Source organism: Streptomyces sp. NPDC052016 (genome assembly GCF_044548445.1).
Taxonomy (GTDB): domain Bacteria; phylum Actinomycetota; class Actinomycetes; order Streptomycetales; family Streptomycetaceae; genus Streptomyces.
In genome coordinates, this window is the sequence record NZ_JBIUBX010000036.1 from 1 (window position 1) to 57,127 (window position 57,127).

General features: G+C 72.4%; 45 protein-coding genes and 2 tRNA genes. 21 read left to right on the forward strand and 26 right to left on the reverse strand.

Features of this window, described 5'->3' with window-relative positions; translation table 11 throughout:
• Nucleotides 1–335 precede the first annotated feature (335 nt).
• Entirely contained in the window at nt 336–1,115 is a 780-nt protein-coding gene (locus ACIHAR_RS35195) for a hypothetical protein (RefSeq protein WP_400023285.1), read from the reverse strand.
• Nucleotides 1,116–1,292: 177 nt separating this feature from the next.
• Between ACIHAR_RS35195 and ACIHAR_RS35200 the strand changes: the two genes are divergently transcribed.
• Nucleotides 1,293–1,841 carry a bacterial proteasome activator family protein gene (locus ACIHAR_RS35200; RefSeq protein ID WP_365462991.1) on the forward strand — a complete coding sequence of 183 codons (549 nt, stop codon included), beginning with the start codon at nt 1,293–1,295 and terminating at the stop codon, nt 1,839–1,841.
• Nucleotides 1,842–2,044: 203 nt separating this feature from the next.
• On the opposite strand, the gene ACIHAR_RS35205 is transcribed toward ACIHAR_RS35200, so the two are convergent.
• Nucleotides 2,045–3,694, reverse strand: a complete 1,650-nt coding sequence (locus tag ACIHAR_RS35205; RefSeq protein ID WP_365462994.1) for a protein kinase — start codon at nt 3,692–3,694, stop codon at nt 2,045–2,047.
• A gap of 342 nt (nt 3,695–4,036) precedes the next feature.
• Here ACIHAR_RS35205 and ACIHAR_RS35210 point away from each other — a divergent pair, with 342 nt between their 5' ends.
• Complete coding sequence (locus ACIHAR_RS35210; RefSeq protein WP_365463061.1) at nt 4,037–5,635, forward strand: protein kinase; 1,599 nt, start codon at nt 4,037–4,039, stop codon at nt 5,633–5,635.
• Between the two features lie 105 nt (nt 5,636–5,740).
• Here the strand turns inward: ACIHAR_RS35210 and ACIHAR_RS35215 are convergent, their stop codons facing one another.
• Complete coding sequence (locus ACIHAR_RS35215; RefSeq protein WP_400023287.1) at nt 5,741–6,745, reverse strand: phosphotransferase; 1,005 nt, start codon at nt 6,743–6,745, stop codon at nt 5,741–5,743.
• A gap of 524 nt (nt 6,746–7,269) precedes the next feature.
• Between ACIHAR_RS35215 and pdhA the strand changes: the two genes are divergently transcribed.
• Genes pdhA through ACIHAR_RS35230 form a run of 3 tightly spaced genes read left to right on the forward strand, consistent with a single transcriptional unit; the run spans nt 7,270 to nt 10,997 of the window.
• A complete protein-coding gene (gene pdhA, locus ACIHAR_RS35220) occupies nt 7,270–8,538 on the forward strand; it encodes a pyruvate dehydrogenase (acetyl-transferring) E1 component subunit alpha (protein ID WP_365463000.1) in 1,269 nt (422 codons plus the stop codon).
• A 1-nt stretch (nt 8,539) separates the two neighbouring features.
• Nucleotides 8,540–9,517 carry an alpha-ketoacid dehydrogenase subunit beta gene (locus ACIHAR_RS35225; RefSeq protein ID WP_384657905.1) on the forward strand — a complete coding sequence of 326 codons (978 nt, stop codon included), beginning with the start codon at nt 8,540–8,542 and terminating at the stop codon, nt 9,515–9,517.
• 10 nt (nt 9,518–9,527) lie between these two features.
• A complete protein-coding gene (locus ACIHAR_RS35230; protein ID WP_365463005.1) occupies nt 9,528–10,997 on the forward strand; it encodes a dihydrolipoamide acetyltransferase family protein in 1,470 nt (489 codons plus the stop codon).
• 206 nt (nt 10,998–11,203) lie between these two features.
• Here the strand turns inward: ACIHAR_RS35230 and ACIHAR_RS35235 are convergent, their stop codons facing one another.
• The 5 genes from ACIHAR_RS35235 to ACIHAR_RS35255 form a co-directional block, all read right to left on the reverse strand.
• Nucleotides 11,204–13,516, reverse strand: coding sequence for a hypothetical protein (locus tag ACIHAR_RS35235; RefSeq protein WP_400023288.1), 2,313 nt, complete (start codon nt 13,514–13,516; stop codon nt 11,204–11,206).
• A 3-nt stretch (nt 13,517–13,519) separates the two neighbouring features.
• A tRNA-Pro gene (locus tag ACIHAR_RS35240) sits at nt 13,520–13,591 on the reverse strand.
• Between the two features lie 5 nt (nt 13,592–13,596).
• Nucleotides 13,597–13,668: transfer RNA gene (locus tag ACIHAR_RS35245), tRNA-Cys, on the reverse strand.
• A gap of 222 nt (nt 13,669–13,890) precedes the next feature.
• On the reverse strand, nt 13,891–15,204 hold the full coding sequence (locus ACIHAR_RS35250; RefSeq protein ID WP_400023289.1) for a nitrate/nitrite transporter: 1,314 nt from the start codon (nt 15,202–15,204) through the stop codon (nt 13,891–13,893).
• Nucleotides 15,201–15,863: a GntR family transcriptional regulator gene (locus tag ACIHAR_RS35255; RefSeq protein WP_365463014.1), complete on the reverse strand. Its 663-nt coding sequence runs from the start codon at nt 15,861–15,863 to the stop codon at nt 15,201–15,203. The genes ACIHAR_RS35250 and ACIHAR_RS35255 overlap by 4 nt, the downstream gene beginning before the upstream one ends.
• A gap of 238 nt (nt 15,864–16,101) precedes the next feature.
• On the opposite strand from ACIHAR_RS35255, the gene ACIHAR_RS35260 reads away from it, so the two are divergent.
• Nucleotides 16,102–17,004, forward strand: coding sequence for a D-alanyl-D-alanine carboxypeptidase (locus tag ACIHAR_RS35260; protein WP_365463017.1), 903 nt, complete (start codon nt 16,102–16,104; stop codon nt 17,002–17,004).
• An 86-nt stretch (nt 17,005–17,090) separates the two neighbouring features.
• Here the strand turns inward: ACIHAR_RS35260 and ACIHAR_RS35265 are convergent, their stop codons facing one another.
• Nucleotides 17,091–17,915: a maleylpyruvate isomerase family mycothiol-dependent enzyme gene (locus ACIHAR_RS35265; protein ID WP_365463020.1), complete on the reverse strand. Its 825-nt coding sequence runs from the start codon at nt 17,913–17,915 to the stop codon at nt 17,091–17,093.
• 183 nt (nt 17,916–18,098) lie between these two features.
• Here ACIHAR_RS35265 and ACIHAR_RS35270 point away from each other — a divergent pair, with 183 nt between their 5' ends.
• Entirely contained in the window at nt 18,099–18,896 is a 798-nt protein-coding gene (locus tag ACIHAR_RS35270) for a carbon-nitrogen family hydrolase (protein ID WP_365463023.1), read from the forward strand.
• Between the two features lie 300 nt (nt 18,897–19,196).
• Here the strand turns inward: ACIHAR_RS35270 and ACIHAR_RS35275 are convergent, their stop codons facing one another.
• Nucleotides 19,197–19,691 carry an LURP-one-related/scramblase family protein gene (locus ACIHAR_RS35275; RefSeq protein WP_400023292.1) on the reverse strand — a complete coding sequence of 165 codons (495 nt, stop codon included), beginning with the start codon at nt 19,689–19,691 and terminating at the stop codon, nt 19,197–19,199.
• Nucleotides 19,688–20,686, reverse strand: a complete 999-nt coding sequence (locus tag ACIHAR_RS35280; protein WP_365463029.1) for a helix-turn-helix domain-containing protein — start codon at nt 20,684–20,686, stop codon at nt 19,688–19,690. The genes ACIHAR_RS35275 and ACIHAR_RS35280 overlap by 4 nt, the downstream gene beginning before the upstream one ends.
• 52 nt (nt 20,687–20,738) lie before the next feature.
• On the opposite strand from ACIHAR_RS35280, the gene ACIHAR_RS35285 reads away from it, so the two are divergent.
• Both ACIHAR_RS35285 and ACIHAR_RS35290 read left to right on the forward strand, forming a co-directional pair.
• Entirely contained in the window at nt 20,739–21,131 is a 393-nt protein-coding gene (locus ACIHAR_RS35285) for a cupin domain-containing protein (RefSeq protein WP_365463032.1), read from the forward strand.
• Between the two features lie 77 nt (nt 21,132–21,208).
• The gene (locus ACIHAR_RS35290; RefSeq protein WP_400023293.1) at nt 21,209–23,038 is read left to right on the forward strand and encodes an NHL domain-containing thioredoxin family protein; all 1,830 of its coding nucleotides are present in this window, start codon (nt 21,209–21,211) and stop codon (nt 23,036–23,038) included.
• 12 nt (nt 23,039–23,050) lie between these two features.
• On the opposite strand, the gene ACIHAR_RS35295 is transcribed toward ACIHAR_RS35290, so the two are convergent.
• From ACIHAR_RS35295 to ACIHAR_RS35310, 4 genes are all read right to left on the reverse strand, one after another.
• The gene (locus tag ACIHAR_RS35295; RefSeq protein WP_365463038.1) at nt 23,051–23,302 is read right to left on the reverse strand and encodes a DUF6458 family protein; all 252 of its coding nucleotides are present in this window, start codon (nt 23,300–23,302) and stop codon (nt 23,051–23,053) included.
• A gap of 101 nt (nt 23,303–23,403) precedes the next feature.
• Entirely contained in the window at nt 23,404–24,702 is a 1,299-nt protein-coding gene (locus tag ACIHAR_RS35300; RefSeq protein WP_388751508.1) for a M18 family aminopeptidase, read from the reverse strand.
• A 121-nt stretch (nt 24,703–24,823) separates the two neighbouring features.
• Nucleotides 24,824–26,650, reverse strand: coding sequence for an acyl-CoA dehydrogenase (locus ACIHAR_RS35305; RefSeq protein WP_400023295.1), 1,827 nt, complete (start codon nt 26,648–26,650; stop codon nt 24,824–24,826).
• Between the two features lie 134 nt (nt 26,651–26,784).
• Nucleotides 26,785–27,633 carry an intradiol ring-cleavage dioxygenase gene (locus tag ACIHAR_RS35310; protein ID WP_365463357.1) on the reverse strand — a complete coding sequence of 283 codons (849 nt, stop codon included), beginning with the start codon at nt 27,631–27,633 and terminating at the stop codon, nt 26,785–26,787.
• Nucleotides 27,634–27,800: 167 nt separating this feature from the next.
• Between ACIHAR_RS35310 and ACIHAR_RS35315 the strand changes: the two genes are divergently transcribed.
• The 3 genes from ACIHAR_RS35315 (at nt 27,801) to ACIHAR_RS35325 (ending at nt 30,558) form a co-directional block, all read left to right on the forward strand.
• The gene (locus tag ACIHAR_RS35315; RefSeq protein WP_400023296.1) at nt 27,801–28,265 is read left to right on the forward strand and encodes an SseB family protein; all 465 of its coding nucleotides are present in this window, start codon (nt 27,801–27,803) and stop codon (nt 28,263–28,265) included.
• A 120-nt stretch (nt 28,266–28,385) separates the two neighbouring features.
• On the forward strand, nt 28,386–29,363 hold the full coding sequence (locus tag ACIHAR_RS35320) for a pirin family protein (protein WP_365463363.1): 978 nt from the start codon (nt 28,386–28,388) through the stop codon (nt 29,361–29,363).
• 112 nt (nt 29,364–29,475) lie between these two features.
• Complete coding sequence (locus ACIHAR_RS35325; RefSeq protein ID WP_365463366.1) at nt 29,476–30,558, forward strand: AI-2E family transporter; 1,083 nt, start codon at nt 29,476–29,478, stop codon at nt 30,556–30,558.
• Here ACIHAR_RS35325 and ACIHAR_RS35330 read toward each other — a convergent pair.
• Nucleotides 30,492–32,660: a SpoIIE family protein phosphatase gene (locus tag ACIHAR_RS35330; RefSeq protein ID WP_365463369.1), complete on the reverse strand. Its 2,169-nt coding sequence runs from the start codon at nt 32,658–32,660 to the stop codon at nt 30,492–30,494. The genes ACIHAR_RS35325 and ACIHAR_RS35330 overlap by 67 nt on opposite strands.
• 168 nt (nt 32,661–32,828) lie before the next feature.
• On the opposite strand from ACIHAR_RS35330, the gene aspS reads away from it, so the two are divergent.
• A complete protein-coding gene (gene aspS / locus ACIHAR_RS35335; RefSeq protein ID WP_365463372.1) occupies nt 32,829–34,592 on the forward strand; it encodes an aspartate--tRNA ligase in 1,764 nt (587 codons plus the stop codon).
• A 133-nt stretch (nt 34,593–34,725) separates the two neighbouring features.
• Here the strand turns inward: aspS and ACIHAR_RS35340 are convergent, their stop codons facing one another.
• Nucleotides 34,726–35,961, reverse strand: a complete 1,236-nt coding sequence (locus tag ACIHAR_RS35340; RefSeq protein WP_400023299.1) for a hypothetical protein — start codon at nt 35,959–35,961, stop codon at nt 34,726–34,728.
• Nucleotides 35,962–36,061: 100 nt separating this feature from the next.
• Here ACIHAR_RS35340 and ACIHAR_RS35345 point away from each other — a divergent pair, with 100 nt between their 5' ends.
• Complete coding sequence (locus ACIHAR_RS35345; RefSeq protein ID WP_400023301.1) at nt 36,062–37,051, forward strand: intradiol ring-cleavage dioxygenase; 990 nt, start codon at nt 36,062–36,064, stop codon at nt 37,049–37,051.
• A 58-nt stretch (nt 37,052–37,109) separates the two neighbouring features.
• Here the strand turns inward: ACIHAR_RS35345 and ACIHAR_RS35350 are convergent, their stop codons facing one another.
• On the reverse strand, nt 37,110–38,528 hold the full coding sequence (locus ACIHAR_RS35350; RefSeq protein WP_400023303.1) for a VCBS repeat-containing protein: 1,419 nt from the start codon (nt 38,526–38,528) through the stop codon (nt 37,110–37,112).
• 282 nt (nt 38,529–38,810) lie between these two features.
• Here ACIHAR_RS35350 and ACIHAR_RS35355 point away from each other — a divergent pair, with 282 nt between their 5' ends.
• On the forward strand, nt 38,811–40,154 hold the full coding sequence (locus ACIHAR_RS35355) for a polysaccharide lyase family 1 protein (RefSeq protein WP_400023304.1): 1,344 nt from the start codon (nt 38,811–38,813) through the stop codon (nt 40,152–40,154).
• A 159-nt stretch (nt 40,155–40,313) separates the two neighbouring features.
• Here ACIHAR_RS35355 and metG read toward each other — a convergent pair whose 3' ends face one another.
• Together metG and ACIHAR_RS35365 are read right to left on the reverse strand one after the other, a co-directional pair.
• The gene (metG, locus tag ACIHAR_RS35360) at nt 40,314–41,933 is read right to left on the reverse strand and encodes a methionine--tRNA ligase (RefSeq protein WP_400023306.1); all 1,620 of its coding nucleotides are present in this window, start codon (nt 41,931–41,933) and stop codon (nt 40,314–40,316) included.
• A 142-nt stretch (nt 41,934–42,075) separates the two neighbouring features.
• A complete protein-coding gene (locus ACIHAR_RS35365) occupies nt 42,076–44,184 on the reverse strand; it encodes a VWA domain-containing protein (protein WP_400023307.1) in 2,109 nt (702 codons plus the stop codon).
• A gap of 254 nt (nt 44,185–44,438) precedes the next feature.
• Here ACIHAR_RS35365 and ACIHAR_RS35370 point away from each other — a divergent pair, with 254 nt between their 5' ends.
• Complete coding sequence (locus tag ACIHAR_RS35370) at nt 44,439–46,523, forward strand: PhoX family protein (RefSeq protein WP_400023309.1); 2,085 nt, start codon at nt 44,439–44,441, stop codon at nt 46,521–46,523.
• Nucleotides 46,524–46,586: 63 nt separating this feature from the next.
• Here ACIHAR_RS35370 and ACIHAR_RS35375 read toward each other — a convergent pair whose 3' ends face one another.
• Genes ACIHAR_RS35375 through ACIHAR_RS35385 form a run of 3 tightly spaced genes read right to left on the reverse strand, consistent with a single transcriptional unit; the run spans nt 46,587 to nt 48,774 of the window.
• On the reverse strand, nt 46,587–47,609 hold the full coding sequence (locus tag ACIHAR_RS35375; RefSeq protein ID WP_400023310.1) for an endonuclease/exonuclease/phosphatase family protein: 1,023 nt from the start codon (nt 47,607–47,609) through the stop codon (nt 46,587–46,589).
• A complete protein-coding gene (locus ACIHAR_RS35380) occupies nt 47,554–47,901 on the reverse strand; it encodes a hypothetical protein (protein WP_388751531.1) in 348 nt (115 codons plus the stop codon). The genes ACIHAR_RS35375 and ACIHAR_RS35380 overlap by 56 nt, the downstream gene beginning before the upstream one ends.
• Nucleotides 47,902–47,943: 42 nt before the next feature.
• Nucleotides 47,944–48,774: an alpha/beta fold hydrolase gene (locus ACIHAR_RS35385; RefSeq protein WP_400023312.1), complete on the reverse strand. Its 831-nt coding sequence runs from the start codon at nt 48,772–48,774 to the stop codon at nt 47,944–47,946.
• A 104-nt stretch (nt 48,775–48,878) separates the two neighbouring features.
• On the opposite strand from ACIHAR_RS35385, the gene ACIHAR_RS35390 reads away from it, so the two are divergent.
• The gene (locus ACIHAR_RS35390) at nt 48,879–50,216 is read left to right on the forward strand and encodes a PLP-dependent aminotransferase family protein (RefSeq protein WP_400023313.1); all 1,338 of its coding nucleotides are present in this window, start codon (nt 48,879–48,881) and stop codon (nt 50,214–50,216) included.
• A gap of 68 nt (nt 50,217–50,284) precedes the next feature.
• On the opposite strand, the gene ACIHAR_RS35395 is transcribed toward ACIHAR_RS35390, so the two are convergent.
• Nucleotides 50,285–51,247 (reverse strand): hypothetical protein, encoded by a 963-nt coding sequence (locus ACIHAR_RS35395; RefSeq protein ID WP_400023315.1) that lies wholly within the window; start codon nt 51,245–51,247, stop codon nt 50,285–50,287.
• Between the two features lie 144 nt (nt 51,248–51,391).
• Here ACIHAR_RS35395 and ACIHAR_RS35400 point away from each other — a divergent pair, with 144 nt between their 5' ends.
• Nucleotides 51,392–51,703 carry a hypothetical protein gene (locus tag ACIHAR_RS35400; protein ID WP_365463411.1) on the forward strand — a complete coding sequence of 104 codons (312 nt, stop codon included), beginning with the start codon at nt 51,392–51,394 and terminating at the stop codon, nt 51,701–51,703.
• A 73-nt stretch (nt 51,704–51,776) separates the two neighbouring features.
• On the opposite strand, the gene ACIHAR_RS35405 is transcribed toward ACIHAR_RS35400, so the two are convergent.
• Nucleotides 51,777–52,226 (reverse strand): hypothetical protein, encoded by a 450-nt coding sequence (locus ACIHAR_RS35405; protein ID WP_400023316.1) that lies wholly within the window; start codon nt 52,224–52,226, stop codon nt 51,777–51,779.
• Nucleotides 52,227–52,336: 110 nt separating this feature from the next.
• On the opposite strand from ACIHAR_RS35405, the gene ACIHAR_RS35410 reads away from it, so the two are divergent.
• A complete protein-coding gene (locus tag ACIHAR_RS35410) occupies nt 52,337–53,542 on the forward strand; it encodes a PP2C family protein-serine/threonine phosphatase (protein ID WP_400023318.1) in 1,206 nt (401 codons plus the stop codon).
• 63 nt (nt 53,543–53,605) lie between these two features.
• Nucleotides 53,606–54,922 carry a hypothetical protein gene (locus tag ACIHAR_RS35415; RefSeq protein WP_365463420.1) on the forward strand — a complete coding sequence of 439 codons (1,317 nt, stop codon included), beginning with the start codon at nt 53,606–53,608 and terminating at the stop codon, nt 54,920–54,922.
• 176 nt (nt 54,923–55,098) lie between these two features.
• On the opposite strand, the gene ACIHAR_RS35420 is transcribed toward ACIHAR_RS35415, so the two are convergent.
• Nucleotides 55,099–55,278, reverse strand: coding sequence for a hypothetical protein (locus tag ACIHAR_RS35420; RefSeq protein WP_400023319.1), 180 nt, complete (start codon nt 55,276–55,278; stop codon nt 55,099–55,101).
• Between the two features lie 159 nt (nt 55,279–55,437).
• Between ACIHAR_RS35420 and ACIHAR_RS35425 the strand changes: the two genes are divergently transcribed.
• A complete protein-coding gene (locus ACIHAR_RS35425) occupies nt 55,438–56,781 on the forward strand; it encodes a tetratricopeptide repeat protein (protein WP_400023321.1) in 1,344 nt (447 codons plus the stop codon).
• Nucleotides 56,782–57,127: the final 346 nt, after the last annotated feature.

A 57,127-nucleotide genomic window follows, 5' to 3' on the forward strand; every position in this document is an offset into this window, starting at 1 on the left:
AAACCCTCCCGCCCCGGCCCGGGACGACCACCCGGACGAAAGAACACCCGGCCCGCCCCGCGCCACGACGTGCACACAGTCCGCAAACCAGGCACTACGAAACAGCGAACCAAGAAGTCAACGACCCCACGACCCCGCCGCACAGGTTAAAGATCAAGCTAGAGGATGTCCGCAAAGTCTCGCCTGGCCCGCGACGCCCGGCACGCACTCTCGCCGCACCCGGCGAACACCCGAGTACGACCAGTACGCGGGCGCCCGCCCGGCACGCCGAGAACACGCACCAGACGCCGCAGGCCCCGCCCTCCGGGCGGACGACGCGACTTCGCGGACACCCCCTAGCCGCGGCCGCTCGCCCGCAACCGCAGGCCGAGGAAGGCGAGACCCAGACCCAGGCCGATGAGGACCAAGCCGCTGCCGAGGGGCAGGATCCGCAGCACGCGCCCGACGGGCTGCTCCTCGGTGGTGACCGCCTGCGGCGACGCGGTGGGGGTCAGGCCGGCCCCACGGGGCGGCTCGGTCCCGGCGCCGGGGTCCTCGTCGGGCTCCTCGGCGACGTCCCCGTCCTCGGGCGCGACCGAGTCGTCCCGCTCCTCGTGCCGGTCGTCGAACTCCTCCGCCGCCCTGCTCCGGCCCGGCCGCACCCGTCCTTCCCCGGCCCGGCTCCCGGCCCGGTCGGGCTCGCTCGGGGACGCGGAGGGGGACACGGGCGCCGACACGGCGGCGTACGACGGGGCGGTGACGCGCGGCGGGACGGTGGCGCGCGACGGGACGGGGCCGTGGGGCGACGCGGTGGCGCGCGGTGGGACGGTGACGCGCGGCGACGCGGTGGCGCGCGGTGGGACGGTGGCGCGCGGCGACGCGGTGGCGCGCGGTGGGACGGTGGCGCGCGGCGACGCGGTGGCGCGCGGTGGGACGGTGACCCGCGGCGCGACAGTGACGTGGGGCGGGACAGTGACGTACGCAGGGACGGTGGCGTACGGCGGGGCAGTGGCGTACGGCGGGGCGCCGGCGTACGCAGGGACGGTGGCGTACGACGCAACTCCCCCGAACGGCAGCCCGAGGGCCAACGCCAGGCCCGCCCCCGTCCCGCACAACCCCCACCGCCATGGAGTCACGTTCGTGACCCCCTCCCGGTGTTCAGCCGACAGAGATGAAGTAGCCACAAGCGTCACGCCGGGGCGCGCCCGTCGCACGTCGGACTGCTCCGAACGGAATACGGGGCCGAAACGGTGGATCACCCTCCACAGGGGGCACCACGATGATGAGGTGTAGGGGTGCGAGAGAATGGCGGCATGGAGATGCCGAGGAACGAAAGGTCGCCGGAGAACGCCCAGAAAATCCTGGTCGTAGGCCAGGACGGCATGGCACTCGGCGGCATCGACGCAGACGAGGACTCCCGTGAGACCCCGGTGACGGAACAGGTCGAGCAGCCGGCGAAGGTCATGCGCATCGGCAGCATGATCAAGCAGTTGCTGGAGGAGGTGCGCGCGGCTCCTCTGGACGAGGCCAGCCGGGCCCGGCTCAAGGAGATCCACGCGAGCTCCGTGAAGGAGCTCGAGGACGGCCTGGCGCCGGAGCTGGTAGAGGAGTTGGAGCGGCTCTCGCTGCCGTTCAACGACGACACGACCCCGAGCGACGCGGAGCTGCGGATCGCGCAGGCTCAGTTGGTCGGCTGGCTGGAGGGTCTCTTCCACGGCATCCAGACCACCCTGTTCGCCCAGCAGATGGCCGCGCGCGCCCAGTTGGAGCAGATGCGCCGCGCCCTGCCGCCGGGCGTGGGCGGCCACGACGGCGCCGACGAGCCACGCGCGGGCGGCCGTTCGGGCGGCCCGTACCTCTAGGCGTCTGGCGGCCCGTGCCTCCAGGCGTCTGGCGGCCCGTGCCTCCAGGCGCCTGCGCCCCCGGACCTCGAACCCCACTGGGCCCTGAGCTCCCGAACCTCTCGGGTCTCGGGGCCCCTGCCCCTTCGGGGCGGACCGTACGTCCCGACCGCAAGAAGAAAGGGCCCGGCGACCGGCGCCGGGCCCTTCTGCGTGCTCGTGCGTCAGGACGGCGGGTTGCCCGTCGACACGCTCAGCTCGATCTCGGGCATGTCCTTCGGGTCGACGTCCGTGCCGGCGGACGGGAACTGGTCCATGACCGCGCCCTCGCCGTAGGTGTTCTCGTTGTAGTCCTTGACCTTCATCGTCCAACCGGCGGCCTGGAAGCACTCCTTGACCGACTTGATGTACTTGAACTTGAAGTCCGGCACGCGGATCTTGGAGGGGTCGTTGTACGACTCCTGCGGCTCGGAGCACTCGGTCGCGTCGATCGTCTTGGACGTGTCCGGACCGCGGTAGCCGGCCGCCTTCGTCGCCGTCGCGGTCGGGCTGGCGGTTCCGCCGCCCTTGTCGTCCTCGCTGCCGCCGTTCGACATCAGCGTCCCGAGCAGGGCGCCCACCGCCACGACGGCGACGATCGTCGAGCCGATGATCACCGGCTTGTTGCTCTTGCGTCCGCCGCCGGAGGGCACGGACGTGGCCGGCTGCGGGGTGAGGTTGTACGCGGGCGGGGTGTGCGGCCCCTGCTGGTGGCCGTACGCCGGAGCGGGCGTCCGGTAGCCGCCGCCCTGCTGCGGGTAGCCGTACGACGGGGCCGGCGTCGAGGGCGCCGGGGTGCCGTACGGGTTGTTCGGGGCCGGGGTCGGCGGGTAGGGCGTCTGGACGTTGCCCTGGGGTCCCGGCGTGTTCTGGCCGACCGGCGGGAAGACCGCGGAGCCGACACCCGCGCCGCTCGACGTCTGGGCGCCGGGGACGATGCTCGGCGGGGCGGCCTGGAAGGAGGCCGCGACGCGCAGGCACTCGTCGCGCATGGCGACGGCGGTGGGGAAGCGCTCGTTCGGGTTCTTCTTCAGCGCGCGGGCGACGAGCGCGTCGACGGCCGGCGGCAGCGACCGGTTGACGGAGGACGGAGCCACCGGCTCCTCCTGCACGTGCGCGTACGCGATCGCCAGCGGCGAGTCGGCGTCGAACGGCAGCCGCCCGGTGACCAGTTGGAACAGCATGATGCCGACCGAGTACAGGTCGGAGCGGGCGTCCACGCCACGGCCCAGGGCCTGTTCGGGCGAGAGGTACTGCGGGGTGCCGACGACCATGCCGGTCTGTGTCATCGAGGTGACGCCGGACTGCATCGCGCGCGCGATGCCGAAGTCCATCACCTTGACGACGCCGCGCTTGGTCATCATCACGTTGCCGGGCTTGATGTCGCGGTGGACCAGGCCCATCTCGTGACTGATCTCCAGCGCGGCCAGCACGTCCGCTGTGATCTTCAGCGCCTTGTCGGCGGGCATCGCGCCCTGCTGCCGCACGTCCTCGTCGAGCACCGAGCCGAGCGGGCGGCCCTCGATGTACTCCATGACGATGTACGGCGTCGTCATGCCGTCGACGTCGTCCTCGCCGGTGTCGAAGACGGAGACGATGTTGGTGTGCGTGAGCTTCGCCACGGCCTGGGCCTCGCGCCGGAAACGCTCGCGGAAGGCCTGCTCGCGGCCGAGTTCGGTGTGGAGCGTCTTGATCGCGACCTGGCGGTCGAGCACGGAGTCGTACGCGAGGTGCACCGAGGCCATGCCGCCCTCGCCGAGCAAGTCGCGCAGCTGATAGCGGCCGCCGGCGAGTGCCCGCCCCGCGAACCGGCCCTGTGCGCCGTCCTGGCTCATCTTCTGCGTCCCCCGTAAGGCCTCAGGCGCCTGTCGCTTGCCGTGGCTCGCCATTAATCGAAAGTGCTATTCCCGGCCAAGTCTGCCCCAGGCCACTGACACGTCAAGCTCGGTGCCCGTTCCGTGACCGTACGCGAAAGAAGCGTCGCGGAAGCGTTACAGGGGTCGTACGGCGGGCGCACAGAATTTGCACGCCGGCCCGGGGTACGGGTTTGATGACCGGTCCGTCTCGGGCCGGCCTCCGGACTCGTCCCGGACCGGAGGTTTGCGCGGAGGCTGTAGCGTGGCCGACGGAGACCGTAACAACACCGCGCGCACCGCGGGCAGAAACGACGGCGAGGACTGATGGCACAGCAGCGCGCTCAGGGCCCGTCCGACCCCGAGGCGACTGGCGGCGGTATGTCAGATGCGCCGGAGATGTGGGGTAACGGCGGGCTTGTCGGGGACGGCCGGTACCGGCTGACCGGCAGACTCGGCCGGGGCGGCATGGCGGAGGTGTTCGCCGCCGAGGACGTGCGTCTCGGACGCACCGTCGCGGTCAAGCTGTTGCGCGCCGACCTCGCCGAGGACCCGGTGTCCAAGGCCCGCTTCACGCGCGAGGCCCAGTCGGTGGCCGGCCTCAACCACCACGCGATCGTCGCCGTGTACGACTCCGGCGAGGACGTCGTGGGCGGCCAGAGCGTGCCGTACATCGTGATGGAGCTGGTCGAGGGACGGACCATCCGCGACCTGCTGCTCAACGCCGAGGCGCCGGGCCCCGAGCAGGCACTCATCATCACGTCCGGCGTCCTGGAGGCGCTGGCCTACTCGCACCAGCACGGCATCGTGCACCGCGACATCAAGCCGGCGAACGTCATCATCACGCACAACGGCGCGGTGAAGGTGATGGACTTCGGCATCGCCCGTGCCCTGCACGGCGCGTCCACGACGATGACGCAGACCGGCATGGTCATGGGCACCCCGCAGTACCTCTCGCCGGAGCAGGCCCTCGGCAAGGCCGTGGACCACCGTTCCGACCTGTACGCCACGGGCTGCCTGCTGTACGAACTGCTCGCGCTGCGCCCGCCGTTCACGGGCGAGACCCCGCTGTCGGTGGTCTACCAGCACGTCCAGGACATCCCGGTGCCGCCGTCGCGGACCTCGGACGGGGCGTGCCCGCCGGAACTCGACGGCCTCGTCATGCGGTCCCTCGCCAAGGAGCCCGACGACCGTTTCCAGACCGCGGAGGAGATGCGCGGCCTGGTCCAGTACGCCCTGCAGATGCTGTACGACCAGGGCGGCCACACGGGCACCTGGAACACCGGGCCGGTCGACGCGGCCGCCGGTGCGGGCGCCGCCGCGGCGGGCTTCGCGAGCACGTCGGTGATGCCGCACGGCGCCGACGGCTCCAGCACCTCGCAGATCCCGCAGCCGCTCCTGCCCGCCGGCTACGGCGGCGGTGACGAGGGCGGCTTCGAGGGCCACGGGAACAAGGGCAGCGGCCGCGGCAAGCTGTGGGTCCTCGCCGTCCTGGCGGTGATCGCCATCGCCGCAGGCGTCGCGCTCGCGCTGAACAACGCCGGTTCCAAGGGCGGCGGCTCGGAGACCACGCAGTCGCCGAGCGCCACGCCGTCCGCGACGGACGACAAGGCCAGCGCGTCCCCGAGCGACTCGCCGACCGACGACTCCACGGAGGACACCTCGGACGGCAGCTCCGGCTCGAACTCCGGTCCCGACTGGACTCCGTCGTACGAGCCCTCGTACACGCCGTCCCCCAGCTACAGCAGTGAGCCGTCCGACGAGCCGTCGGACCAGCCGAGCGAGACGGAGTCGTCCCAGGAGCCGAGTGACCCCGCGACGAGCGACCCGGGCACCACGGACGGCGGCACGAACGACGGTGGCACGACCGACGGGGGCACCGTCTCCGGACTCACGAGCGGCGGCGAGGAAGGGGACTCCTGACCGGCCGCACCGCACAGCGCACGCGCGCGAGGAGCCTGAACCGGGCTTCACGCGCGCGTGCTCGCCTTCGACGGCCGCCTGCCGCCCCCGGCCCGGGATCCCGCCTCAGTCCGTGAAGGCGTCGCGGACCGCGTCGTACTCCCGCGTCCACCACACGGCGAGGGCGGAGGCCGCCGGGAACTGGGAGTCGGCGCGGGTGTCGCCGCGCTCGTAGTGCCAGCGCAGCATCCAGAAGTCGTTGAGGCGCTCCCACCACACGCGGTGCACGGCCGCCGCGAGTTCGGACGGTGCGGCCCCGGCCGTGCGCCGGTACGCGCGCGCGTACGCCCGTGCCCTGGGCAGGTCGAGGGTGCCGTCGGGCCGGACGAAGAAGATGGCGGCGGCGCGGACGGCCTCCTCCGCGCGGGGCTGCACGCCGAGCCGGTCCCAGTCGACGATGGCGGCGGGGGCGTCGTCGCGGTAGAGCAGGTTGAAGGGGTGGAAGTCCCCGTGGACCCAGCCGGCCGGGCCGCTGCGCGGCGGGCGCCGGTCGGCGTGCCGTTCCAGCAGGGTGCGCCGTTCCAGCAGCCGGTGGCGGGCCAGTTCGTCGAAGGAGTCGGCGGGGCGGTGGCGGCGCACGCGCGCGAGGAGGTCGTCGATCAGCGCGAAGGTGTCGGAGGGGGCGGGGCTCTCGGTGGGGGTGGCGCGCGCCCGCGCGTGGGCGGGCATCACGCGCTCCAGGCTCGCGTGGACGACGCCCAGCAGCGCCCCCAGCCGGCCGCACTCGCCGGGGGTGAGCTGGGCGCCGTGGCGGTGGCGGCCGTCGATCCAGGGGTGCAGGGCGTAGGCGTGGCCGCCGACGACGGCGACCGTGCGTCCGTCGCGGCCGGGCAGCGGGGGCGCCACGGGGACGCCGAGGTCGGCCAGGCGCTGGGTGGCCCGGTGCTGGCGGACGATCGAGGACGGGTCGGCGGTGTCCGGGTCGAAGTGGTGCTTGAGGAAGTAGCGGCCGCGGGTCGTGCGCAGCCGGTAGCCGCGGTTCAGCAGCCCTTGGTCGACGGGCTCGCAGGCGACGGCGGAGCCGGCGGCGTATCGGCGGAGCAGGGCGCCCAGAGGGGGCGCGTGGGGCACAGAGGGTGGTACACAGGAGCGCGGCACGCGCCGATGCTAGGGCACGTGCAGGGGCCCGTGAGCTGGGCGTTGTCACACACAGTCACCAGGCGTCACAAGTGATCTCCGGCGGTCGTCCTGGGGTCCGTCCCGGGCGTGGAGCGGTCCACCGAAGAAGGGGCCGACCGGGTGAAACATCACGATTCGTCCGTCCTTGCGTACCGTCGGCGCATTCGCAGCCAAACCCTTCCCGTGACCTGGGTCAGCGGGATAACGTGCCGTAGCTCCGGCCTCCTGCAAGGCTGTGACCAGGCGCCTTTCGGACTTTGCCTATTTACTTGGAAATCCAAGCAAAAACGCAGGTCAGATGGGGTTTCACAGAAATGTCGCGCACTGGGTAACGTGAAATCTTGCAGGGCGCTCGCCGGGGCACCTGTCACGCCTGTTCCGGCCGAGTGGCACCCACCCCGTGCACGGGTGCCGGAAACAGGTGAGCCGCACTGGTTCCCGGCAACCCCGGGGGCCGGACCGACGGAGGAGCACACGTGACCGTGGAGAGCACTGCCGCGCGCAAGCCGCGACGCAGCGCCGGAAGCAAGGCCGGCGCCACCGGCACCGAGGCGGCGGCCGGCACCACCCGCGCCGCGGCGGCCAAGGCCACCGGCACCAAGCGCGCCGCCGGCGCGAACCGCACCACCCGCACCAGCCGCGCCACCGCGAAGCAGGGCGGCGAGCACCAGCTCGTCCAGCTGCTCACGCCCGAGGGCGAACGCGTGAACGACGCCGAGTACGACCCGTACGTCGCCGACGTCACCCCCGAGGAGCTGCGCGGCCTGTACCGCGACATGGTGCTCACCCGCCGCTTCGACGCCGAGGCCACCTCCCTGCAGCGTCAGGGCGAGCTGGGCCTGTGGGCCTCGCTGCTCGGCCAGGAGGCCGCCCAGATCGGCTCCGGCCGCGCCCTGCGCGACGACGACTACGTCTTCCCGACCTACCGCGAACACGGCGTCGCCTGGTGCCGCGGCGTCGACCCGACCAACCTGCTGGGCATGTTCCGCGGCGTCAACAACGGCGGCTGGGACCCCAACGGCAACAACTTCCACCTCTACACGATCGTCATCGGCTCCCAGACGCTGCACGCCACCGGCTACGCCATGGGCGTCGCCAAGGACGGCGCGGACTCGGCGGTCATCGCCTACTTCGGCGACGGCGCCTCCAGCCAGGGCGACGTGGCCGAATCGTTCACCTTCTCCGCGGTCTACAACGCCCCGGTGGTGTTCTTCTGCCAGAACAACCAGTGGGCGATCTCCGAGCCGACCGAGAAGCAGACCCGCGTCCCGCTCTACCAGCGTGCACAGGGCTACGGCTTCCCGGGCGTCCGCGTCGACGGCAACGACGTCCTCGCCTGTCTCGCGGTCACCAAGTGGGCCCTGGAGCGGGCCCGCAGGGGCGAGGGGCCGACCCTCGTCGAGGCGTACACGTACCGCATGGGTGCCCACACCACCTCCGACGATCCCACCCGCTACCGGCACGACGACGAGCGCGCCGCCTGGGAGGCGAAGGACCCGATCCTGCGCCTCCGCCGGTACCTGGAGGCCTCAAACCACACGGACGAGGGATTCTTCGCGGAACTCGAGGCCGAGAGCGAGGCGTTGGGCAGGCGAGTGCGCGAAGCGGTCCGTGCCATGCCCGACCCGGACCACTTCGCCATCTTCGAGAACGTGTACGCGGACGGGCACGCGCTCGTCGACGAGGAGCGGGCCCAGTTCGCCGCCTACCAGGCGTCGTTCGCGGACGCAGAGGGGGGAAACTGAGATGGCCGAGAAGATGGCACTCGCCAAGGCGATCAACGAGTCGCTGCGCCACGCCCTGGAGTCCGACCCCAAGGTCCTCATCATGGGCGAGGACGTCGGCAAGCTCGGCGGCGTGTTCCGGGTGACGGACGGCCTGCAGAAGGACTTCGGGGAGTCCCGGGTCATCGACACCCCGCTCGCCGAGTCCGGCATCGTGGGCACCGCGATCGGCCTCGCCCTGCGCGGCTACCGCCCGGTGGTGGAGATCCAGTTCGACGGCTTCGTCTTCCCGGCCTACGACCAGATCGTCACGCAGCTCGCGAAGATGCACGCCCGCTCGCTGGGCAAGGTCAAGCTCCCGGTCGTCGTCCGCATCCCCTACGGCGGCGGCATCGGCGCCGTGGAGCACCACTCGGAGTCCCCCGAGGCGCTCTTCGCGCACGTGTCGGGCCTGAAGATCGTCTCCCCGTCGAACGCCGGCGACGCCTACTGGATGATGCAGCAGGCCATCCAGAGCGACGACCCGGTGATCTTCTTCGAGCCGAAGCGGCGCTACTGGGACAAGGGCGAGGTCGACACCGAGGCCATCCCCGGCCCGCTGCACAAGGCGCAGGTCGTCCGCGAGGGCACCGACCTGACCCTGGTCGCCTACGGCCCGATGGTGAAGCTCTGCCAGGAGGTCGCCGCCGCGGCCGCCGAGGAGGGCAGGAACCTCGAGGTCCTGGACCTGCGCTCGGTCTCCCCGCTCGACTTCGACTCCATCCAGGCCTCCGTGGAGAAGACCCGCCGTCTGGTCGTCGTCCACGAGGCGCCGGTGTTCTTCGGCTCGGGCGCGGAGATCGCCGCCCGGATCACGGAGCGCTGCTTCTACCACCTGGAGGCCCCGGTGCTCCGGGTCGGCGGCTACCACGCCCCGTACCCGCCGGCCCGCCTCGAGGAGGAGTACCTGCCGGGCCTGGACCGGGTACTCGACGCCGTCGACCGTGCCCTGGCGTACTGAGGAGAGGGTCGTGACGACGATGACGGAAGCGTCCGTACGCGAGTTCAAGATGCCCGACGTGGGCGAGGGACTCACCGAGGCCGAGATCCTCAAGTGGTACGTCCAGCCCGGGGACACGGTGACGGACGGGCAGGTGGTGTGCGAGGTCGAGACCGCCAAGGCCGCCGTCGAGCTGCCCATCCCCTACGACGGTGTGGTCCGCGCCCTCCACTTCCCCGAGGGGACCACGGTGGACGTGGGCACGGCGATCATCGCGGTGGACGTGGCGGGCTCCGCCGCGCCCGCCGGTACGCCGGCGCCGGCCGCCGCCGCGGAGCAGAAGCCCGCCGAGCCCGAGGCGGAGGGTTCCGGCCGCCAGCCGGTCCTCGTCGGGTACGGCGTGGCCGCCTCCTCCACCAAGCGCCGGCCGCGCAAGGCGGCGGAGATCCCGGCCCAGGAGTCGGCCGTGACCGCGGCCGTCCAGGCGGAGCTGAACGGGCACGGTACGGCGGCGCACCCCGCGCCGGCCCCCGGTCTGTCCGCCCTGACCGAGAGGCCCCGCCCGCTCGCCAAACCGCCCGTGCGCAAGCTGGCCAAGGACCTGGGCGTGGACCTCGCGACGGTGGTCCCGTCCGGCCCCGACGGCATCATCACGCGCGAGGACGTCCACGCGGCGGCGTCCCCGGTGCAGGCCCCCGCACAGCCGGCGGCGCCGCAGCCGGGCCCGGCCGCCGTCCCGACGGGCACCGCGGCGCCGGCACCCACCGCCGCTCCGGCACCCGCGGTCACCTACGACGCGGTTCGTGAGACCCGCGTCCCGATCAAGGGGGTCCGCAAGGCGACAGCGCAGGCGATGGTGGGGTCGGCGTTCACGGCGCCGCACGTCACCGAGTTCGTGACGGTCGACGTCACGCGCACGCTGAAGCTGGTCGAGGAGCTCAAGCAGGACAAGGACATGCAGGGGCTGCGGGTCAACCCGCTCCTGCTGATCGCCAAGGCCCTGCTGGTCGCGATCAAGCGCAACCCGGAGGTCAACGCCTCCTGGGACGAGGCCAACCAGGAGATCGTGCGCAAGCACTACGTGAACCTGGGCATCGCGGCCGCGACCCCGCGCGGTCTGATCGTGCCGAACATCAAGGACGCCCACGACAAGACGCTGCCGCAGCTCGCCGAGGCCCTGGGCGAGTTGGTGGCGACCGCGAGGGAGGGCAAGACCTCCCCGGCGGCCATGCAGGGCGGCACGGTCACCATCACCAACGTCGGGGTCTTCGGCGTCGACACCGGCACGCCGATCCTCAACCCCGGCGAGTCCGCGATCCTCGCGGTCGGCGCGATCAAGCTCCAGCCGTGGGTGCACAAGGGGAAGGTGAAGCCGCGTCAGGTCACCACGCTGGCGCTCAGCTTCGACCACCGCCTGGTGGACGGCGAGCTGGGCTCCAAGGTCCTGGCGGACGTGGCGGCCATCCTGGAACAGCCGAAGAGGCTGATCACCTGGGGATGACCCCCGAGGCGACCTCGGCGACCCGGTCACCCGCGGGAGCCGCTTCGCCCTGAAGGAGCCACGCACCTGCCGAACAGGGCGTGGCTCCTGGGCCGGGCGCGGTGTCTCCGCTCCCTCGGCCCGGCCGACGAGCAGGCGCAGCCGTGGTCAGCCGGTGGCCGGACAGGCGTCCCATCGCCACGCGCCGTCCTCACGCGTCCACCGGGTCACCTGGCCGGCCTCGTCGTGTCCAGCATCCAGTGGCCGCCGGTGGTCCACCCCAGGAGCCGTCGGCCCTCGCCGTCCTCCGGCGAGCCGCCCCGCGCGACCTGGCGCAGGCCGGTGAGGGCGGGGGCGAGGCGGGCCGCCACATGGCCGGGGCGGCGGGTGAGCTCCTCGGACAGCCAGTCCAGGGTGCGGGCCTGCTCCCGCGGGGTGCACAGGGACAGGTGGAACAGCATCTGCCGCCAGGCGTAGGCCGCGTCCTTGACGGTGGACAGCGGACGCGGGTTGCCGTGGACGCGTGCGGTCAGGCGGCAGACGGTGTCGAAGCTGCGGCGGGCCAGGTCCTCCCAGCCCGTGGCGGGGGCGATGCCCACGCGGTGGACCAGGGTGGCCAGGTTGTGCGTGGTGAGGATCTGCGCCTGCTCGATCACCGTGCCGTTCGCGGCCACCGAGCCGAAGCCCCAGCGGGCGCGGGACGAGGAGGCCCCGGCCCGTTCGGCGCACAGCTTCGCGAACGCGGGCGAGGTCCGGGGACGGATCGTCCGGGTCTGCGCCTCGCCGGCCTCGGCGATCGCCAGGTTGCGCAGGGCCCGGTAGTCGATGGCGTAGTAACGCTCGTAGAGCGAGCCGCCGCCGAGGAGTTCGGCGGCGACGCGAGCCGCGGCGAGGAACTTCGGGGTGAACGTGCCCATGAAGATGTCCGCGGCCAGCTCCTCGACCAGGGGAGCGCCCAGGTCGGCCTGGCGCGCCAGCACGGACAGTTCGCGGACGAGCGGGTTGGGCAGCATCGTGCCCGGGAAGGCCTGCACCGCCAGCTCGCCGAGCCGCCGCAGCGCGAGGGCGGACACCTCCCCCGCCTCGGTGTCGGAGCGCCACCCCGCCACGGCCTTCACCCACGGCAGCTCCTCCACCCGCACCTGCCGCTCCAGGTCGAGCAGGAGCAGCGAGCGGCGGTTGCGGAAGGCGCGGTAGTGGGCGGCGGCCAGGGTGCGCAGGGACTCGTCCCGGTAGGCCTGCGCCGTGGTGGCGGCGACGAGCTGCGGGACCAGCTCGGCCAGCACTTCCGCCGACGGCACGAGACCGCGCTCCACCAGCGTGCCGATGGGCGCGCTCAGCGCGGCCTCGACGGGCCGTCGCAGAGCGTGCGGGATCGCCGCCCCCGCGGGCAGCCCCGTCTCCCGCGCCTCCTCCTCGCTCACCGGGGCGAGGAGCGGCTCGACCTCGCCGACGCCCTCCTCCAGCGGCAGCCCGGACAGCCTGCGCAGCACGAGCTGGGCCAGGGCGTGGTGCGAGGGCAGCGCCGCCTGCGCGGCCTGCTCCCGGCGCAGCGCGGTCAGCTCCGGGGACCCGGGCCGCCCGCGCCGCCGCACCATGGACGTGACCGCGTGCCGCAGCAGCCCGACCCGGCGCGCGTCCAGCGGGCGGCCCGCCAGGGTCTCCTCCAGGGCGCCCCGCAGGATCGCCAGGTTCTGCTTGGGGTTGAGGTGCTTGGTGCAGTACGTGTGCCGACGGGCGAGGTCGCGGTAGCGGCGCAGCAGCTCCTCGCCGCGCTCGTGCCAGCCGGCGTCGGGGGTGCGCGCCAGGACCTGCCCGTCCTCGGCCGTCTCCAGCCAGTGCGCGAGCAGTTCGTCGCCGAACGGCTGCCAGACGGCGAGCGCCTCCCGCTGTGTCTCCACGGCCCGGCTGGGGAGGCGCCGGTCCAGGTCGTGCCAGGCGTCGCCGACGGTACGGCGGTGGACCGCGGCGGCGTCTGGGGCGGGACGGTCGGCGGGCGGCGGCGAGAAACGCAGACGGTCCGCGAACGGGACCAGCTCCTCGACGAGGGCCACGGCGGCCTGCGTCTCCCCGGCCCTGGCGAGCCAGGCCACGGTGAGCAGGGCGGCCTCCTCGGGGACGGTCACCTCGTAGCGTCCGCTGTCCAGCAGGTCGTAGAGCCGGCCCAGTCCGTCCTCGGACAGCCAGTACGCGAACAGGGCCCGCCGGTCCTCCGGGATGCCGGCCCGCCGCGCGACCTCGGTCTCGTACGGGCGCAGGGGCCCGCCGGCGAGGGCCTCGCCGGTGGCGAAGCCGCCGCGGACGACCTCGGGGGTCACCCAGGCGGGCAGCCCGGCGACGGGGGTCCGGGAGCCGATCGCGAGCAGTCCGTTGGCCATGCCGGCGAGGACGGCGCGCCAGGCGCGGCTCTTGTCCTGGGCACGGCGGCGGGTGTCGGGGTCCTGGTGGGTACGGGCGGTAGCGAGCGCCCTGGCCAGTTGGCCGGACGCGTAGCCAGGGTTCGCCTCTGCGAGGTGCTGCTGGTCAGCGTCGTGGTTCATAAGCCGACGTGACGGGTTCCGCCCCCGTGCCCTCCGGGTCCCGAGCCCGGCGCTCTGCTGCTGAGCTACACGTCGTCCAGCCGACGTGGCGGGTGCCGCCCCCGCTCCCTCCGGGTCTGCAGCCCGGCGCTCTGCTGTTGAGCTACACGTCGATGGCCCCGACGGTAGAGGTCGAACGCCCGTGCGGGCAACCGGGTTTCGGCAGCGGGCGGGGGCTCATGGCGCCGGTCCGGGTGATGCGGCCCGGCCGGGGCGCCCCCTCCGGCGCGGTTCGGGACGAGGCCGCAACGAGGACGCGGCTTGCGGGACGGGGCCCGTTCAGGGCCGAGTCGGGGAAGCCGGGGGAGCCCCGGCGACGCCCGCACCGACCCCTCCTAGACGGGCACGTGCACGGACGACACCCGGCTCGCGATCAACCGCTCCCGCTCCCGCCGGGCCGCCCGCCTGCGCAGCCGCAGGATCTGACTCACCCCGATCGCCTGCAGCACGAACACCGCGGAGAAGGCGACCCGGTAGTCGTCCCCGGTCGCGTCCAGCAGTACGCCGATCGCGAAGAGCGTCGTCATGGAGGCGACGAAACCACCCATGTTGGTGATCCCGGAGGCGGTCCCCTGACGCTCGGGCGGGTTCGCAGGCCGTGCGAAGTCGAAGCCGATCATCGAGGCGGGCCCGCAGGCCCCGAGGACGGTGCACAGCACCACCAGCAGCCACATCGGAGCGCGCCCGCCGGGGTACGCCAGCGTCGCCGCCCACAGCAGCGCGGTCGCGCCCACGGTCCCGAGCGCGAGCGGCAGCCGCGCACCGTGGTGCCGGGCGACGACCTGCCCGTACACGAGGCCGACGACCATGTTGGACAGGACGACGAGGGTGAGCAGTTCCCCGGCGGTGGCCCGGCTGAGGCCCTGCGCCTCGACGAGGAAGGGCAGTCCCCACAGCAGCAGGAACACCATCGCCGGGAACTGGGTGGTGAAGTGCACCCAGAGCCCCAGCCGTGTCCCCGGCTCCCGCCAGGACGCGGCGATCTGCCGGCGCACGTACGCGGCCCCCTGGTGGGGGAAGGGCGCGGGCTCGTACCCCTCGGGGTGGTCCTTGAGGAACAGCACCAGCAGCACCAGCACGACGACCCCCGCGAGGGCGCTCCCCGCGAACGCCGCCGTCCATCCCACGCCGTGCAGCAACCGGGCCAGGACCAGCGTGGACACGAGGTTGCCCGCCATCCCCGCCAGCCCCGCGCACTGCGCGACCAGCGGCCCGCGCCGCGCCGGGAACCAGCGCGTCCCGAGCCGCAGCACGCTGATGAAGGTCATCGCGTCCCCGCACCCCAGCAGCGCCCGTGAGGCGAGCGCCATGCCGTACGACGGCGAGAACGCGAACCCGAGCTGCCCGGCCGTGAAGAGCACGACGCCGATGCCCAGCACCTTCTTGGTGCCGAGCCGGTCCACCAGCAGACCGACCGGTATCTGCATGCCCGCGTACACCAGCAGCTGGAGGATCGTGAAGGTGGACAGCGCGGAGGCGTTCACATGGAAGCGGTCGGCGGCGTCGAGGCCGGCCACTCCGAGGGAGGTCCGGAAGATGACGGCGACGAAGTAGACGGAGACGCCGATCCCCCAGACGGCGATCGCACGCCGTCCACCCGGCGGGTCACCCGGAAGGGTGGAGTTGCCGGCCGGCCGCGTCGGGCTCATCGGACCTCACCCCGCGCCAGGTGCGAGAACCAGCCGACGTGCCGGTGGACGATCCCGACGGCCGCCTCCGCGTCCCCGGAGCGCAGCGCCTCCAGGATCTCCTCGTGCTCCAACAGGGTCTTGGCGATCCGGTCCGGGTGGGAGTGCAGGACGGCGACGCCCATCCGAAGCTGACGGTCGCGCAGCTGGTCGTACAGCCGCGACAGGATCTCGTTCCCGCCGCTGCGGACGATCTCGGCGTGGAAGCAGCGGTCGGTGACGGCGGCCCCGGCCAGGTCGCCGGCGGCGGCCTGTTCCTTCTGGCGCGCGAGCAGTTCCTCCAGCCGTTCGATGAGTCCCGGCGGCGCGGGCACGGCCTTGCGCGCCGCGTGCTCCTCCACCAGCAGCCGGGTCTCCACGACGTCCGCGATCTCCTGCGCGGAGACCGGCAGGACCAGCGCTCCCTTCTTCGGGTACAGCTTGATCAGCCCCTCCACCTCCAGGCGCAGCAGCGCCTCCCGCACCGGTGTGCGGGAGACCCCGACGGCCTCGGCGAGTTCGCCTTCGGTGAGTAGCGTGCCGCCTTCGTAGCTGCGGTCGAGGACGCCCTGTTTGACGTGGGCGTAGACACGGTCGGCGGCGGGCGGCTGCTTGAGGGTGGCTGGAGGGGCGGATGGCATGTCCACAGGATAGATACAACACGTACGCATGCGGGGCCGTGTCCATCATGCGGACGGTGGAGGACGCCCGGGAGGGCGAGGATCCCCGGAAGGGGGACGGGCGGGGTTGGCGAAAAACGCTCGCAGCAAGCGCACAACTTTCTGTGCTACTTACGTGTCACACACATGCGGTCCCACCTACTTTCCCCTTGAACTCGGCCGCATCGCAGGGGCATTCGACGTAATCGGGGTATTTCAGTTGATAACCGCCATCAAGGGCATCCGGACCCGCAGAGCCGCAGCCGTCGCCATCACGACCGGCGCGATGCTCGCCACCGGTGCCCTCACCGCGGCGCCCGCACAAGCCGTTGCCACGCCCACCATCGCCGCCAAGACCGGCTACGTGATGAACAACGCGAACAGCGCGCAGCTGTACGCCAAGGGTGCGAACACCCGGCTGAGCACCGGCTCCACCACGAAGATCATGACCGCCAAGGTCGTGCTCTCGCAGCCGGGCCTGAACCTGGACGCCAAGGTCACCATCCAGAAGGCGTACAGCGACTACATCGTGTCGAAGGGCGCCTCGTCCGCGCGCCTGATCGTCGGTGACAAGGTCACGGTGCGTCAGCTGCTCTACGGGCTGATGCTGCCGTCGGGCTGCGACGCCGCCTACGCGCTCGCCGACAAGTTCGGCTCCGGCTCGACCCGGTCCGCGCGCGTCAAGAACTTCATCGCCAAGATGAACAACACGGCGAAGGCGCTGGGCATGACGAACACGCGCTTCGACTCGTTCGACGGCATCAGCAACGGCGCCAACTACTCCACGGCCAAGGACCTCACGAAGCTCGGCAGCAACGCGCTGAAGAGCTCGATATTCCGCACGATCGTCAAGACCAAGTCGTACACGGCCAAGACGATCACCAAGACCGGCACCACCCGCACCATGGCGGCGTGGACCAACACCAACACGCTGCTGAGCAGCTACAGCGGCACCATCGGCGTGAAGACCGGCTCCGGCGCGCAGGCGAAGTACTGCCTCGTCTTCGCCGCCACCCGCAACGGCAAGACCGTCGTGGGCACGGTGCTGGCCTCCACCAACGCCACCACGCGCTCCGCGGACGCGACGAAGCTGCTGAACTACGGCTTCGCCAGGCTCGGCTGACGCCGGCCTACCTCCGGGCAACGGGACGGGCCCGTCGTGATCGTCACGACGGGCCCGTCCCGTGTACTGCCGCTTCCTGCCGCGTACTACTGCGTCACCGGGAAGTTCCGCAGGATCGCCGCGATCAGCTCCGGCTCCCCCTCAGCCTTCACCCGGTCCGCGACCGCCTCCGGGGTCACCCGGCCGCAGGCCAGGCGGACGTACGTCTCCCAGTCGAGGGAGAAGGCGGCCGCGGGCCCGAGGGCGGGAGCCGTCTCGAGGGTGCCGCGCCCCTGGATGTCGACGCGGATCGTGCGCAGGAACTCGACGGGCCCGTGCACGTCGAAGACGATGGCCGAACTGCGCGGCGCGTTCGCCTTGTCGGCCACGACGGCGGGGAGTTCGGCGAGGAGCACGTCACGGGTGATGTGCGCGCCGGGGGAGTCGAGGTTGCCGGGGCGGCCGAGGGCGGCCCGCAGATCCTGCTCGTGCACCCACACGTTGAACGCGTGGTTGCGCATGGACTGCTCGAGGGTGAGCTCGGTGCCGAGGGGGCCGCGCACCTTGGTGGCCGGGCCGCGCGACTCGTTCCGCAGCTGGCGGTTGCGCCGGATGATCGTGTACTCCAGCTCGGACGTCATCTCCGGCGCCGTGTGGTGACGGCGGACGTCGACCTGTATCTCCATGTAGCGCTGGAGGTCGGTGGCGACGTGGAAGAGGTCGCGGGGGAGGGAGTGGATGGGCCGCGGATCCCCGTACATCTCGCAGTCCAGTCCGATGACGTGCGACACGATGTCGCGCACCGACCATCCGGGGCACGGGGTACGGCGGTTCCAGTCCGCCTCCACCAGCGGCTGCACCAGCTCGGATATCGCTTCGATGGAGTGGGTCCAGGCGTCGGCGTAGGGCTGGAGGGTGGGATGCAGACTCACGGAACGGGACCCCTCGGCGGTCGGTACACGGGCGGGCAGATAGTGGCGGCGTTTGCCAGCGGGAGTGGCTGTCGGCGGGTGTCTTGAAACGCTAAGTTACGCTGCTGTGAGGCACCCCGGCAGTGCTTTCGTGTGACGATCGTAGGCCCGTGTGGACGACTCGAATGCCAGGACGGTGGTAGTGTGCGCGCCTCTCTGATCCAGATCGCCGTGGAAGAGGGCGAATCGGTCGAAGCGCGGCGGGCGCGGGTCGCCTCGCTGGTGCGCGAACAGAGCGGGGCCGCCGACCTCGTCGTGCTGCCGGAGCTGTGGACCACCGGGGCGTTCGCCTACGAGGACTTCGCCGGCGAGGCCGAGCCGCTGGAAGGCCCCACTCACGAGGCGATGGCCAAGGCCGCGAGCGACGCGGGCGTGTGGCTGCACGCGGGCTCGATCCCCGAACGGGACCCCGACGGCCCCCTCTACAACACCTCTCTCGTCTTCTCCCCCTCCGGCGACCTGGCCGCCGCCTACCGCAAGATCCACCGCTTCGGCTTCGACAAGGGCGAGGCCGTGCTGATGGGCGCGGGGCGCGAACTGGTGACCGTACGGCTCCCCGAGACGACCGTCGGTGTGGCCACCTGCTACGACCTCCGCTTCCCCGAACTCTTCCGCGGCCTCGTCGACGCCGGCGCCGAGACCCTGGTGATTCCGGCGGGCTGGCCGGAGCGCCGCCGGGCGCACTGGACGCTGCTGGCCCAGGCGCGGGCGGTCGAGAACCAGGCGTTCGTGCTCGCGTGTGGAACGGCCGGGACGCACGCGGGAGTTCCCCAGGCGGGTCACTCGATCGTGGTCGATCCATGGGGCGAGGTGCTCGCGGAGGCCGGCCCCGGCGAGGAGGTCCTCACGGTGGAGTTCGACCCGGCGAAGGTGGCGACGACCCGAGAGCAGTTCCCGGCCCTGAAGGACCGGGTGCTGGGGCTGGAGCCGCCGCGCCGCTGAGCGCCGCACGCCGCCGCACCGCTGCGCCGCTGCACCGCTGAGCCGCCGCGGTGCTGAGCCGCCGCGCCGCCGCGCCGCCGCGCCGCCGCGCCGCGTGCCGCCGCGCCCCCGGCCCGTCCCTCAGCCCGGGGCCCGCGCCCCCGGCCCGGTACCCGTGCCCCCGGCCCGGTACCCGTGCCCCCGGCCCGGTACCCGTGCCCCCGGCCCGGGGCCCGTGCCCCAACCCCCGGCCCGCGCCTCCGGCCCGCGCCCCCGGCCCGCGCCCCCGGCCCGGGCCCGGGCCCGTGCCCCCGCCCGGGCTCAGTCCTCCCGCTCCTTCTCCACCAGGTGGATCACGCACACCGTCACCGCGATCAGCAGCGCCGGATCCGCGTCCTCCCGCACGACGTCGACGCCGTACGTCTCCCGCACGTGCAGCCACCGCCGGGAGACGACGGCCAGCAGCTCACCGTCGTACTCGATCGCGAACTCGCGGTCGAGGATCTTGCCGCTGACGTCGAGCACGGTGCGGCCGTCCGCCAAGGCGACCCGGTAGTGGTTGCGCAGCAGGGAGAGCCGCTTGCGGCGGATCGTCGCCAAGGGCTCGCCGTCCCGCTCGATCACCATCGTGTCGCGCAGGGCGAACATCTTCTGGTGGATGTCGACCAGGACCTGCCCGTGGACGTCCTTCAGCTCGAAGGTGTCCCGCAGCCGGATCGCCTTGCCGTCGACGAGGTACACCCTGTTGCCGCGGTCGTCCTCGATCCAGTAGTCGTCACCGAAGGCGAGGAGCCGGTCGCGTACGAGGAATCTCATACGGTCAGCGCTTCCCCGGCGGCCGGTCCGAAACGCCGCCGGTAGGCCGACGGGCTGAGTCCCGTCTCCCGACGCAGCCGCGCCCGCAGGTTGGCGGCGGTTCCCAGGCCGCTGCGTGCCGCCACCAGGTCGAGCCGCTCCTCCCCGCGCTCGATCAGCCGGCAGGCGAGGGCCACCCGCTCTCCGGTCAGCCAGGCCAGCGGGGTCGTGCCGAGCTGCGCGCGGAAGCGCCGGTGCAGCGTCGCCGGCGACACGGCCGCGCGGGCCGCGAGGTCCGCCACCGTCAGCGGCTCCCCCAGCCGCTCCTGCGCCCAAGCCAGCAGCGGGGCGAGCGACTCGTCCGGCACCTCCGGCAGCGGCCGCTCCACGAACTGCCGCTGCCCGCCGTCGCGGTGCGCGGCGAACACCAGCCGCCGGGAGACGGCGTTGGCGACCTCGGCGCCGTGGTCACGGCGTACGACGTGCAGACCCAGGTCGAGGGCGGCCGCACTGCCCGCGGCGGTCAGCAGGCCGCCCTCGTCGACGAAGAGTACGTCGGGCTCGAGCCGCACCCTCGGATGCAGCGCACGGAAGGAGTCGGTCCACATCCAGTGCGTGGTGGCGCGCCGACCGTCCAGCAGCCCTGCCTCGGCGAGCGCGAAGGTACCCGTGCAGAAACTCATCACGCGCGCCCCCCGCGCGTGGGTGCGGCGGATGGCGTCCAGGACGTCGTCGCCGCGCGGGACGACGTTGTCGGGCCGGCCCGGCACGACGAGCGTGTCCGCCGTGTCGACGGCGTCGAGGCCGGCCGTTCCGGTCATCGCGAAGAAGCCGTGGTTCATCCGCACCGCGCGCGTGGGCGTGCACAGCACCACCTCGTAGAGCGGCACCGGCCGTCCCAGCTCCGGGCGGGGCAGCCCGAACAACTCGGTGGCGACCCCGACCTCGAAGGGGTTGGTGCCCTCGTCGACGATCACGGCGACCCGGTGCGGACGGTGAGAGGATCCTTGCGGCATATGCGATTCCTAGCACTCGCGCGGCCCCCGCGCCACGGCCGACGATGACGCCATGACCGACGAACCCGTAGTCCTGTCCGCCGCCCTCGCCTCCTTCGCCGAGCAGTGGAGCCCCCGCATCGTCACCACCGTCAACGACTACGACGTCCGCGTCGCCAAGGTCGAGGGGGAGCACCTCTGGCACGCCCACGACCACACCGACGAGTTCTTCCTGGTGCTGGAGGGCGAGCTGCACATCGGCCTGCGCGAGCCGGCCGGCGAGCGCACGGTCGTCCTGCCCCGGGGCAGCGTGTTCACGGTCCCGCGCGGCACCGAGCACAAGCCCTACGCACCCGTCCCCACCCAGATCCTCGTCATCGAGCCGACCGGCACCTCCACGGTCGGCGACCGCCACGACGACGTGCCGGCGCACGTGGACGAGACGACGGGCCACGCCCTGCCGTGACCCGTCGCCCCCGGGGCCGCACTCCCGGCGCGGGGGACGGACGCGTGCCCCCGCACCGGAGTGGCACCCTGGACGCCATGAACGACTCCTCCCCGGCCCCGACCCCCCGCCGTGCCCGCGTTCGAGCCCCCGAGCTGATCGGCAAGGGCGGCTGGCTGAACACCGGAGGCGAGGAGCTCACCCTCGCCGAGCTGCGAGGCAAGTGCGTTATTGTTGATTTTTGGACATTCTGCTGCATCAACTGTCTGCACGTCCTCGACGAGCTCCGCGAGCTGGAGGAGAAGCACCGCGACACGGTCGTCGTCATCGGCGTGCACTCGCCGAAGTTCGTGCACGAGGCGGAGCACGACGCGGTCGTCGACGCCGTCGAGCGCTACGGCGTCGAGCACCCGGTCCTGGACGACCCCGAGCTCGCCACGTGGAAGCAGTACGCCGTGCGCGCGTGGCCGACGCTGGTCGTAGTCGACCCCGAGGGGTACGTCGTCGCGCAGCACGCCGGTGAGGGGCATGTGCACGCCATCGAGCGGCTGGTGAGCGAGCTGGAGGCGGAGCACGAGGCGAAGGGGACTCTGCGGCGCGGGGACGGGCCGTACGTGGCGCCGGAGCCGGAGCCGACCGCGCTGCGGTTCCCGGGCAAGGCGGTCCTGTTGCCGGAGGGGACCTTCCTGGTCAGCGACACCACCCGGCACCAGCTGGTGGAGCTGGCCGCCGACGGGGAGACCGTCGTGCGGCGGATCGGTTCCGGCACGCGCGGGTTCGTCGACGGACCGGCGGACACGGCAGCCTTCAGCGAGCCGCAGGGGCTGGCGCTGCTGGACGACTCCTCCGTCGTCGTCGCCGACACCGTCAACCACGCCCTGCGCCGCCTCGACCTCGTCTCCGGTGAGGTGACGACCCTGGCCGGGACGGGGAGGCAGTGGTGGCAGGGCTCGCCGACCGCGGGGCCGGCCCGGGAGGTCGACCTCTCCTCCCCGTGGGACGTGGCCCTGTTCGGCGGCAGGGTGTGGATCGCGATGGCGGGGGTGCACCAGTTGTGGGCGTACGACCCGATCGACGCGACCGTCGCCGTGGCGGCCGGCACGACCAACGAGGGCCTGGTCGACGGTCCCGCCGCCGAGGCCTGGTTCGCGCAGCCGTCGGGGCTCGCGGCCACTCCCGAGCGGCTGTGGCTGGCCGACTCGGAGACCTCGGCCCTGCGCTGGGTCGACGCCGAGGGCGGGGTCCACACCGCCGTGGGCACCGGGCTGTTCGACTTCGGTCACCGGGACGGCGCCGCCGGCCAGGCTCTGTTCCAGCACCCCCTGGGCGTCACCGCGCTGCCCGACGGGTCGGTCGCCGTGAGCGACACCTACAACCACGCCCTGCGCCGCTACGACCCGGCGACGGGCGAGGTCACCACGCTCGCCACCGACCTGCGCGAGCCCAGCGGCGCCGTCCTCGTCGGTGACGACATCGTGGTCGTGGAGTCGGCCCGGCACCGTCTCACCCGTCTGCGTCTGCCGGAGGAGGCGGTGCGGGTGGAGGCCGTGGCCCACCGTACGCAGCGGGCAGCCACCGAGGTGGCGCCGGGCAGGCTGCGGCTGGACGTCATCTTCGAGGCTCCCGCGGGCCAGAAGCTCGACACGCGTTACGGCCCCTCCACGCGTCTGCTGGTCTCCTCCACCCCGCCCGAGCTGCTGCTGTCGGGTGAGGGCGCCGGCACCGAGCTGACGCGCGCGCTGGAGCTCGACCCGGCGGTGCGGGAAGGGGTGCTGCACGTCTCGGCGATGGCCGCGTCCTGCGACGACGACCCCGCCAACGAGTACCCGGCCTGCCATGTCCACCAGCAGGACTGGGGCGTTCCGGTGGTGCTCACCGAGAGCGGCGCCGACCGGCTGCCGTTGGTCCTGGCCGGCCTGGACGCCTGATCCCGGGAGCGGTCACACGCCGTAGCCGTCGTTGTACCCGTCACGGTGGTGGTGCCGTTCCGTCTCGACCACGGTGGTCGAGGCCGGGGGCACCATCACCCGACGGCGCCGGGCGATGCTGCTGAAGGTCGTCACGCCGATCAGGCCGACGATCATCAGGATGACGCCGACCAGGTCGAGGTTGACCCCCTGCATGTCCCAGTCGGTCGCGAACGTGAGGATGGCTCCCACGGCGATGAGGATGATGCACCCGCCGAGGCCCATGAGTGTCGCCTCCCTGTCGGTCTACCGGTCGTTCCGGTGTCCGGATCCGGGTACCCCGTCGGGCAACTCCCATGCGGAGGTGGTCCCTTACGGGCCGTCGCCTAGTCCTCCAGGAACGCCACCAGCGCGTTCGCCAGCAGGTACGGGTCGTCCGCGCCGCTCAACTCCCGCGCGCTGTGCATCGACAGGATCGCCACGCCGATGTCCACGGTGCGGATCCCGTGCCGGGCCGCGGTGATCGGGCCGATCGTCGTGCCGCACGGCATGGAGTTGTTGGAGACGAAGGACTGGAAGGGCACGCCCGCCTTCTCGCAGGCGGCGGCGAAGACGGCCCGGCCCGAACCGTCGGTGGCGTAGCGGTTGTTGACGTTGACCTTGAGGATGGGGCCGCCGTTCACGCGCGGGTGGTGCGTCGGGTCGTGCCGCTCCGCGTAGTTGGGGTGGACGGCGTGGCCGGTGTCGGAGGAGAGGCAGACGGTGCCGGCGAAGGCCCGTGCGCGGTCCTCGTACGACCCTCCGCGGGCGAACACCGAGCGTTCCAGGACGCTGCCGAGCAGCGGGCCGTCCGCGCCGGTGTCCGACTGGGAGCCGTTCTCCTCGTGGTCGAAGGCGGCGAGGACGGGGATGTGGGGCAGTCCGGCTCCGCCGGTGGCCGCGGCCGTCAGGGCCGCCGTGCCGGAGTGCACGGACAGCAGGTTGTCCATGCGGGGTCCGGCCACCAGCTCCTGGTCGCGGCCCAGGTAGGCGGGCGGCTCGACGGAGTACGTCATCAGGTCCCAGCCGGTGACCTCGCCCGCGGGCAGTCCGGACTCCTCCTCCAGGAAGGCGATCAGGTCGCCGTCGCGGACGTCGTTGCCGAGTCCCCAGACGGGCTGGAGGTGACGCTGTTTGTCGAGCTTGAGGCCCTCGGTGCCGACCGACCGGTCGAGGTGGATGGCGAGCTGCGGCACCCGCAGCAGCGGCCGGGCCACGTCGACCAGGCGGGTGGAGCCGTCGCGCAGGGTCAGCCGGCCCGCGAGTCCGAGGTCGCGGTCGAGCCAGGAGTTGAGCAGCGGTCCGCCGTAGATCTCCACGGCGACCTGGCGCCAGCCGTGCGCACCGGTGTCGGGCAGCGGCTTGACGCGCAGGTTGGGGGAGTCGGTGTGTGCGCCGATGATCCGGAAGGGGGTGTGCGGTGCGGCTCCCTCGGGGACGTACCAGGCCACGATCGCGCCTCCGCGCAGCACGTACTTGCCGCCGCTCGTGCCGTCCCAGGCGTCCGTCTCGGAGACCTGCCGGAAACCCGCCTTCTCCAGCCGCTGGGCGGCGTTCGCCACCGCGTGGTACGGCGACGGGCTCGCCGCCAGGAAGGACATGAGGTCGTCGGTGTGGCCGCGGTCGAAGCGGGAGGGTGCGCTCATGGGTTCACCTTAACGACGTACGAGGGCCCGCTCCTGGCGAAAGGAGCGGGCCCTCGTGTGGACGGTGTGTGCTTCGGTGCAAGCGTGCCGAAGTCGGACCGGCAGGCGTGCCGAAGTCGGGCTAGAAGGCGGCCTCGTCGAGCTCCATGAGGTCCAGCTCGACGCCCTCGGCGACCTTGCGGGCCAGGGTGAGGCCCGGCAGGACGTTGGCCGCGAAGAACTTCGCCGCCGCGATCTTGCCGGTGTAGAAGGCCTTGTCCTTGGCGGAGGCCGTCTCCAGCTTCTCGGCGGCGACCGCCGCGCCCTTGAGCAGCAGGTAGCCGACGACGACGTCGCCGGAGGCCAGCAGCAGACGGGTGGTGTTGAGACCGACCTTGTAGATGTTCTTGACGTCCTGCTCGGTGGCCGCGAGGTCGGTCAGCATCAGGCCGACGATCGCCTCCAGCTCGACGGCCGCCTTGGCCAGGTGCTCGCGGGCGCCCGCCAGCTCCTCGCCGCCGGTGCCGAGGGCCAGGAACTTCTTGATGTCCTCGGCGAGGGAGTTCAGCGCGGCGCCCTGGTTGCGGACGATCTTCCGGAAGAAGAAGTCCTGGCCCTGGATGGCGGTGGTGCCCTCGTACAGGGTGTCGATCTTGGCGTCGCGGATGTACTGCTCGATCGGGTACTCCTGGAGGAACCCGGAGCCGCCGAAGGTCTGGAGCGACTGGGCGAGCTGCTCGTAGCCCTTCTCGGAGCCGTAGCCCTTGACGATCGGCAGGAGCAGGTCGTTGAGCGCGTGCTCGGCCTTGGCGTCCTCGCCCGCGGCCTCCTTGACGGCGATCGCGTCCTGGATGGAGGCCGTGTAGAGGACGAGGGCGCGCATGCCCTCCGCGTACGCCTTCTGCGTCATCAGCGAGCGGCGGACGTCGGGGTGGTGGGTGATGGTGACCTTGGGGGCGGTCTTGTCCATGAAGTTCGCCAGGTCGGGGCCCTGGACGCGCTCCTTGGCGTACTCGAGCGCGTTGAGGTAGCCCGTGGACAGCGTGGAGATGGCCTTCGTGCCGACCATCATGCGGGCGAACTCGATGATGCGGAACATCTGGCGGATGCCGTCGTGCTTGTCGCCGATGAGCCAGCCCTTGGCGGGGTGCTGGTCGCCGAAGGTCATCTCGCAGGTGTTGGAGGCCTTCAGGCCCATCTTGTGCTCGACGTTGGTGGCGTAGACGCCGTTGCGCTCGCCCAGCTCGCCGGTCTCGACGTCGAAGAGGTACTTCGGGACGAGGAAGAGGGAGAGGCCCTTGGTGCCGGGGCCGGCGCCCTCGGGGCGGGCGAGCACGTAGTGGAGGATGTTCTCCGACATGTCGTGCTCACCGGACGTGATGAACCGCTTCACGCCCTCGATGTGCCAGGAGCCGTCCTCCTGCTGGACCGCCTTGGTGCGGCCGGCGCCGACGTCCGAGCCGGCGTCCGGCTCGGTGAGGACCATGGTGGAGCCCCACTGCTTCTCGACGGCGATCTGGGCGATCTTCTTCTGGACCTCGTTGCCCTCGTCGAAGAGGATGCCGGCGAAGGCCGGGCCGGAGGAGTACATCCACACGGCCGGGTTGGCGCCGAGGATGAGCTCGGCGTAGGCCCAGATCAGCGACGGCGGGGCGGTGGTGCCGCCGATCTCCTCGGGCAGGCCGAGACGCCAGTACTCGGAGTCCATGAAGGCCTGGTAGCTCTTCTTGAAGGAGGCGGGGACCGGCGCGGTGTTGGTCTCCGGGTCGAAGACCGGCGGGTTGCGGTCGGCGTCCGTGAAGGACTCCGCGAGCTCGTTCTCGGAGAGGCGGGTCAGCTCCTCGAGGATGCTCTTGGCGGTCTCGGTGTCCATCTCCTCGAACGGGCCGGTGCCGTACAGCTTGTCGCGCCCGAGTACTTCGAAGAGGTTGAACTCGATGTCGCGGAGATTCGACTTGTAGTGCCCCATGGCGACGGCTCCCGGCTCCGTAGAGAGATCGGCGAGGCACTGGATCCTCGCGCTAGTTCACGTACCAACAAGTAGCTACGATGATGCTACCCGTCAGTAATAAGACGCAACCCCGATCCCGTATCTGTGACAGGTCACACCGGAACCGTCAGCGTCGCGGTGTAGCCCTCCGTGACGCCGCCCGTCATCGTGGCCAGCTGCCGGTCGTGGCCGTCGCCGAAGACGCCGTCGGTCTCCAGCGAGAGGCCGCTCAGGTTCCGCACGCTCTCGCCGTAGCCGTCGGAGGCGTACACCGCCTCGCAGGCCTCCTCGGGGAAGGCCAGCTGGGAGGTGTTCGTGAGGGACCGCGCCGCGGTGGCGTCCGCTAGGCTGCCGTAGACCTCGAAGTGGATGTGCGGCCAGCGGCCCGCGTAGCAGCCGGGGAAGACGCTGGTGAAGGTGACCCGGCCCTTGTCGTCCGTCTCCTGGACGCCCCGCAGGTAGTTCTCCTCCGTGACGCCCTCGGAGTACAGGGAGTAGTTGCCGTCCCGGTCGCAGTGCCAGAGGTAGACGGCGGCCCCCTTCTTCGGGGTGCCGCAGCCCGAGGCGGCGTCCACGACCGTCAGCGTGACGGTCAGGGGAACGCCCTCGGCGGTGCCGCCCGCGGAGTCGCCGAAGCTCCTGGTGATGTCGCTGCGGACGACACCGCTCTCCTTCAGGACGTTCACCCCGTTCGAGCCGTCGCCGGGGAAGGGGCCGGCGGTCTCGTCCGGGACGGTCGCGCACTCGGCGGCCGAGGAGGAGGAAGGGGAACCGCCGGACGAGGCGGCCGAGGAGGAGGAAGAGGAGGACGCCGGGGTCTCCTCCTGCGCGCTGCAGCCCACCAGCGGGATCAGGCTCGCCCCCGCCATCAGCCGGATCATGCGGCGGCGGGCGAGGACGGGAAAGTCGTGGGAGAGGCCCCTGTCGTGCTCGTGGACCTCGTCGCCGTCGTGTCGGTGCATGGCTGTCCCCTTGCTCGTGTGGCGCCGTGTCGGGCACCCCCTCGACACGACAGACGCTATGAGCGGCGGCTGTCGGAAACCAGCGCCCTGGCTGTCGACTTGCTGTCGGTTCGCCAGGACCCCCGTACCCGCCCGCCCGCGCGGCCGCTGTCGGTACGCTTGCGCCCATGTACGGCTACGACCAGAACGTCGGCGCTCAGCAGCAGTACGCCCCGCCGCAGCAGCCCATGGCCGGCGGCTACGGGCAGCAGCCGCCCCTGTATCCCGAGCCGTCCCCGCCCTCGCTCGCGGACGCGGTGCGGGCCTTCACCACCGGGCAGATGGCCGCGGAGGACTTCCAGCAGGTCTTCGCGACCTCCAAGGTCTACTGCCCGCGCGGCGACAACCCCGGCTTCCTCGCCCTGCACAACACCCAGCAGCCGGTGATCCCGATGTTCAGCACCCTCAAGGAGCTGCGCCGGTACGCGGGCAAGGAGTCCAAGTTCTTCGTGATCACGGGTGCCGAGGTGCTCGACCTGCTGCCCACCGGCTACGGCTTCGTCCTCGACATGGAGGGCGAGCACCGGATGGTCTTCGACGCGAAGGCGGTCGAGCAGATGGTCGACTTCGCGATGCGCCGGATGTACGGCTAGAAGCCGCTCCTTTGACGCCCGGGCCCGGAGGGAATGTCCTCCGGGCTTTCGTCGTTCTGGGTGGCAGAAAGTTCAACGCTCAACTAATCTGGGACGCACGCCGCCCAAGGAGGTACCGACATGCCCGCAGTGACCGTCGAGAACCCGCTGACGCTGCCCCGTGTGACCGCGCCGGCCGACGCCGTGGCACGTCCCGTGCTCACCGTCACGACCGCGCCCAGCGGTTACGAAGGCGAGGGCTTCCCGGTGCGCCGTGCGTTCGCCGGGATCCACTACCGCCACCTCGACCCGTTCATCATGATGGACCAGATGGGCGAGGTGGACTACGCGCCGGGAGAGCCCAAGGGCACCCCCTGGCACCCGCACCGCGGCTTCGAGACCGTCACCTACATCATCGACGGCATCTTCGACCACCAGGACAGCAACGGCGGCGGTGGCACCATCACCAACGGCGACACCCAGTGGATGACGGCCGGCTCGGGTCTGCTGCACATCGAGGCGCCGCCGGAGCACCTCGTCATGTCGGGCGGCCTCTTCCACGGCCTGCAGCTGTGGGTGAACCTCCCGGCCAAGGACAAGATGATGGCCCCGCGCTACCAGGACATCCGCGGCGGCAACGTCCAGCTGCTGACGTCCCCCGACGGCGGCGCGCTCCTGCGCGTCATCGCCGGTGAACTGGACGGACACGCGGGCCCCGGCATCACGCACACGCCGATCACGATGATCCACGCGACGCTGGCGCCGGGCGCGGAGATCACCCTGCCCTGGCGCGAGGACTTCAACGGCCTCGCGTACGTCCTCGCGGGCAAGGGCTCGGTCGGCGCGGAGCGCCGCCCGATCCACCTGGGCCAGACGGCGGTCTTCGGCGCGGGCTCCTCCCTGACCGTCCGCGCCGACGAGCGGCAGGACTCCCACACGCCCGACCTCGAGGTCGTCCTCCTGGGCGGCCGTCCCATCCGCGAGCCCATGGTCCACTACGGCCCGTTCGTCATGAACACCAAGGACGAGCTCATGCAGGCCTTCGAGGACTTCCAGAAGGGCCGTCTGGGCACCATCCCGGCGGTCCACGGGATGACGGAGAGCGGGCCTGAGGCCTGAGCACCCCTCAGCCGGTCCGCCCCGGCCCCGACGGCCCGCGCGGGTGACACTCCGTCACCCGCGCGGGCCGTCCGCGCAGGACAACCGGGTGGGCGCGTGATGCGCTGGACCCGTGCCCCTGCTCCCCGACCCCGTCCGCCGGCTCGCCGCCTGGTGCGCCGTCGCCCTGCTCGTCTCCGGTGTCGTCTACGTCGGGATCCGCCTCTGTGCGGTGCTCCGGACGGCGGTCGTGCCCGTGCTGCTCGCACTGCTCGGGGCCGCGCTGCTCGGGCCGTTCCACCGGCGGCTGGTCAAGGCGAAGGTCAACCGGTCGGTGGCCGCCGGGGTCACCTGTGTGGCCGTCGTGGGTGTGGTCGGCGGAGCCATCTACATCGTCGTCGCCGCGCTCGTCGACAGCGGGGACCAGATCGTCGCGTCGCTGCGGAGCGCCGCGCGGGACGTCACCCGGCACTTCGGGGCGGCCGGGACCTCACTGGACGACATCGCCGCCAACGCCCGTGAGCTGCTGGGCAAGTTCGGGGGGACCGCGGCGTCCGGTGTCATCAGCGGGGTCAGCGTCGTGGGCGAGGCCATCGCCATGGCCGTGCTCGCGCTGCTGCTCGTCTTCTTCTTCCTGCGCGACTCCGACCGGGCCGTCGGCGCCCTGCGGGCGGTCGCGCCGCGCGGCACCGCGGACTCCGTGGAGTCCATGGCGCGCAGGGCCTTCCACGCCGTCGAGGGCTTCATGCGCGGGACGACGCTGATCGCCTTCATCGACGCCGTGTGCATCACCGTCGGGCTGCTCGTCCTCGACGTCCCCGGCGCGGTGGGACTCGGTGCGCTCGTCTTCGTCGGGGCGTACATCCCCTACCTCGGCGCCTTCCTCTCCGGTGCCGTCGCCGTGCTCGTGGCGCTCGCCGACCGCGGGTTCGTCATCGCGCTGTGGGCGCTCGGAGTGGTGCTCGCCGTGCAGGTGCTGGAGGGGCACGTCCTCCAGCCGATGATCCAGAGCCGGACCGTGCAGATGCATCCGGCGGTCGTGATGGTCACGATCACGGCGGGGGCGTCCGTCGCCGGGATCCTCGGCATGCTGCTCGCCGTACCGCTGACGGCGGCGGCGTTCGGGGTCGCGTACGAGCTGCGGGAGCGTTACGCCCCCGACCAGGCCGCGGCCGCGCCCCCCGCCGCGTCCCCGCCCGAGCCGTCGGGCTCGTAGAGCTCGAACCAGATGCTCTTGCCCTCGCCGCGCGGTGCCACCCCCCAGTCGTGCGCGAGCAGCTCGATGAGGACCAGGCCGCGGCCCGAGGAGGCCAGTTCGCCGGGGCGGCGCTTGTGGGGGAGGTCGTCGCTGCTGTCGGTGACCTCGATCCGCATCCGGCGCTCGCCGGGCCCGCCGGTCACCTCGGCGACCAGCAGCGCGTCGGTGTCCGTGTGCACGAGGACGTTCGTCAGCATCTCGGAGACCAGCAGCACCGCCGAGTCGATCTGTTCGCCGCAGGTCCAGTCGTGCAGCAGCTCGCGTACCTGCTGACGGGCCTCGGCGACCCGCTCGGGCTCGGCCTGCGCGACCGTCAGCATGGTGCGCCGCACCGCCGGCCGTACGGGTACGGCGGCGCCCAGCCCGCAGCCCTCGCCGTGGCGGCAGACGAGAAGGACGGCGATGTCGTCCTCCCGCCGATCGGCGAACGGGCCGGTGGTGTGGTGGGACGACGGCCCGTGGACCGCCTGGACCAGGGCGTCCGCCAGCTCCTCGAGGTCGCCCTCGTGCGCCTCCAGGATCGTGCGGATCCGCCGCCAGCCGGTGTCGATGTCGTGCCCGCCCGTCTCCAGCAGCCCGTCGGTGCACAGCATCAGCGCCTCGCCGGGGTCCAGGACGAGGCGGGTCGTGGGGTAGTCGGAGTCGGGGTCGAGGCCCAGGGGCAGCCCACCGGCCGTGGCGCGGACCATGACCGTGCCGTCGGCCATCCGGATCGCCGGGTCGAGATGGCCGGCCCGGGCGGTCTCCAGGACCCCGGTGACCGGGTCGACCTCGACGTACAGACAGGTCGCGAACCGCGGGTCGGCGGACGCGTCGGCCTTGTCGGTGTGGGTGAGGCCGTAGAAGAAGCGGGAGGCGCGGGAGAGGACGGCATCGGGGCGGTGGCCCTCGGCGGCGTACGCCCGCAGGGCTATCCGGAGCTGGCCCATGAGGCCGGCGGCGCGGACGTCGTGCCCCTGGACGTCCCCGATGACCAGCGCGAACCTGCCTCCGGGCAGCGGGATCATGTCGTACCAGTCGCCGCCGACCTGGAGGCCGCCCCCGGTGGGTATGTAGCGGGCGGCGAGGGTCATCCCCGGTATCTCGGGGCCGAGCGTGGGCAGCATCGAGCGCTGCAGGCCGTCCGTCAGCTCGCGCTGGGTCTCGGCGGCACCGGCCCGGGTGAGGGCCTGGGCGAGCATCCGGGCCACGGTGGTGAGGACGGACCGCTCGTCGGGGGTGAACGCCACCGGATAGGCGAAGGCGGCCATCCAGGCGCCCATCGTGCGACCGGCCACCGTCAACGGCAGGAACGCCCACGACCGGCGGCCGAAGTGGGCGGCCATCGGCCAGGTGAGCGGATAGCGCGACCTGTACTGCTCGGGGGACGACAGGTAGACCGCCCGGCCGGTGCGGGCGACCTCGGCGGCCGGATAGTCCGTCTGGAGGGACATCTGGGTGAAGGGGGCCTCGTCGCCGGGCCGGTGTCCGTGATGCCCTATGAGCGTCAGCCGGTCTCCCTCCACACCGAAGACGGCGAGACCGTCCGGTGAGAAACCGGGCATCGACAGGCCCGCCGCGACCCGCAGCACCTCCGCCGTGGAGCGTGCCTCGGCCAGCGCCCGGCCCGCGTCCAGCAGGAACGCCTCCCGGGAGCGCCGCCAGTCGCCGGTGACGGCGGTCCGTCCGGCGGGCGTGCCCGGCCTGGGCTCGGTGACCTCCTGGAGGGTCCCGATCAGCTCGTAGGCCTTCTTCACCGGGTCGAACGACGGCTTGGAGCGGCTGCGCACCACCCGGACGACCCGTCCCCGGTCGTCCATGATCCGGATACGCACCTCGGCGAGAGTGCCCTCGGCGACCGCGAGCTGGACCACACCGGTGATCTCGTTCCAGTCGACGGGGTGAAGACGGGACCGGGTCTGGGCCTCGGTGAGCACCGTCTCCTCGGCGGGCAGCCCGAGCAGCCGGGCCGCCTCGGCGTCGACCGTGACCAGCCCGGTGGCCGTACTCCAGTGCCACAGGCCGGTCGCGAGGGCGGTGAGGACCTCCCCCACGGCGGGCAGGGCCTCACCAGTGCGCATTGCCCCACTTTAAGAAGAGGCCGTCGGAGTGTGCCACCGAGCACCCGCCGCGCAAGCCACTGATCAACGACTGGACAAGTGGGGAGAGCCGATGGGGGCCCGCCCGGTACCCTGGGGGTTGTTTCACGTGAAACGTGCCCCCGATCCACGAAGGCTGGATGAACGACGATGCATCGGTACAGGTCCCACACCTGCGGCGAGCTCCGCGCCTCTGACGTCGGCACCGACGTCCGGCTGAGTGGCTGGCTGCACAATCGGCGCGACCTGGGCGGCATCCTCTTCATCGATCTGCGCGACCACTACGGCATCACGCAGCTGGTCGCCCGCCCCGGCACGCCCGCGTACGAGGCACTGGACAAGGTCTCCAAGGAGTCCACGGTCCGCGTCGACGGCAAGGTCGTCTCCCGTGGCACCGAGAACGTCAACCCGGACCTGCCCACCGGTGAGATCGAGGTCGAGGTCGGTGAGGTCGAGCTGCTCGGCGCGGCCGCCCCGCTCCCCTTCACCATCAACACCGAGGACGGCGTCAACGAGGAGCGCCGCCTGGAGTACCGCTTCCTCGACCTGCGCCGCGAGCGCATGCACCGCAACATCATGCTGCGCACGGCGGTCATCTCCGCCATCCGGCACAAGATGACGGCGCTGGGCTTCAACGAGATGGCGACGCCGATCCTGTCCGCCACCTCCCCCGAGGGCGCGCGTGACTTCGTCGTCCCCTCCCGCCTGAACCCGGGTAAGTTCTACGCCCTGCCGCAGGCCCCGCAGCAGTTCAAGCAGCTGCTGATGATCTCCGGCTTCGACCGCTACTTCCAGATCGCGCCCTGCTTCCGCGACGAGGACGCGCGCGCGGACCGCTCGCCGGGCGAGTTCTACCAGCTCGACATCGAGATGTCCTTCGTCGAGCAGGAGGACGTCTTCCAGCCGGTCGAGAAGCTGATGACCGAGCTGTTCGAGGAGTTCGGCGGCGGCCGCCACGTCACCTCCCCCTTCCCGCGGATCCCGTTCCGCGAGGCGATGCTGAAGTACGGCTCGGACAAGCCGGACCTGCGCGCCCAGCTCGAGCTGGTCGACATCACGGACGTCTTCGAGGCCTCCGAGTTCAAGGCCTTCGCCGGCAAGCACGTGCGTGCGCTGCCGGTCCCGGCCGTCCAGGACCAGCCCCGCAAGTTCTTCGACCAGCTCGGGGAGTTCGCGATCACCCTGGGCGCCAAGGGACTGGCCTGGGTGCGCGTCGGCGCGGACGGCGCGCTGTCCGGCCCGATCGCCAAGTTCCTCACCGAGGAGAACGTCAAGGTCCTCACCGAGCGTCTGGGCCTGGAGGCCGGCCACGCCGTGTTCTTCGGCGCGGGCGAGTTCGACGAGGTCTCGAAGATCATGGGCGCGGTACGGGTCGAGGCCGCCAAGCGCGCCGGGCACTTCGAGGAGAACGTCTTCCGCTTCTGCTGGATCGTCGACTTCCCGATGTACGAGAAGGACGAGGAGACCGGCGCGATCGACTTCTCGCACAACCCGTTCTCCATGCCGCAGGGCGGCCTGGAGGCCCTGGAGACCCAGGACCCGCTGGACATCCTGGGCTGGCAGTACGACATCGTCTGCAACGGCGTCGAGCTGTCCTCCGGCGCGATCCGGAACCACGAGCCCGAGATCATGCTCAAGGCCTTCGAGATCGCGGGCTACGACCGGGAGACCGTCGAGGAGAAGTTCGCCGGCATGCTGCGCGCCTTCCGCTTCGGCGCCCCGCCGCACGGCGGCATCGCCCCGGGCGTGGACCGCATCGTCATGCTGCTGGCCGACGAGCCCAACATCCGCGAGACGATCGCCTTCCCGCTCAACGGCAACGCCCAGGACCTGATGATGGGCGCGCCGACGGAGTTGGAGGAGGCGCGGCTGCGTGAGCTGCACCTGACGGTGCGCAAGCCGCAGCCGAAGTAGGCGACGCACGACGCGAAGGGGGCCTGAAGCCGGTACCGGCTCCAGGCCCCCTTCGCGTGCGCCCAAGGCGTGCTGTCTTCGCGTGCGCGGGAAGTCCCACCGGCGCCCCACCGGTGGGTGATGCCGTGCTGCGTCAGCCCTCTCCGGCACCCAGAGTCGCGTAGTGGTGGTGGAGGGCGCGGGTGCCGCTGTCCCGTTCGTACCAGGCCTCCGCCGCGGAGTGGGCGGTGATCGCGCCGAAGGCCGCGAGTGCCGCCGTCCAGCTCGGCGGCTGCATGATCATGGAGCCGGTCAGCCAGCCCAAGGCCTTCGGGACGGTGAACTTCGACATCAGCCCCCGTGAGCTGAGGCGGTTGGTCTCGTCGGCGGCGGCTCGCATCTCCTCCCGGTAGAGCCTCAGCGCGTCGGTGTCCTCGCCGTCCCCGACGACGGCGAGGGCCTGACGCTGCCGGGCCCGGAAGCTGGTGAAGAGCGGCTCCTCCCGGATCTCCAGCATGTGCCGGGTGTCGAGCTGCCCGCAGTTCGGCAGCGCGAGGGCGGCCAGGCGGTGCATGAAGCCCTTCTCCTGCTCGGGCAGCAGGGGAGCGAGGAGCGCGGCGGCATCGCGGAAGGCGGCTTCCTCGTCGGCCGAGGCGAAGAGGGGCACGGCGCGGCCGCCGCTCAGCAGCCAGGCACGCACCGTGCGCTCGGCGAGCTCCTTGCGGGAGATCTCACCCCCCATGCCCGCGTAGCTGGAACCGGCCACCGCGATGCTCTGCGGGTCGGCGGTCAACTGGCGGGGGATGAACATGACGGTTCCGGCCCGGACGAGCGGGGCGAGGTCGGCCAGGGCGCGCACGGTGCGGACGAACAGACCCGGCTCCAGGGCGGGTTTCATGACCTTGTCGGGAAAGGTCTCCTGGATGGCCTTCATCGCGACGAGAGCGTGGTGCTCGTCGTCGAAGGGGTCCTCGAAGATCACGTCGTGGGCGTAGCAGAGGGAAGCCTTCAACTCCCGGTGGTCGGCGGACAGGTGACGCGGCAGCCGCTCCGCTCCGTACAGCCGACCGTCCATGAGCACGTTGAGCCGGCCCGTCCTCGGAACGTCGACCAGCTCACGGCCCGTGAGTGCGGAGCGCAGGTGCCCCTCGGGCAGGGGGAGTGACCGCGCCCACTGATCGGGAGGCACGCTGTGGATCTGCTCCAGGTAGACGGACATGAACTCGTCGACGCGCAGCACCTCGACGGTGGCCACGTCGTCCAGGCCCCTCGCTCGGGCGTCCTCCAGCGTGCTGCTGCTCCACTCCGCGAGATCGTCGATGCCCTGCGCGTAGAACGCTTCCAGGGCGCTCAGGACGGGAGTCCCGCAGGGGTCCTGTGCCGGGCTCATCGTCCCCTCCCACAAGTAGGTCCCATGGATCCAAGGATCCATGGGATTCCACAGCCGTTCTCCATGCTCCTGACAGCCCGTCCTCCTAGGTTCCTTGCCCATGACGGGAAACATCGAGAACCAGCAGGGACCGAGGCACAAACGGGATCTGACGCGCCGCAAGGTCGTCGTCGCCGGCGCGGGTGCGGCCGTTGCCGTGGGGGCGGGGGCCACGCTCGCCGCCGGGGCCTTCGCCGGCGAGACGAAGGCGAAGGGCGGCGGCACGTCGGCGACGGGCACCGCCACCGGCGCCGAGACCTGTTACAAGCTCACCTCCGAGACCACCGAGGGCCCCTACTACATCGACGCCGACAAGCTCCGCCAGGACATCACCGAGGACAAGGAGGGCATCCCCCTCACCCTCGGCATCAAGGTCATCGACTCCGAGACGTGCGAGCCCCTGCGCGATGCCGCCGTGGACATCTGGCACTGCGACGCGCTGGGCATCTACTCCGGGTACGAGAGCCTGTCCACGGGCGGCGGCGGTGGCGGCGCTCCCTCGGGCACCCCCACCGGCACGCCCACCGGTGAGCCGCCGACGGGTGCGCCGTCCGGCGGAACCGGCGGGGGCGGGATGCACGAGGAGCCCACCGACGACGAGCGCTACCTGCGCGGGACCTGGAGGACCGACAAGCAGGGCCGGGTCACCTTCAGGACGGTCTTCCCCGGCTGGTACCGGGGCCGGTGCGTGCACATCCACACGAAGGTGCACGTGGACGGCGAGTGGACCGACGCCGGGTACGAGGGCGGGCACACCTGCCACACCGGACAGTTCTTCTTCGACGAGGAGTCCGTGCTCGCCTCCGCCGAGGTGGCGCCGTACTCCACCAGCACCACGGAGCGCACCACCCTCACCGAGGACACCATCTACGACCAGAGCGGCACGCAGGGCGGTCTGCTCAAGCTGAAGTACGACAAGAAGAACATCGCGAAGGGCGTGCAGGCGTCGATCACCGTGGGCGTCGACCCGGAGGCGACCCACGACGGCACCGACGACGCCGTCCAGCCGGGCGCGTCCGCGACGGCCTCCGCCACGGCGTCCGCGAGCTGACACCTAACGGGGGCGTACGGCCGTCCCGCGCAGGGCAACGGCCGTACGCCTCCGGTGGTCAGATGACCCAGCCCAGCCCGTTGCCGCCCAGTGCGGTGCCGGTCTGCTGGGGCAGGCCGACCGAGGGGGCGTCGAACACGCGGCTGCGGGCGGGCGTCGGGCCGGCCGGGAATCCGGGGAGGACCCACACGGCGCCCGTGTGGGCGTTCTCGCCGGTCCCGCCGATGAACAGCTCCGGCCTGCCGTCCCTGGTCACGTCCCCCACGGCGACCGTCATACCGAACTGGTCGCCAGGCTCGGAGGCGTCCGGGACGCCCACCGTGTCCTGGGCGAACGTGTACGCGCCGGTGCCGAGGGCGTCCGTGCGCCGACCGGGGATCACGGTCACCTGGCCGGCGGACCACGTCGTGCCCACGGTCTCGTACGGCACCCCGATCACGATGTCCGCCAGTCCGTCGCGGTTGAGGTCGGCCACCGTCAGGGCGCCCCCGAAGGCGTCGCCCTTCTCGCTCGCGTCGGGGACCCCGACGGTGTTCTGTGTGAGCTGCTCGGGTACGGCGTCGTCGGCGATACCGGCGGCCGAGCCGTACCAGACCAGTACGCGGCCGCCCAGCGCCCCGTCCACTCCCGCCACTTCGGGCTCGTCCGGGTCGCCGACGACGAGATCGTCGTAGCCGTCGCCGTTCACGTCGCCCGTGGCGGCGATATGGCCGTTGCCGTGGGTGAGACGGGGCGGGAGTCCGGCGGCGGGGTCGCGCTCGTGCGGGTCGACGTAGACCCAGCCACCGGTCTGCCCGCTCTGGCCGTACGTCACGTGCACCCGCTCCGGGGAGCCGTCGCCGTCGAAGTCGCCGAGCGCGACCGAATCGATCCCGGAGTCACCCGACTCGGCCGCGACGGTGCCGTATCCGCCGGTGCGGGTGAACGGGCCGGTGACACGGACGGCACCGCCCCAGCCGGCGACCAGGACCTCGGTCTGCGCGGCCGAGGCGCCGCGGATCACGGAGATGTCCAGGCCGTGGCGCCACTGAGTCATGCCCGGCGCGGCCGCGGCCGGCAGCTCGGTGCCCGACGTGAGTCCGCCGCGGCTGCCCCACAGCACCGTCACCGAGCCGGCGTCCTTGCCCCGTGCCGTGTCCTCGTACGGTGTTCCGACGAGCAGGTCCGCGTACCCGTCCCGATTCAGGTCGGCCGTGGCGGTGGTCAGGCCGAACCAGTCGAACGCCTCGGCCGTGTCCGGCACACCCGCGGTGTTCTGGGTGATGACGGCCCGCCGTGTCGCCGACACCCCTTTCCTCGACCCGTACAGCACGACGACGGCACCGGCCGCCTCCTTGCCCGCCACGTCCGCCCCCGGCGCCGGCAGCACGGCGTCCCGGTAGCCGTCCCCGTTGAAGTCACCGGGGACCGCGCCGTGGACGGCCGCGGCCGGAACGGCGGGGAGGGCCGAGCCGCCGAGCAGCGCCGCGAGCAACACGACGGCGGCTCTCCGTCCACCGCTGGTGATACGCCGATTCACACGTGCCCCCTCCGCCCGGGCGCACCGTCCGTGCGCCGACACACCGTCAGGAAGTGTAAAGGGCCGGGGTGACGGCGTTCGAAGGTCTGTTCAGCACATCGTCGCGCCGACCGACCAGGGCCCCCGGGGGGAGGAGGGAAGAATCGGCGAAGAAAATCTCGTCCGGCGGCAACTCCGCATGCCGCGGCGGCCACTGAGGGGCGTAAGGCTTGTTCGACAGACCCGTAAGGACTCCCCCCTGTGGCAGCTCCCTCCCACCGTCGGTCCCTCCGTAAGCGGCGCACCCTCGTCGTCTCCGCCGCCGTCGCGGCGGCCGGGGTCGGTGCCGGCGTGTTCGTGATGAACGCGAACGCCGGTGCCGTCGACCTGTACCACCAGACGCTCGCCGCCAAGGACGGCTGGGCCTCCTCCGGCACGGGCACGACCGGTGGCGCCAAGGCCGACGCCGCGCACACCTTCACCGTCTCCACCCGCGCCCAGCTCGTGAAGGCGCTCGGGTCCGCGTCCGACACCACCCCCCGGATCATCAAGATCAACGGCGTGATCGACGCCAACACCGACGACTCCGGCAAGAAGCTGACCTGCGCCGACTACGCGTCCGGCACCGGCTACTCGCTGTCGGCGTACCTGAAGGCCTACGACCCCGCCACCTACGGCACCTCCAAGCTGCCCTCCGGCACCCAGGAGACGGCGCGCGCCGCCGCCCAGGCCAAGCAGGCGAAGAACGTCGTCTTCAAGGTTCCCGCCAACACCACCCTCGTGGGCGTGCCCGGCACCAACGCCGGCATCACCGGCGGCATGGTCCAGATCCAGAACGTCGACAACGTCATCGTCCGCAACCTCACCTTCGCCGCCACCGAGGACTGCTTCCCGCAGTGGGACCCGACCGACGGCGACGACGGCAACTGGAACTCCAACTACGACTCCGTCACCCTGCGCGGTGCGACCCACGTCTGGGCGGACCACAACACCTTCACCGACGCCCCGCACTTCGACAGCGCCAATCCGACGTACTTCGGCCGCGAGTACCAGATCCACGACGGCGCCCTCGACATCACCAAGGGCTCCGACCTGGTGACCGTCTCGCACAACCAGTTCACCAACCACGACAAGACGATGCTGATCGGCAGCAGCGACACCGACAGCGTCGGCAAGCTGCGCGTCTCCATCCACCACAACGTGTGGAAGGGCATCATCCAGCGCGCCCCGCTGGCCCGGATCGGCCAGATCCACATCTACAACAACTACTACGACGTCACGACCCTCAACGGGTACGCGCCGCAGTACAGCATCAACTCCCGCGCCAAGGCGCAGGTCGTCGCGGAGAACAACTACTGGAAGCTGCCCTCCGGCGCCAAGGCCGCCAAGCTCCTCAGCGGCGACGGCACCGGCTCGGTCAAGGGCAGCGGCAACCTCGTCAACGGCACCGTGACCGACCTGGTCGCCGCCTACAACGCCGCCTCGTCGAAGGACCTGAAGACGACGGTCAACTGGACCCCGACCCTCACGACCGGCCTGGAGTCCTCCGCGAAGAACCTGCCGACGACGCTGGCGACCTCGACGGGCGCGGGCGTCCTGAGGTAGCACCCGAGACGCGCGAGGGCCGGGAGACCACGAGCCCCCGGCCCTCGCGTCCCACGTCACGCCGTCTGCTTCGCCACGAACTCCGTGAGGTCGGCTTCCGCGAAAACGGCCCGGCGACGTCGTGGGGACGTCGCCGGGCCGCTTCCCTGTGGACGGTGGTCAGCCCGTCGTCGGCTTCTCCTCCAGGCGGGGGAAGAGGACCGCGCCCTTGGTGATCGTGGAGCCGACGGGGAGGCGGCCCCAGTCGCCGGCTTCCTGGACCCGCTGCTCGGCGAGAGCGCCCAGGGTGGCCTCGGCGCCCAGGGAGTCCCAGAGCTTCTGGGAGGTGTCCGGCATGACGGGGTTGAGCAGGACGGCGACGGCGCGGAGGGACTCGGCGGCCGTGTAGAGGATGGTGGCGAGGCGGGCCCGGCCCTCGGCCGAGTCGTCCTTCGCGACCTTCCACGGCTCCTGCTCCGTGATGTAGCCGTTGACCTGCTTGACGAAGTCGAAGACGGCGAGGATGCCGCCCTGGAAGTCCAGCTCGTCGCCGATCTTCCGGTCCGCCTCGGAGACCGCCCTGGCCAGGCCGTCGTGCAGCGCCTTCTCCGCCTCGCCGTCGGCGGTGGCCTCCGGCAGGACGCCGTCGAAGTACTTGCCGACCATGGCCGCGACCCGTGAGGCGAGGTTGCCGTAGTCGTTCGCCAGCTCGCTCGTGTACCGGGCGGAGAAGTCCTCCCAGGAGAAGGAGCCGTCCTGGCCGAAGGCGATCGCGCGCAGGAAGTACCAGCGGTACGCGTCCACGCCGAAGTGCGTGGTCAGGTCCTGCGGCTTGATGCCGGTCAGGTTCGACTTCGACATCTTCTCGCCGCCGACCATCAGCCAGCCGTTCGCGGCGATCTTGCCGGGCAGGGGCAGGCCCTGCGCCATCAGCATCGCGGGCCAGATCACCGCGTGGAAGCGGAGGATGTCCTTGCCGACCAGGTGGACGTCGGCCGGGAAGGTGGCCTCGAACTTCTCCTGGTTCTCGTTGTAGCCGACCGCCGTGGCGTAGTTCAGCAGCGCGTCGACCCACACGTAGATCACGTGCTTGGTGTCCCAGGGGATCGGGATGCCCCAGTCGAACGTCGAGCGGGAGATGGAGAGGTCCTGCAGGCCCTGCCGGACGAAGTTCACGACCTCGTTGCGCGCGGACTCGGGCTGGATGAAGCCGGGGTTCGCCTCGTAGTGGGCGAGGAGCTTGTCGCCGTACTCGCTCAGCTTGAAGAAGTAGTTCTCCTCGCTGAGGATCTCCACGGGCTTCTTGTGGATCGGGCAGAGCTTCTGGCCGGCGTAGTCGCCCTCGCCGTCGAGCAGCTCGCCGGGGAGCTTGTACTCCTCGCAGCCGACGCAGTACGGGCCCTCGTAGCCGCCCTTGTAGATCTCGCCCTTGTCGTACAGGTCCTGCACGAACTCCTGGACGCGGTCGGTGTGCCGCTTCTGCGTGGTGCGGATGAAGTCGTCGTTCGCGATCTCCAGGTGCTCCCAGAGGGGGCGCCAGGCTTCGTCGACGAGCTTGTCGGCCCACTCCTGCGGAGTGACGCCGTTGGCTTCGGCCGTGCGCATGATCTTCTGACCGTGCTCGTCCGTGCCGGTGAGGTACCACACCTTCTCGCCGCGCTGACGGTGCCAGCGCGTGAGCACGTCCCCTGCGACGGTCGTGTAGGCGTGGCCCAGGTGAGGAGCGTCGTTGACGTAGTAGATGGGGGTCGAGACGTAGTACGCCTTCGCCCCCTGCTTCTCGGTTCCAGTGGCCGCCATGCCCGAAATCCTACTGGCCCCGTGACGATCGACTCACATGCGTTTCGGGGGGTGGACGGGTGTTCCGTCCACCCCCCGAGGGGTCGCGCCTGCTCGCGGTGACTACCGACGGTTACGGGAAATCGCGACAGGTTACGGGCGGTTACGGGCGCCAGGCTGCCAGTACGCCTTCGTAGAGCTCCTGGTCGGTGAGCTCGCGGGGGGTCGGGCCCGCGTGGAAGAAGGACGTGTTGTCGGTCTTCAGTTTGCGGAGGTAGTCGAAGGCCTTGTTGTCGTGCTCGCCGAAGGCGACGAAGGAGAAGAAGACGGCCGGGTGGTTCTTCGCGGCCTCGGTGAGGGACTGCGTGGCGGGGGTCTTGGCGTCCGGGGCGCCGTCGGTCTGGAAGACGACGAGGGCGGGCGTCCCGGCGGCCTTGCCGTGCTTCTCGTGGTGGGTCACCACGGCCTCGACGGCGGCGTGGTAGCTGGTACGGCCCATGCGGCCGAGGCCGGCGTGCAGGTCGTCGATCCGGTTCTCGGGGTCCGCGAGGGTGAGGTCGGCGGTGCCGTCGACCTCCGTCGAGAAGAAGACGACGTGGACCTTCGGCTCGGCGCCCTCCGGGGTGAGGCGGGTGGCGAGGGCCAGGGTCTGGTCGGCGAGGGCCTGGGCGGAGCCGTCCTTGTAGTACGGGCGCATGGACGCGGAGCGGTCGAGGACGAGGTAGACGTCGGCTCGGGCGCCGGCGAGGTCCAGCTTCTCGAGGGTGGCGGCGGCTGCGGTGCGGGCGGTGGTGAGGTGGGCGGGGGTGGGCGTTTCGACCGCGTCGGGCTGCGGGGTTTCCGCGGGCTCGCCGTCGTCCTTCAGGGCCTCGGCGTCGCCCTGCGGGGCCTGCGCGGGTTCTGCGGCCTCTGCGTCGCCCTGCGGGGCCTGTGCGGGCTCCGCGGCCTCGGCTTCGCCTTCGGCCGGGTCGTTCCCACCGGCACCACCCGTGCGGCTCTCGTTGTCGGGTGCGGGTGGCCCCTGGGGGGCGTCCTCGCCGTCGGCGGCCGCGGGCTCGTTCTGCTCCGCCGGGGACGCGGGAGCCGCGGGCTCCACGGCGTCCGACGTGCCGGTCGGCTCCGCCGTGGCCGTGGTGCCGACGGTGGGCTCCGGCTCCTGCTCGGACGCCGGCTCGGGCTCCGCGCTCGTCTCGGCCTGCGGCCCCTCCGCCGCCGCGACCGGCTCGGCCTCCGGGGCCGGCTCTTCCGCGGTGGGTTCGACGGCGGGCTCGGCGGCCGACGCCGGCTCCTCGACGACCGGCGCTTCGGCGGCGGCCCCGGGCTCGGCCTCGGGCTCGGCGGTGGCCTCTGCGACGACCTGCTCGACCTCGGGGGCGGCTTCCGGGGTGGCTTCCTCGGCGACCTCGGCGACCGGCTCCACCTCGGCCTCCGGCTGGGACTCGACCTCGGTCTCCGCGGGGGCGTCCGCAGCCACCGGCTCGACCTCGGGCTCGGCCTCAGGGGTGGCCTCTGCGGCGGCCTGCTCGGCCTCCGCCTCGGAGTCCGCCTTCGCCTCAGACTTCTCGTCCACCGGCGCCGGCTCCTCGGCCACCGTCTTCGCCGAAGCCTCCTCCGCCGGATGCGCCGCGGAATCCTCGACGACCGGCGCCGTCTCCTCAGCCCCCGCCGCGGGCTCCGTCTCGCTCGCGTCCGCCTCGGCCTTCGCGGCCTCGGCCTTCGCCTCCGCGAGCTCCACCGCGGCCGGCTCCGCCTCCTCGGCCTCCGCTGCGACCGGCTCCGCCTCCTCGGCCTCCGCTGCGACCGGCTCCGCCTTCTCGGCCTCCGCCGCGACCGCCTCCGCGTGCTCCGTCACACTCGCGTCCGCCTCGGCCTCCGCCGCCTCGGCCTTGGCCTCTGCGACCTCCGCCGCCGCCTCAGCCTTCGCCGCGACCGGCTCCGCCGCCTTGCCCTCTGCCGAAACCGGCTCCTCCGTCACCGGCTCCGCCGCCGGGCGGGACGGCTTCGGGACGGTCACGTTGTCGAAGGCTGCCGCGACCAGTTCGTGTTCCTGGAGGGCCTCCGTGCGGGCCTCCGTACGGGCCTCCGTGCGGGGCTCGGGGACCTGGGGGGTGGGCTCCTGGGCGGTCGGCTCGGGGGCGGTGGGGGAGGCTGCCGGAGTCGTCGCCTGCGAAGGTGCTCCCTGCGAAGGAACCCGTTCCGCACCCTCTGCCTCGGCCGTGCGCGTCTTGCGTGAGCGGCCGAACGCGTTCCGCAGGAGAGTGAGAATGCCCATGTGCGCAACCCTTCGCGTGAGTTGATGCCCGTAATCCCTGGCCAGGACGGACACGTAAGGTTAGCGGCCCCGAGTGGCGATCTTGGGGAGGGGTGAGTGGCCGGAAGGGCGGTGTGTCAACACCGCGTCGGCGCTCCGTCAACATCCGTCCGGCTGCCGGGGGTTCACCCGCCGTTCACTCTGCGTAAGCACTTCCGCACATACGTCCCCTTACCGTCACGCTCACACCACGGGCACGCAAGGGGAGATACAAGGTGCGCAAGCTGCTGCCGCTGATCGGAACGCCGTCCCAGTCGCATCCGGGCGGTCGATCCGCCATGACCTGCCGTTTCCGGTGTGGTGACGCCTGCTTCCACGAGGTGCCCAACACCAGTGACAACGAGTACGTCGGTGACGTCATCGCGGGGGCCCTCAGCCGCCGCTCGATGATGCGTGCCGCGGCCGTCGTCACCGTCGCGGGAGCCGCCGGTGCGGCGGGCGTCGCCGGGGCGCGTCCGGCCACGGCGGCGACCCCGGAGGCGGGGGCTGCGTCGTACGGGAAACCGTCCAAGCCGGGCAAAGCCGCGCGCGGCCTGCGCTACAGCAGTGTCGCGCCGAACACCGCCGATGCCGTGACCGTCCCGGACGGTTACGCGCAGAACGTCGTGATCCGCTGGGGCGAGCCCATCCTGCGGGGTGCGCCGGCCTTCGACCCGGAGAAGCAGACCCCGGCCGCCCAGGCGGGGCAGTTCGGCTACAACAACGACTTCCTCGCGCTGCTGCCGCTGCCGGGGGAGCGGAACCGGCAGCTGCTCGTCGCGAACCACGAGTACACCGACGAGATCCTCATGTTCCGGGGGTACGACGCCGCCAACCCGACCCGGGAGCAGGTCGAGATCGCCTGGGCCGCGCACGGGTTGTCCGCGGTCGTGGTGGAGGGGGACCGCAGGACGGGCAAGCTGGTCGCCGTGCCGCGGCACCCGCTCAACCGGCGGGTCACCGCCACCACCGAGTTCCGGATCACCGGGCCGGCCGCCGGCTCCGCGCTGCTGAAGACGTCCGCGGACCCGACGGGCACCAAGGTCCTCGGCACCCTCAACAACTGCTCGGGCGGCACCACCCCGTGGGGCACCACCCTCCACGGCGAGGAGAACTTCAACCAGTATTTCGCCAACAGCGGCCGGGCCACGGACAAGCGGTACGGGATCGGGACCGGCGCCACCGAGCGGAAGTGGGAACGCTTCGACAAGCGGTTCGACGTCGCCCAGGAGCCGAACGAGGTGCACCGGTTCGGGTACGTCGTCGAGTTCGACCCGTACGACCCGACGTCGACGCCCCGCAAGCACACCGCCCTCGGACGGTTCAAACACGAGGCCGCGACCGTGCGGCTGACGCACGACGGCCGGCCGGTCGTGTACTCCGGCGACGACGAGCGCTTCGACTACTTCTACAAGTTCGTGAGCAGCAAGCGGATGCGGCACGGCACCTCCCGGTCCGTGCGCGAGCACAACCTCTCCCTGCTCGACGAGGGCACGCTGTACGTCGCCAAGCTCACCGGCGATTCCCCGGCCGTCGAGATCGACGGCACGGGCAAGCTGCCGAACGACGGCGAGTTCGACGGCAGTGGCCAGTGGATCCCGCTGGCCACCGCCACGGCCGACGGCGCCGTCTCGCACGTCGAGGGCATGACCGCCGACGAGGTCTTCGTCTTCACGCGGCTCGCCGGTGACAAGGTGGGCGCGACGAAGATGGACCGGCCGGAGGACATCGAGCCCAGCCCGGTCACCGGCAAGGTGTACGTCGCCCTCACCAACAACAGCAACCGCGGTGTCGGTTCGAACGCCAAGGCGGACGAGGCCAACCCGCGCAACGCCAACAAGCACGGGCACGTGCTCGAGCTCACCGAGCGCTGGAACCGGCCGGAGAGCACGAGCTTCGTCTGGTCGCTCTTCCTGGTCGCCGGTGACCCGGACGACCCGGCGACCTACTTCGCGGGCTTCCCGAAGGACGACGTCAGCCCGATCTCCTGCCCGGACAACGTGGCCTTCGACCCCTACGGCAACCTGTGGATCTCCACGGACGGCGCCCAGCTCGGCTCGCACGACGGCCTCTTCGGTGTCGCCACGCGTGGGGAGCGGCGCGGTGAGCTGAAGCAGTTCCTGACCGTGCCGAAGGGCGCCGAGACCTGCGGTCCGGTCATCCAGGAGCGACGGGTGCTGGTCGCCGTGCAGCACCCGGGTGAGATCGACGGGGCGTCGGTGGAGAAGCCGGCGAGCACCTGGCCGGACGGCCCCGGGAAGATCGTGCGCCCGGCGGTCGTGGCCGTGTGGCGGCGGGACGGCGAGGACATCGGCGTCTGACGCCTCGCGGGTCCGGTGCGGTGAGGTGATCGCCTTGCCGCGCCGGCCTCCTCCGGGTCCGCCTCAGCGGGGCTTGTGGAGCGTGACGTCCACGAGCAGTGAGCGGTGGTCGGTGCCGGGGAGGTCCAGGAAGCGGGCCCGGTTCGCCGAGAACTCCTCGGAGACGAGGACGTGGTCGATCTGGGTGCCGAGGGCCGGTGTGGTCCGGGTGGGCCAGCTCGGCTCGCGGTGCCGGCCCGCGAGCCGGGCGGCGTCGTACAGCCCGGTGTCGAGGATGCGGCGGAATGCGGCGTGGTCCTGTGAGGCGTTGAAGTCGCCGGCGAGGATCAGGGGCCCGTCGTCGCGGTGCCGGGCGGCGAAGTCCTTCAGCCGGCCCAGCTCCCGCTTCCACAGGGTGACCTGGCGGGGCAGCGGCGGCTTCGGATGTGCGAGCTGGAGCCGTACGGCGTGTCCGTCGACGTCGGCGACGGCCCCGGGCATGCCCATGCGGCCGGGCACGACGGGGGCGGGCGTGAGCGGGAAACGGCTGAGGATGATCGACCCGACGGAGGTGTCGCCCTCCACGGCCCGTCGGTGCGGATACGTGCCGCCCAGCTCCCGCGTCACCGCCGCCTGACAGCCGTACTCGCACTCCTGCGCGAAGACCACGTCCGGTTCCTCCCGGCGCACGGCCGCGATCAGCGCGTCCGTCGCCCACCCGAACTCGACGTTCGACGTCAGCACCCGCAGCCGGGCGACCGGCGGCCCCTCGGGCTCGCCGGTCCTCCCGTACGGCTCGACGAACCAGGCCAGCAGCGCGAGCAGCACGACCCCCCACACCAGCCCGGTCCACCAGCGGGCGAGCAGGGACAGCAGCACCCCGAGCCCGGCCGGCACGAGCAGCCACGGCAGGAAGGCGAGGAGCTGCGGTACGGGGGTGAAGGCGTCGGTGTCGGCGGCCCGGCACCCCACGACCACGCTCACCCCGGCGAACAGCAGCCCCGCGCACCAGCCCCCGAACAGGCGCCCCCCGCGCCGTCCGTCGGGCACGTCAGCGGAACTCCCGGACGACCTCGATGCGTCCGACGATGTGCGCGTTGAACTCATCCAGCTCCTCCGCCGGTACCCAGAGCTCCAGGATGGTCTCTCCCCCGGCCCGGCGCACCGGATACCGCTCGAGGAAGGCGCTGTCGACCTCGAACCGGGTGACGTAACCGGCCCCGGACGCGGGGACGTTCCAGTCCCGGGCGATCCGGACCGCGTAGTCCTCGTCGAGGACCGGGTAGAAGATCGGTTGCTCGGGCAGCCGCGGCGGCCAGGCCGTCCACCCGGAGGCCTCCACCAGGGCCAGCTCCTCGGGGCCGGTGGGGCGCCAGAGGGTGGTCGTCGTCTCGCTCATGGGGTGCGACGGTACCCGCGAGGCCGTCACCCGGCGAAGGGATCACCTCCCGCCGTCCATCGCGTCCAGGGCGCCGGCCGCGCCCCGCGCGGCCTCCGCGTCCACCCGCTCCAGGAACGCCCCCAGGGCCGCGTTGAACTCCTGGGGCCGCTCCAGGTTCGGCATGTGGGCCGCGCCGTCGATCACGCGCAGTTCGGAGTGCGGCAGGGCCGCGTGCATCGCCTCGGCGTCCGCGACCGGCGTGAACTCGTCGTCCGCGCCGACCACCACGAGGGCGGGGACGGTGACCCGGGTCAGCAGGGCCCGGTAGTCGGGGCGTTCGGCGCGGCCGAGGAGGGCCGCCGCGGCGCCCTCGGGGGAGGTGGACGTCATCATGCGGTGGACGTGGGCCTTGACCTCGGGGTCCGCGGAGGGGGCGACCATCTTCTCCAGCACCTCGTCGGCGTAGCCGCGCATGCCCTCCGCCAGCAGCCGGTCGGCCGTCTCGCGCCGTGAGACCTTGCCGGCGGCGGTCTCCGCGGTGGGGAAGGTGTCGGCGAGGACCAGGCCCCGGACGCGGTCGCCGAAGCGGTCGTAGCACTCCATGGCGATCTGGCCGCCCATCGACAGTCCGGCCAGGACGAAGGCGTCCACCGCGAGGGCGTCGAGCAGTTCCCTGATGTCCTCCGCGAAGCGGGAGAGGTGGGTGACGCCCAGGTGGACGGGGGAGGCGCCGTAACCGCGCAGGTCGGGCGCGATCACCCGGCGGGCCGGGGCGAACGCCTCGATCTGCGGGTTCCACATCGTGCGGTCGAAGGGGTGGCCGTGGACGAGGACCAAGGGGAGCAGAGGGGAATCCGCTCCTTTGTCCTCGTATGCGAGGAAGGGTGCCATGTGTTCGACCCTAGGACGGCCCGACTTCTCGGAGCAATAAGATCTTTGCCCTCGGTGCAATGTGTGCCGTGCGACCTCGCCGTCTCCGCCAAGGGGGGCCTCGGATGGGCGACTTCCGGCGCATCGCCGACCGCATCGCCGACGACATCGCCACCGGACGGCTCCGGCCCGGCCAACAGCTTCCGCCGCAACGGTGGTTCGCGCGACGGCACCGCATCGCGCCCTCCACGGCCGGGCGGGTCTACGGCGAGCTGGTGCGGCGGGGGCTGGTGGTGGGCGAGGTCGGGCGCGGGACCTTCGTGCGGGCCGCACCGCCGGTCGGGCAGGCGCGGGCACTCGTCGAGACGGCGACGGCCGCCCCGGTCAACCTGGAGCTCAACTACCCGTGCGCACCCGGGCAGTCGGAGCTGCTGGCACCCGCCCTCGCGCCGCTCCTGCGGCCCGACATGCTGACGGAGGCCGTGCGGCCGGCCCCCGCCGACGGCACCGCCGCCGCCCGCGCGGCCGCCGCCGGCCTGCTCGCCCTCCCCGGCTGGCGCCCCGACCCCGGCCGGTTCCTCTTCACGGGCAACGCCCGCCAGGCCATCGCCGCGGCGCTCGCCTCGCTGGCCCGGCCGGGGTGCCGGGTCGGTGTGGAGGAGCTGACGTACCCGCTGGTCAAGGAGATCGCCGCCCGGCTGGGCATCGTGCTGGTGCCGATCGCCGGTGACGGCGAGGGCCTGCGCCCGGACGCCCTCGCCGCCGCCCACCGCGCGGCTCCTCTCTCCGCCCTCTACCTCCAGCCCGCCCTGCACAACCCGACCTCGCTGGCCACGAGTGAGCGGCGGATGGGCGAACTCGCGCGGCAGGCGCAGGACCTGGATCTGCCCGTGGTCGAGGACCGCATCTGGTCCTTCCTCCGCCCGGACCCGGACGCCACTCCCCTGGCCGCCCACGCACCCGGGCTGACCCTGGTGGTCGACGGACTGTCCAAGCGGGTCGCGCCCGGGCTGACCGTCGGCTTCCTCGTCGTACCGCCCCAGCGGGTGGAGGCGGTGGCCGACGCCGTGCGGTCCGGGGGGTGGAGCGCGGGGCGGTTCGCGCTGGAGGCCGCCGTGCGGTGGGCGGGGGACGGGACCGTGGCCCGTCTGGTGGCGGCGAAGCGGGCCGACGCGGCGCGACGGCAACGTCTGCTCGCCGCCCGCCTGGACGGATTCACCGTGCGGACCGACCCGCACGGCTACTTCGCCTGGTGGGAGCTGCCCGCCCCCTGGCGCGCGGACACCTTCACCGCGGCGGCCGCCGCCCACGGCGTCGCCGTCACCCCGGGCACCGCTTTCACCGTCGACCCGCACCGCACCCCGGACGCGGTCAGGCTGGGGCTCGCGTCGGCGGGCGAGGAGGAGCTGGCGCGGTCGCTGGAGGTGCTGGCGGGGATCGCACGAGGCGTGGGGCCGGGCTGAGGGAGAGCTCGTCGGCGTGCGCGGGGCGGAGTCCCACCGGGGTCGCCGGGGGACTCAGGCCGAGGCGCCTACCGGGTCGGCCGGGTGGGCGGGCGCAATGGCCGGGGGCCGGGGTGGAACCCCAGGGGGACGGTCGCCCCCGCGTCCACGGAGCCCGGGGGGTGGACGGGCGGGAACCGGCGGACACGGACCCGCCGGGCCAGCCACACCCCGCCCGCGACCGCCGCGCCCAGCGCCAGCAGCGCCCAGGACGCCGTGCGCAGGGTCGCGGTGAGCGCGTCGTAGACGGCGGCCGCGGCCGGACGGTGGCTCTGGTCGGGGAGGTCCGCGAGGGTGAGGTGGCGGCCGAGCAGCACGGCCAGCGCGAGGAAGGCGCCGCCGAGGGCCGTGCCGAGGGCGGTCGCGGTGAGGGCGCGGCGGCGGCAGGCCGCCACGGTGATGCCGGTGACGGCGAGGGCGACGGCCGCGAGGGGAAGCCAGAGAGCGGCGAGGTCCAGCACGTGGTAGCCCTTCCGGAGCGCGGCCAGGTCGTCGGCGGGGAGCAGCACGAGGCGGGTGTGGGGGATCGGGAGTCTGTCGGCGAACGGCACGTGCTCGGCGGCGAGTTGCCGTTCGAGGCGGGCGGCCACCGGGGCGAGGTCCACGGTGACCCGGTCGCCCCGTCCGCCCCGGTCGTCGCGCAGTGCCGTCATGACGGCCTTGTGCGCCTCCTCGTGGCCCGCGTCCCAGACCCGCCGGTAGGCGGGGGTGTGGGTGAAGGAGCGCACCGCGTCGCGCACGAAGGGGGTCACCTCGGGATGCAGGGGGCGGCGCTGTTCGGCGGAGGCCCGGCGCAGGATGCCGTCGGCCACCGTGTCCACGACCTCGTCCCGTACGGCCGGGTCGGAGGCCAGGGGAGCCATCGTGCTGACGTAACGGCCCGTGTCCGTCAGGCCGTACGCCGCCCAGACCGCCAACGCGCCGAACGGCAGCAGGAGGCAGGCGAGGGCGATCAGGACGGCCGAGACGGCGGTCCGCAGGCGTCGGGACACCCTTCCAGGCAACGGCGGGCGGGGGCGGGCGCGCCAGCGGTGATCCGCCACTCGGGTGCCCTTGGCGTCACCGGGCTCCGCGCCCTCCGGTGGAGGGTTCACCCGAACGGGTGTCTCATGGAGGTGGGGAGAAGGAGGCCGATCATGCGCACTGCTCCGGCCCTGCGGACTCTGGCCGCGGCCCTGCTCACCAGTGGCGTCCTCGCCGTCGGCACGGCGGGAACCACTGCGGCGGCAGCCCCGCCGACCTCTGCCCAAGGACGGGGAAGCGTCGGTTCGACCGGCGATCCGGTCCTGGTCACCCTCGCCCACGAGACGGCCCTGACCGTGCGGCAGGCATCCGCCGCCGGCTCCGTGCCGTCGGGTGACCGGGAGTTCACCTTCTCGAGCGCGTGGAGCGTCAGTGTTTCCGGAACCTCGTCGGGCGGGTGGGAGTGGATCCCGCTCGCGCGGTGAGTGGAGGGATGAGGGAAACGTGGGCCCCGGCGTGGAACGGCCGGGGCCCACGTCTGCCCGTGGTCGCCGACGGTCAGCGGACGCGGTGGCCTTCCGCGTCCTCGTGCGTGTAGTAGCGGTAGAACAGCACCGCGAACATGCTGGCCGCGGTCACCACTCCCATGCCCGTGCACCACGCCACGCTCGCTCCGGTCTGGTTGAGCAGGAAACCGACCGCGCAGCCGGCGAACGCCGCCCACAGCAGGGCGCGCATCTCCCGCTTCATCCGCGGCGCCACGGCGCGTACGGCGATGTACAGCGCGGCGAAGACGAGCGCGGTCACGAAGCCGAACAGGATGTTCCAGCCGGTGACGGGCCCGCCTCTGCGCTGGTTGGCGGCGGCCCAGTAGCCGTAGACGAGCCCCATGACGGCGGGCGTCGCCCATTTCGCGATCTGGTGCGTCCGCGCACTGAAGACGTCGGGCAGTGGTGTCGACGGGGTGGGACCCGGCCGCGTGCCCGATGCGGGTGCCGCGTGAGCCATGAGAGCACTCCTCTCTCCTCGCCCCCGGCTTCCAGGGCACACCTGGGCGCGGGCGGCGGCAAGTCGGCTGCCCGGATGCGGACGGCCCCCGCCCGTGTTTCGCTGACCTCATGAAGCGGGGCCAGGGGCTGCACGACCGCGACCCGCGGGCCCGGCGCGACGTCGTCCTGCCACGCCATCAGCTCCTGCAGGTCCGCGGCCGCAGCGTCACCTGGCTGGTGCCGCTGGGGATGCTCGTCGTCATCGCCGTCGTCGACCTCAACACCACCGGTGAGCTGAGGATCGTCTCGTGGTGCGTGTTCGTCGCCGCCATCGCCGCCGCGCTGTGCGGGGTGTGGACGACGGTCCTCTTCGCGGTGCTGGCGATGGTCACGTACCTCGCCGCGGACGCCGCCTGGCCGGACGAGTACCGGGGAGGGCTCGCCGACTTCGTCCTCGTCCTCGTGGGCGGGATCCTCTCCGCCATCGCCTGCTACGTCCGGGTGCGCGGCGAGCGGCGGATGCGGCACATGCGGAACATCGCCGAGACCACCCGCCGTACCGTGCTGCGCCCGCTGCCGCCCGGCTGGGGCGGCCTCGACCACGCGGCGGTGTACCTGGCCGCCGACGCGGTCGCCCGCGTGGGCGGCGACTTCTACGACATCCAGCCCGGCCCGCACGGCACCCGGGTCCTGCTCGGCGACGTGCAGGGCAAGGGGCTGGGCGCGGTGGAGGCGGCGGCCGCGCTGCTCGGCACCTTCCGGGAGGCCGCCTACCACGAGCCGGACCTGCGGACCGTCGCCGGCCGGCTGGACACCCGGATGCACCGCCACCGCGCCCACACCACCGCCCTGGGCCGCGACGACGGCGACCGTTTCGCCACCGCCGTCCTGATCGGCTTCCCCGAGGACGACGACAGCGCGGTCGAGGTCGTCGACTTCGGCCACGAGCCGCCGCTCGCGGTCGGCCCGGCGGGCGTACGGATCCTCCCGCTCGGCGACGGCCTGCCCCTCGGCCTCGGCGAACTCGCCGGCGGCGGGCTGCCGCCCGTCCTGCGCACCGCCCTCGCCGCCGAGGAGACCCTGCTGCTGGTCACCGACGGAGTCACCGAGGCCCGGGACCCCGCCGGCGCCTTCTACCCGCTCGCCGACGACCTCGTCGAGGCCCTCGCCCGCGACGCCCGCACCGCCGAGCCGGCCCGCCTGGTCGCCCACGTCCGCGAGAGCACCCTGCGCCACACCGGCGGCCACCTCGAGGACGACACGACGATCTTCGCGGTACGGCGTGCGGGGGCGGAGGCCGACGAAGGCCCCGTACTGGGACGTTTGCAGACCTGAGGCCCACCTTTGCACCAGCAGCGGTTACGGTGCTGACGTACGTGATCGACAGGGGGAGGGACCATGCCCGGAACCGTGCTGCTGCTCGCGGCCTCACCCGTGGGCAAGGGATGCCTGGTGGACGCGGCGTCCGTCCTCCCCGTGCTCGCGGCCGTGCCGCCCGCCGTGCTGTCCGGCGCCGACACCGCGAACGTCGTGGAACTGGCCGATCCGCTGGAGCCGCAGGCCGTCCTGACCCGGCTGCGGGCCGCCGCGGCCGCTCCCGGCCCGCTGACCCTGTTCGTCACCGGCCAGCTCCAGCTCGACCGCCGCCAGCGGCTGCCGCATCTCGCGCTGGCCCGTACGACGCCGGCGACCGTCCGGTACACGGCCTTCCCCTGGAACTGGTTCCGGGAGGAACTGCGGCTGCGGCAGGCCGGATCCACCACGCTCCTGGTCGACCTGCACGCCGACGCGGAGACCTGGGGGTGGCTGCGCGGGCACGCCCTGGACTGCGGACCCGGGGTCGCCGTGCACGGCCGTGTCGCACCGCCGGTGGGGCGGCGGAAGGTGGCCGCGCCGACGTACATGAAGGCGGTCGCGACGGTGTTGCGCAGTGGCGGGAGGCCGCCGGTGGAGCAACTGCACCAGATGGCGCTGGCCCGGATCGCAGGGGAGGGCGAGGTGGGGGACCTGGTGCTGTCCGGTGTGGGCGCCGGCACCGGGGCGTATGCGGTGCCCGGCCCGGTGGGCCGGCCCGTCATGGGCGTCGCGCCCGCCGTGGCCGCGCCTCACCCCTCGGCTGTGGCTCCCGCCCCGGCCGTGACGCCCGCCGTGGGTCTCGCCCCGGCCGCGCCTTCCCTGCCCGCCCCCCGGGACTCCCGCTCCCAGCCCCCCGTTCCGGCCCTGCACGGGCCGGGTCCCCGAGTCCCGGAGGGGGCGCCCCCGGGCGGGCCGGCCGAAGCGCCCCCGCCCGGCAACGACCCCCACGCCGCCATCAGCACCGCGGTCCGGTCCGGTCACCACGCCGACGCCGACGCCCTCGCCGCCCGCTGGGAGCAGGCCGCCGCGGCCGCGCACGGGCCGGGGTCGGAGCAGGCCCTGCACTGGACCGAGGTGCGGGCCGACCTGGCGATGTTCGCGGGTGACGCGGAGCGCAGCTGCCGTACCTGGATGGCGGTCGCCGATGCGCGGCTGGCCGCCGGGCAGCCGGCCGACGCGCCCGCGGTGGAGGCGGCCGTGGACCGGGCGCACCACCAGTGGGGCCGCATCACGGATCCTTCCCGCGCCCGCGCACTCGGCCCCGCCCTGGCCGGCCTCCGCGGCCGGGTCCCGGGTCGCCGCGAGGGCGCCCTGGACCACGTCCACCGCCAGCTGCGGCAACTGCAGACCCAGGGCTGAACCGCCCGGGCGGCCGGACCGGCCACCGGCCGTCGCGGGACCGTGGAACCGGTCCGCGGGGGCGGGCGCCGGCGTCCGCCGGCGAGGTGTCGATGTCGGGGCCGGGGCCGGGAGGGACCGTAACGGGTCCGCGCGGGAACGGGTTCGGGGCGGACCGTCAGGAGGGCGAGGCCCCTCTACCCGCGACGTACCTCGTCCCGCGCCGCCGCCGGTGCCGGCTCGTCGGGTGCCGCGTGGGCCGGGACCGCGTTGGCCGCGGTGATCAGGGCCGCCACGGCGAGGACCGCCGCCGCGACGGCTCTGGCGTACCGGCCCGAGGAGCGTCCGTAGGGTGCGCTGGTGGTGCGTCCGAGCACGGCAACCTCGCAACGTCGGCGACTACGGCGGTCAAAAAGCGACTTCTGCCACGACTGCTGGCGTCAGCCGTGTATTAAACATGCTTAATACGCCGTTTAACCTAGGGGCTCCGCGTGGCCAACGGCAAGACGCGCAAGGCCGGTTGGGGGGAGTCGGGAGTGCGAGAGCGGGACGAACCGGAGGTCATCGGACGCCGGGTGCAGCGGCTGCGCGTCGAGCGCGGGCTGACCCAGAGGCAGCTGGCCCAGCCGACCTACACCCCTGCCTACGTCTCGACGCTCGAGGCGGGCCGGGTACGGCCCTCAGACGAGGCGCTCAAGCACATCGCCGACCGGCTCGGCGTGGACTTCGAGGAACTGGCGACCGGACGGTCGGCGCGGCTCGTGACCGATCTGCGGCTGCGGCTCACCGAGGCCCAGCGCGCCCTCGCCACGGGGGACGCACAGGAGGCGGCCCGCCAGTACACACTGCTGCTCGCCGAGGCGGAGGAGCACGGACTCGTCGAGGAGGAGGCCACCGCCCTGCTCGGCCTCGGGGAGTGCGGCATCGACACCGGCGACCTGGAGACGGCCCGCCGGTACTTCGAGCGCGCCGAGTCCCGCCTCGCGCACGCCCCTCTCCCGGCCCGGGTGCCCGCGCTGCGCGGCCGGGCCGTCTCCCACTACCTCGCCGGTGAGCTGCGCTACGCCGTCTACCTGCTGGAGTCCACCCTCGACGAACTCAACCGGGGCGGACTGCACGACCCCGACGCCCTGCTCCTGTTGTACGCCTCGGTCATCGGGCCGTACATGGACATGGGCGCCCACGCCCGCGCCGCCCAGGCCGCCGAGTTCGCCCTCGCGCTCGCGCCCCAGGTCGCCGACCCGGCGCTCGTCGCCCGGATGCACCGGTCCGTCGCCCGCACCCTGCTCGCCGAGGGCCGCCTCGCCGAGGCCGACACCTCCCTCGCGAAGGCCGCCGAGCTCTACCGTCAGCTCCAGCTGCGCACCGAGCTGGCCAACTGCCACTGGATGCGCGGCTACGTCTACGCCCAGAACGGCCGGTTGGAGAACGCCGAGGACGAGCTGAGACAGGCCCAGGCCATGCTCTCCGCCCAGCGCGCCGCCCTCTACACCAGCCAGGTCGCCGTCGAGCTGGCGGACGTCCTGCACCGCAGGGGCAAGTCGGAGGAGGCCGCCGAGCTGCTGCACGGCGTGCTCGGCGATCTCTCTCCCGAGCGCGGTGCCGTGCACTCCGCCGCCGCGCACCGCCTGCTCGGCATCATCGCCGAGGACGCCCGCGACACGGAGACCGCCGAGGAGCACTACGTCCGTGCCCTGAGCCTGCTGGAGCGGGCCGGAGCCGTCGGCGACCTCGCCGACCTGTGCCGCCTCCTCGGCGATCTGCTGCGGCGCACCGGTCGGGTGGAGGCCGCACTCGACGCCTACCGGACGGGCCTGGGCCACCGTACGGCGCCCGGGACGACGACCCTGGGACCGGCCCCGGCCCAGCCACCGCTGTAGGGGCGGCGGGTGCGGGTACCGGTGGCCGCTCGCGCGGTTCCCCGCGCCCCTGAGCGATGCGCTGTTCCGCGCGCCCGTGTGGGACGCGCTGTTCCGCGCGCCCGTGTGGGACGTGCTGTTTCCCGAGCCCGTATGGGACGTGCAATCCCCCGCGCCCGTATGGGAAGCGCTTCCCCCGCGCCCGTGTGGGACGTGCAGTCCCCCGCGCCCCGGAGGTGGGACGCCCGAGCGCCCGTGACCGATGCCCCCGCCCCGGCAGACCCGCGCTCCCCACAGGTTTCTCTCCGCCGATCCCGGGGTGTCGCACAGCCGCCCTGGTTAGCGTCGCCGCGACGACGACCGGCGG

Bases quoted from the DNA above. Each gene is read 5' to 3' on its own strand.
- ACIHAR_RS35200 (WP_365462991.1), top strand. From the start codon at position 1,293: ATGGAGATGCCGAGGAACGAAAGGTCGCCGGAGAACGCCCAGAAAATC.
- ACIHAR_RS35205 (WP_365462994.1), bottom strand. From the start codon at position 3,694: ATGAGCCAGGACGGCGCACAGGGCCGGTTCGCGGGGCGGGCACTCGCC.
- ACIHAR_RS35225 (WP_384657905.1), top strand. From the start codon at position 8,540: ATGGCCGAGAAGATGGCACTCGCCAAGGCGATCAACGAGTCGCTGCGC.
- ACIHAR_RS35235 (WP_400023288.1), bottom strand. From the start codon at position 13,516: ATGAACCACGACGCTGACCAGCAGCACCTCGCAGAGGCGAACCCTGGC.
- ACIHAR_RS35250 (WP_400023289.1), bottom strand. From the start codon at position 15,204: ATGAGCCCGACGCGGCCGGCCGGCAACTCCACCCTTCCGGGTGACCCG.
- ACIHAR_RS35255 (WP_365463014.1), bottom strand. From the start codon at position 15,863: ATGCCATCCGCCCCTCCAGCCACCCTCAAGCAGCCGCCCGCCGCCGAC.
- ACIHAR_RS35275 (WP_400023292.1), bottom strand. From the start codon at position 19,691: ATGAGATTCCTCGTACGCGACCGGCTCCTCGCCTTCGGTGACGACTAC.
- ACIHAR_RS35280 (WP_365463029.1), bottom strand. From the start codon at position 20,686: ATGCCGCAAGGATCCTCTCACCGTCCGCACCGGGTCGCCGTGATCGTC.
- ACIHAR_RS35285 (WP_365463032.1), top strand. From the start codon at position 20,739: ATGACCGACGAACCCGTAGTCCTGTCCGCCGCCCTCGCCTCCTTCGCC.
- ACIHAR_RS35290 (WP_400023293.1), top strand. From the start codon at position 21,209: ATGAACGACTCCTCCCCGGCCCCGACCCCCCGCCGTGCCCGCGTTCGA.
- ACIHAR_RS35295 (WP_365463038.1), bottom strand. From the start codon at position 23,302: ATGGGCCTCGGCGGGTGCATCATCCTCATCGCCGTGGGAGCCATCCTC.
- ACIHAR_RS35300 (WP_388751508.1), bottom strand. From the start codon at position 24,702: ATGAGCGCACCCTCCCGCTTCGACCGCGGCCACACCGACGACCTCATG.
- ACIHAR_RS35305 (WP_400023295.1), bottom strand. From the start codon at position 26,650: ATGGGGCACTACAAGTCGAATCTCCGCGACATCGAGTTCAACCTCTTC.
- ACIHAR_RS35310 (WP_365463357.1), bottom strand. From the start codon at position 27,633: ATGCACCGACACGACGGCGACGAGGTCCACGAGCACGACAGGGGCCTC.
- ACIHAR_RS35315 (WP_400023296.1), top strand. From the start codon at position 27,801: ATGTACGGCTACGACCAGAACGTCGGCGCTCAGCAGCAGTACGCCCCG.
- ACIHAR_RS35320 (WP_365463363.1), top strand. From the start codon at position 28,386: ATGCCCGCAGTGACCGTCGAGAACCCGCTGACGCTGCCCCGTGTGACC.
- ACIHAR_RS35330 (WP_365463369.1), bottom strand. From the start codon at position 32,660: ATGCGCACTGGTGAGGCCCTGCCCGCCGTGGGGGAGGTCCTCACCGCC.
- aspS (WP_365463372.1), top strand. From the start codon at position 32,829: ATGCATCGGTACAGGTCCCACACCTGCGGCGAGCTCCGCGCCTCTGAC.
- ACIHAR_RS35340 (WP_400023299.1), bottom strand. From the start codon at position 35,961: ATGAGCCCGGCACAGGACCCCTGCGGGACTCCCGTCCTGAGCGCCCTG.
- ACIHAR_RS35345 (WP_400023301.1), top strand. From the start codon at position 36,062: ATGACGGGAAACATCGAGAACCAGCAGGGACCGAGGCACAAACGGGAT.
- metG (WP_400023306.1), bottom strand. From the start codon at position 41,933: ATGGCGGCCACTGGAACCGAGAAGCAGGGGGCGAAGGCGTACTACGTC.
- ACIHAR_RS35365 (WP_400023307.1), bottom strand. From the start codon at position 44,184: ATGGGCATTCTCACTCTCCTGCGGAACGCGTTCGGCCGCTCACGCAAG.
- ACIHAR_RS35375 (WP_400023310.1), bottom strand. From the start codon at position 47,609: ATGAGTTCAACGCGCACATCGTCGGACGCATCGAGGTCGTCCGGGAGT.
- ACIHAR_RS35380 (WP_388751531.1), bottom strand. From the start codon at position 47,901: ATGAGCGAGACGACGACCACCCTCTGGCGCCCCACCGGCCCCGAGGAG.
- ACIHAR_RS35385 (WP_400023312.1), bottom strand. From the start codon at position 48,774: ATGGCACCCTTCCTCGCATACGAGGACAAAGGAGCGGATTCCCCTCTG.
- ACIHAR_RS35390 (WP_400023313.1), top strand. From the start codon at position 48,879: ATGGGCGACTTCCGGCGCATCGCCGACCGCATCGCCGACGACATCGCC.
- ACIHAR_RS35400 (WP_365463411.1), top strand. From the start codon at position 51,392: ATGCGCACTGCTCCGGCCCTGCGGACTCTGGCCGCGGCCCTGCTCACC.
- ACIHAR_RS35405 (WP_400023316.1), bottom strand. From the start codon at position 52,226: ATGGCTCACGCGGCACCCGCATCGGGCACGCGGCCGGGTCCCACCCCG.
- ACIHAR_RS35410 (WP_400023318.1), top strand. From the start codon at position 52,337: ATGAAGCGGGGCCAGGGGCTGCACGACCGCGACCCGCGGGCCCGGCGC.
- ACIHAR_RS35415 (WP_365463420.1), top strand. From the start codon at position 53,606: ATGCCCGGAACCGTGCTGCTGCTCGCGGCCTCACCCGTGGGCAAGGGA.